Source organism: Virgibacillus aidingensis (assembly GCF_010994035.1).
GTDB lineage: Bacteria > Bacillota > Bacilli > Bacillales > Amphibacillaceae > Virgibacillus_N.
Window position 1 is genome coordinate 173,015 of the sequence record NZ_WIXN01000006.1, and the last position, 44,383, is coordinate 217,397.

Genomic DNA, 44,383 nt, shown 5'->3' on the forward strand with positions numbered 1-44,383 from the left:
AGGAACTGGAAGAAACGGGTGAGGTCACCCGTCCATACCTTGGTGTGGAAATTTATTCATTGGATGAAGTACCCCATACGGAATGGAGGTCCACGCTGAATCTGCCGGAAGAGGTGGAAGGGGGCGTTTATATTTGGAGTGTGGAGCGTCTATCCCCGGCAGATCAGGCTGGCCTGGAGAGGCTGGATGTTATTACACAAATGGACGGGGAACCGATTCATAATATGATTGATTTGAGACAAATACTTTATCAGGAAAAGGAAATCGGAGAAGAAGTAACCATAACCTTTTACAGGGACGGAGAACAACAGGAAACAACATTAGAATTGGGTACACAGTAATCATGGCCGTGCAGGTAAGTAAAAACTGCCGGCCGGCCGAATGTTGAAATCTGCCGCCCCGCTGAATGTTCGTGTTCCGAAAAAGCTATTTGCCATGTCAGCAAATAGCTTTTTTCACGTAAAGACAGTCAGTATAAGGTATTCTGGATATCCTTTAAAATGTCGGTTAATACCAGATTTTCAATCAATGGTGGTCTGCCATTCATTTTATCCACAGAAAAATACAGCTTATACACAAACCGTGGATAAAAAATAAGGAAAAATCAATATATGGTGGAGAATTGGTGTGCTGCACACAATAAACCTGCGAACATTTGTGCATATGTGCATAAAAATGTGGATAAGTCAGATGTTTTTATTGAAATTACCTGCTTATCCACCTCATTATTGACATGTATTCACAATGTATGTGGGTAAATTTAATTTCCTGCCACATGATAACGGCTCCGATGGTTCCAAATAAGCAATAACAGAATAAGCATTACAATATCCAGACGGGCTTCAAAAGCAAATCTTAAAAAACTTTCATTCAACAGCACCGGAATTTTGGTAATATAGATGGCACCCAGCATAATCAGAATTAACGGGGGCACAGCAAGCTTTAAATACATGCGGCTGATGATCAGCATGCCGCATCCCAATTCGACGACTGCCACGAGTAATAACGCAGTTTCAGGAAAGGGAAGTCCAAACTGGATGAACAAGCCTTTAAAACTGCCGTCTAAAAATTTTAAAATACCGGAAGCGATAAAAACATACCCGACTGCGTAACATATCCATGCCTTAATAGATAAGTCCATTTTCCATTTCATTCGTACTCACCCCCTGTCTCCCCTTTTGGCCTGAATGGTGTAAACCTGTGTTTTATTATGTATATGCACAAAGACAGACAACCTTGACAAGCATTTAAGAAATTGGCTGCCGAGAGGAAAGTTTGCTTATAACAGGATTGGAAATTGCCAAGCCGTAAAATTCGTTCTATAATTTTATTGGGCTGGAAAAGGAGGAGTTTAAAAAGGTTTAAGCAACCTTCAAAGAAGTGAAATATACGAAAAGGAAGTGCCACTTGTGATACGACGTTTTTTTTCTTACTACAAGCCGCATCGCCGCTTGTTTATCATAGATTTTACTGCAGCTGTCATTGTAGCTATTTTGGAGCTTTTCTTTCCTGTAGCGGTACAGTGGTTTATTGATGAGCTGCTGCCCGGGGATGACTGGGGACTGATTGTAACGGTAAGTGTCCTGTTATTGCTCGTCTATATATTAAGTACGTTATTGCAATATGTGGTAACCTATCTGGGGCATAAGCTGGGTGTCAATATTGAAACAGATATGCGCCAGGAACTCTTTTATCATGTGCAAAAGCAGTCATTTCGATTTTTTGATAATACGAAAACCGGGCATATAATGAGCCGGATTACCAATGATTTATTTGATATCGGCGAGCTTGCCCACCACGGACCGGAGGATTTCTTTATTGCAGCGATGACCTTTTTCGGTGCATTTATCATTATGTTTAATATTAATCTGGAGCTGGCGTTGATCATTTTATTTTCCGTCCCGGTACTTATTTTCCTGATCGCATTCAGCAATATTAAAATGAATAAAGCTTGGAAAAAGATGTATGAGGATATTGCCGAAGTAAACGCCCGTGTGGAGGATGCCGTTTCCGGTGTGCGCGTTGTACAATCTTTTACCAATGAAAAATTTGAAATGGATCGTTTTACAAAAGATAATTACAGTTTTCGGAAAGCGAAAGTCGGTGCTTATAAAGTAATGGCATTTGTGAATTCCAATATTTACATGACAATGCGGCTTATTACTTTAATTGTACTGGTGGTCGGTACTTGGTTTACCTTCAACGACCGCATGCAGATGGGGGAGCTAGTCTTTTTCGTATTGATGGTGAATGTTTTAACGAATCCGATTCAAAAAATCAGCGCTCTGCTGGAACTGTATCCAAAGGGCATGGCAGGCTTTAAACGGTTTACTGAATTACTGGATGTGGAACCTGATGTGCAGAACCTGCCGGATGCAAAGCCGGTGGATACGCTGAAGGGAAATATTGATTTTAACCAGGTCACGTTTGTCTATGATAAAACACAAAAGCCAGTGCTGCACGATCTGAGCTTTCAGATTCGTGCCGGAGAGACCGTGGCTTTTGTTGGACCGTCAGGGGCAGGGAAAACAACGATTTCATCCTTGATTCCAAGGTTTTATGATGTGGAGAAAGGATCCATTACGATCGACGGCATCGATGTCCGTAACATGACGAAGGAATCCCTCCGCAGTCAGATAGGGATTGTGCAGCAGGACGTCTTCTTATTTACCGGTACGATGCGGGAAAATATTGCCTATGGAAAGCTGGATGCGACAGATGAGGAAATAAAGCATGCTGCCAGGCAGGCACATATGGAGGAGTTTATCAATGAGCTCCCGGATGGCTATGAAACCCAGGTGGGGGAACGCGGATTGAAACTATCCGGCGGGCAGAAGCAGCGGATTGCCATTGCCCGGATGTTCCTGAAAAACCCGCCGATCCTCATTCTGGACGAGGCCACTTCAGCCCTTGACACGGAAACGGAGAAAATTATTCAAAAGGCGTTAACGGAGCTGTCCAAGGATCGGACAACCATTGTGATTGCCCACAGGCTTGCGACGATTAAAAATGCGGACCGGATTATGGTGGTAACCAAGGAAGGAATTGAGGAAGAAGGCACCCACGAAGAATTGCTGACGCAGGATGGCATCTTTGCAAACCTGCATCGGGTGCAGATGAATTAGATAGAATAGCAGTTTATATGGTTAAGACCACATTATAAAAAGATTAGGGTGCAAGATATTCCCTAATCTTTTTCATATTCAATGACATGGATACAATTCAAGCTGTATATTTTGTTATATTTCCTGGGGATTTTCCCCACTATAGCCCCTTGCCAATTTCACTCCTTACTGTCAGCATTGGCAAACCATCAGCATGTTTCCATCCGGATCTTTAAAGTTAAAATAATGGTCATGCTCGATTTCTGTAATGATGTTTACCTCTTTATTTTTCATAAATTGAAATGCCTCTTGTATGTTTTTTGTATCAAAATGAAAAGCCGGCGTTTTAAATATCTTATCTTTTCTATATATTTTGCTGTCCAGGACAACCCCTGTGCCATCCATGGGTATAACATAAAGATGGCCAAACTGAATTTCATTATCTGCCTTTACTCCCAATATATCACAGTACCAGTCTCTCGCCTTTTCAATATTGCTTACAGGGATAAATATTGTTCCAATTTGTTTTAGGATAGGACTATACATTAAAATCAGCTCCTTGATTTTTAAATATCGAAACAACTCCTCTTTATAATTCTTCTCTGTACTTAAAAAAAATCCTGCTGAACAGGTAATATTTTTACAGATGCTGGCAACTTTTTTCTCTGTTGGAATGAGATAGAAGATACAACCATTTCTCCCAAAAAAATTGAGTGAAATAAAAAAGGTAAACAATCTTGAATCTTCCCTTGACATTCAATTTGCTTTAACGTTTATGCTTATACATAGTAAAGGGTGATGGGGTGAAAAGCATGATGACGATAAAGGAATTTTCAACGAAGACTGGAATTCCGAAGAGTACACTCCGATACTATGAAGAAAAAAACCTTCTGCAGTCCGTGAGAGATCAAGAGAGCAATTATCGCATGTATTCAGCGGATCAAGTCAGCCTTGCCAAGCTGATTGCCAGTCTTCGAACAGCAAATATACCAATCCGTGAAATTCAGCTTTATTTAAAAGCCGATGAAGCAGTGCAAAAGCAAATGAAGCAGACATGGATTCGTACGATAAAGAAAAATCAGCGGCAGCTGGCCATCAGTCTTCGTTATTTGGAAAGCAATCAGGGGGAAGAAGCTATTTATATATTCGAAAAGCCGCCTGAGAAAGTAATCTGGTTTAAGGCGGAAGCTCCTGTGGGGCAGTTTACCCAAGCATTTATTTTCAGGCGAAAGCAGCTGATACAGCATAATATTACAATTAAAAATACGTATTTAAGATATCTGTCAGGTAATAGAAAGTCAGTACACGCCGATATTGGCTTTGGTGTTCCCGGTAATGCGGATGCTTCCCCTATTCCAGAGGCATTTACAGAAAATATGGAGAAGTGTTTATGTATCGGTCTGTCGTTTAATGGCGAACTTTTTAGAATTGAAGCCGCTTACCGGAAATTAATTCTATATTGTATGACACATAACTGGACGCCAACCGGCAGCATCCTTGAATGGAACCGCGGCGGCCGGTTAGATTCCACAGATATAATTATACCTGTAAAACATTAGGAGGAAAAAATGAACCAAAGAAAAAACCTGCAGGCTAAAGTGGTTGAATTAAAGGGAGATGCGTATCAAATTGGATTAAAGCAGGGTGCTGCATTAAAGAACAGAAGAACTGCGGATATTTCAGATGCCGATGTTTCGGCAGGAAGAAAATTGCTGGATGAATTTTCACCAAGTTTTTTGGAAGAACTGGCAGGCCTGGCAAACAAGCTGGGGACGGATTTGGATACAGCTATTCGATTCTATGGGGGGTATAATTTACAGATGCCCTCCATGGGCTGTACTTCACTGGCAAATCGTTCCTTTTATGTGCGCAATTATGACTTTAACGATGTATTATATGATGGCAGACTTGTGCTCATTAAGCCGAATAATGGATATGCAAGTATAGGGTTCAGTCAGCAGGTGGTGGGCAGGCTGGACGGGATGAATGAGAAGGGACTGGCAGTCGGGCTGCATTTGGTAAATGAAAAGGTGGAGCAAGAAGGCATTCAGGGTTTTTTGGCAACAACCATTTGCCGTCTCATTCTTGACCAATGTGCTTCAGTGAAAGAAGCGGCAGCACTGATTAAACAAGTACCCCACCAGTATTGCTATAACTTTTCTATCATGGATAAGGAAGGGAATAGCGCTATTGTAGAATCCACGCCTGGCGCAAAGGTGGTTCATTACAATTCAGGACTTATTTGTACAAATCACTTTCGATCCGGGAAATTAAAAAATAAAAATAGACCGTCCATTGACGTGTCACTGCGACGTAAGAAATACTTGGAAACACTGGATAAAGAAAATTTAACCCCTATTTCTGCCTATCATATATTTAATAATGAAGACTCTCCATTGTTTTTCAAGCACTACAAAGAATACTTTGGGACTTTGCATACTGTCGTGTATTGTCCGCAAGACTTGCGTGTAATAATTGGCGTTGGCGGGGACTGTGAGCCTTACGCAATTTCATTTGATGAATGGCTTGCCGGAGAGACAACGCTGCCCAAAATACTCGAAGGAACAATAGATTGCTGAATGTTCAGGATAAATATGCAATGAAAGCAGAAAGTGCAGCATGCAGATCTCGTATATGCATGCTGCACTTCTTCTGTTTTTGCTGGCGATCCCGCCGTCAGATAAATGCAACAAGAGAATTATTCCGGAGTTGCAATCAGGATGCTTTTTTTGTGGTGTTGGTGCTTTGGACAGGTGGTTTTTCTTTGGTTACATAGTGTAATGCCCAGCCTGTGAAAATAAATCCGCTGATGAAGTTTCCGATGGTGACGGGGATTTGATTCCACAGCCACCAGTCCAGAAAGCTGATATCTGTCCCTATCATCATGGCAGCTGGTATGACAAACATATTCACTACCGCGTGTTCAAAACCCTGCCCAAAGAAAATGAATACCGGCAGCCACATGGCGGCTATTTTTCCAATGGTAGCCTTTGACGTAAAAGCCATCACCGCCCCCATGGTTACCATCCAGTTACAGAGCAATGCTTTTACAAATACAACAACCATGCCATCAGCACCGTAATATTTATACTCCAGTGTTTTTCCTTCAGCAACAGCTATAATTTTTTGAATAAGAACATGATCTGTACTATTTCCGAACTTCGTAATATAAATCACAAATAAAGCGGCATAAAATATGCTTCCAATTAAATTGCCGAGAAACGCCCAGGAAAAATTGCGCAGCATAAGCGGCACGGTAGTTTTTTTGCGCATTTTTGCTATGGGCAGCATGGCAAATGAACCTGTCACTAGCTCCAGGTTCAGCAATAAAATGAGGACAAAGCCAACCGGAAAAATAACTGCGCCGACGATGTCCATGCCTGTTTGTGCGGAAGCGGTAAAAGCCAGTGTGGTTGCATACCCCAAAAAAGCGCCGGATAAAATAGCTTTAATTAATATATGGCTGACAGGAAGCCGCGCCTTATTGGCTCCAGCTTCGGCAATAGAACTGACAACTTCTTTCGGTTTAACATAATCCACGAGTTCTCCCCACTTTCTCCCTTTAATGTTCTGTTTTGCCCATTTTAGAGGGAATCAGGAAAATGACCAATGAGATAAATCACAGCTATGAATCAGTTATAACAAAATAACTACAATTCTGTGAATAAACCTATTAGCAACATGGTAATAGAGTAAAATAACGGAAAGTTAACCACAATTTCCTGTGCATAAGTTGTGAATAAGTAAATCTATCGTTACACTAAAACTAATAAATAATGAAGGAGGAAACATGAAATGGAAAGACTATCGGAAGAAGAGATTTACAAGGAACTGAAAAATCTACCGGAATGGAAGCGGCTTGATGAAAAATGGATTGAGCGCAAATACAGGTTCCAAAACTATTTACATGGAGTACGATTTGCCGGTGAAGCCGCGGAGTATGCGGAAAATAAGAAGCATCATCCCCTCATTTCCATCGACTATAAAATGGTGAAATTAAAAATGTCTTCGTGGCAGGCAAAAGGACTGACAGACCTTGATTTTGAAATGGCAAAACATTTTGATCAGATGTATGAAAAGGCGGATAAATAATTTAAGCAGCGCAAGAGTTCATTAAGTTCGAATTTAAGAACAGCACCGAAAGTAAAGTTATCCACATATTGATAATAATTGGAGACAGTTAAGCAAGGTTATCGGCAAAATGTCTGTGAATCCTCAGTTTCCTAAAAACGAAACTTAAGGCTTTAAAAATAATAGATTTTCAGAAGACCATCCAATAGAATCAAACAATTAAGAAGAAAAGCCAAATTAGAACATATTACCTATATGGAAGAAAACTCTGAGTATATTGGCATATATCCAATGGAATAAAAGAGCATGGAATAAGGTAGAACGAACTGTTATATTCCTTTTATTTACCTTGGAAATCTATTACATCGGGAGAAAGGAATCATTTTTTATAGAGATGACTGCCTTTATTCCATGCTGAAGGAAAAGCCTTAAGTGAAATTTCCCCGTTATATCAACGTTTACGGCAACTTCCAAAATAAACTTATATCTATATACCTATTCCACAGGCGAAAGAAAAATAGAACTTTTCTCTCAATTTAAAATTCGGAAATAATTTTCTACATAATTCGACACAGAAGTCTTTCGTTCTTCGTTATAATTCCTATACAGCATTGGAACGAACGCAGACCAACATAAATGGAAGGAGGCGGATGCAGGTAAGCGTTTGCATTATTTGTCTATACATGTCTGAAGGGGGGAACGATTAGCTGTTTAAGAGAGTTAGAAAATCGGCTTTTCGTCTAGCATGAGTGTCCAAAAAGAAAAAGAGGAGGAAGCATGTTGAATATCAAAAAAAAATTAGGCCTAAGTATAGCTTCTGCAGCATTGGGGATTTCGTTAATCGGAGGGGGAACCTTTGCTTACTTCAGTGACCAGGAAGTAACGAATAACAGCTTTGCTGCCGGTACGCTGGATTTATCCGTGAACCCGATGGCGATTATTAACTTGGATAACTTAAAACCGGGAGATTCAATGGTAAGGGAATTTTCCTTGTCCAATGATGGCAGCCTTAAAATTGAAAATGTGTTATTAGAGACAGACTACACCGTGATTGATGAAGGAAATAATAATACGGATGACTTTGGGAGCCATATCCGGGTGAACTTCCTCTGGAACTGGGACCAGGAAAGCGAGCCAATTTTTGAGACCACGCTATCTGAACTAAGAGAAATGGATCCGGATGTAGTGAAGCGCGATATTTGGGATCCGTTGTGGGAGCAAAACGGCGGTCTTGAAGCAGGGGAGACACATGATTTCTGGGTACAGTTTGAATTTATTGATAATGATGAAGATCAAAACATGTTCCAGGGAGACGGTCTCGAACTGGAGTGGACGTTTAATGCCACTCAAGGGGATGGAGAAGATTTGTAATTTAATAGTTTCATACATTCATAAGGAGGGTGAAGGAGATGAATCTGAATAAAAAGGTACTTACATCAGGACTGGCTGTTGTTGTGTCGCTGGGTATTTTCGCGTCTCCTGCTTTGGCAGATGATACGAAGATACAAATGAATGACACCTATGATACGCCTTCTTACATCGTTGAAAACTGGGAAGCTCCCGGGAAGTTGTCAAAGGAACAAATTGTAAAGGCTTATTTTGAGGCAAACAGCGGGGACTTTCAATTAAACCAGGATCAAAATACTAGTTTTGAGATAAAGAGCCAGTCTGCTGATGCTGAAACTGGAACACATCACTTCCGGGTTAATCAGGAATATAAAGGTATTCCGGTATATGGTGCAGATCAAACTGTCACATTGGATGAAGACAATAATGTGGTTTCCTACTTTGGAGAAGTGATTCCAAACCTGGACGCTGAAAATATTTCTGTTAAAGCAAATGTATCCGAGGAGAAAGCCATTGCTATTTTCAAAGATCAGCTGCAGGACAGAATCGGGAAAATACAGCAATTTGACGGGGATATCGAAATAGAGCCTTATATTTACGAGTATAAAGATGATTTCTATTTTACTTATCTTGTAACCGGTTCAACAACGTATCCTGAAGTAGGTTTCTGGCACTATTTCATTGATGCGGCAAACGGGGAAATCGTGGATCATTTTAATGCCGCCAGTAATGTGACTGCATTCGGAACAGGTGTATTTGGAGAAAGAAGAATGTTTGAAGCACAGGAATATGATGGCATGTACAGATTATTTGATGAAACACGAGGTAATGGTGTAGTCACCTATGATGCCGATACAGGTGTAAATCTTGACGTATTAAGCATCAATAAAATGTTTAGAGATGGAGCTGCAGTAGATGCCCATCGCAACGCTCAGGTAACGTATGACTATTTCATGGATACATTCGGCCGCAACTCCGTGGATGACAACGGCCAGATTTTGATCTCTGCCGTTCACGTAGGTAATAACTGGAATAATGCATCATGGAATGGCAGACAGATGTCATATGGCGACGGGGATGGCCAGCGTTTCCACCCACTTTCAGCAGGACTGGATGTTGCTGCCCATGAAATGAGTCATGGTGTCATCCAGCATACGGCAAACTTGGTTTACCGTAATGAGTCCGGCGCGCTAAATGAGTCCTATGCGGATATTTTCGGTGCGATGGTGGACAGGGACAACTGGCTGATGGGAGAAGCTATTATGGCGGACGGCACAGCAGCCCTGCGCTCTTTGGAAGATCCAGCCTCTTTAATTGAAAGCAGAACGCAGGCACCTTATCCGGATCACTGGGACTTAAGATATACCGGAAACCTGGATAACGGCGGCGTGCACATTAACAGCAGCATCAATAATAAAGCTGCGTATCTGGTTGCTGAAGGCGGGGAACACTATGGCGTGGAAGTGGAAGGTGTTGGACGCGATGCGACAGAACAAATTTACTATCGTGCACTTGATGTTTATTTAACAGCCAGATCTGATTTCAGCATGATGAGACAGGCTGCCGTTCAAGCAGCAACTGACTTGTTTGGCAGTACTTCTGCTGAAGTTGCAGCAGTAGAAGCTGCATATGATGCGGTAGGTGTAGAGTAAAAATTTTACCTCCGGTGCTTTATTTATAAGGTGTCGGGGGTACCTTACGCTTATGGAGATCGGTAAGCACTTTGGCCGGAAGGATCAGCGGTTATGCCATTTTTTCAGCGTATTACTGGTGAACTAGCTTACCAGGCGAATAAAGACTGCGGAATCTTTTTATTTGTCGCTTATCGGGCCTGTAAAATGCTGAATAAATGAAAACCGCTGCCGTTCGGTCGCGTATCGGGCGTATTCGATACGGAAAATAGAAATACTCTCATGCGGAACGGCTATGTCACTTTATCAGAAAATATCACGAATATTACAGTGAATATTATTTTTTAATGCAGTAACATGAGTGTTTTTTTAAATCTGACTTTAATAAAGGAGTGAAATTATGCTCAAAAGAATGGCACCTGTTATGATATTTCTTTTTGCGATCATTCTGTTTACAGGTACTGCGAGCATACTGGGAGCTTCAAACGGACTTTTTCAGGATAACCCTAGTGAAGCGGACATGCTTCAGCTCCCGCTGGATGATATGGATCCTTTACTGGAAGAAGCAATGGAAGATCATGTCATGCCGGGTGCGGTAGTGTTAATCGCCAAGGATGGAAAAGTGGTGAAGCATGATGCTTACGGGTACGCAGCACGCTATACAGATAGTGACTTTACGGAAATGGATGACCCTGTGGAAATGAGTGAAGATACGATTTTTGATTTGGCATCGATTTCCAAACTGTTTACTGCCACTGCAGTAATGCAGCTGTGGGATCAGGGAGCATTCGAGCTGGATGACCCTGTGGCTGATTATATTCCGGAATTTGCAGCAAATGGAAAAGAGGAAGTCACCATCCGCCAGCTGCTCACGCATACCTCCGGGTTCAGACCAAGTACGACAGCGCCTCTTCATGAAATTGAGGGTGATAGAGAGGATAAACTGGCTTTTGTATTGAACGAATCATTGCAAAACCCTCCTGGTCAAGAATACCTCTATAGTGATGTGGATTTTATAACGCTCGGTGTGCTGATTGAGCGTTTAAGCGGAATGCAGCAGGATGAATTCACAGAGCAATTCATAACAGGCCCGTTAAATATGACGGATACAATGTATAATCCGCCGGCTAAACTGAAGCACAGGATTGCTGCTACAGAAGAGCAGCCATGGGTAGACCGTGAACTTGTCTGGGGTGAAGTACATGATGAAAAAGCCTGGACACTTGACGGGGTAGCAGGTCATGCCGGGGTATTCAGTACAGCAGCAGATCTGGCGGTATTTGGTCAGATGATGCTTCAACAGGGCACGTATAACGGAGTAGAAGTTTTATCTGAAGAAGCAGTGGAATTGATCAGCACAAACTGGAATGAAGATATACCAGGGGCGAGGTCCTCAGGGCTTGGCTGGGAACTGAATCAATCCTGGTACATGGATCGTTTGGCAGAAAGCAATACTTTGGGACATACAGGATATACCGGTACCTCCATTGTGGTGAGTCCGAATAACAATACGATTGCGCTATTACTGACAAATCGTGTCCATCCAACCCGCGAAACAGTTTCCACAAATCCGGTTCGGCAGCTGGTAGCAGAAAAAACGGGAGCGGCCATCAGTGCATGGAGTGCTGCTTCGATGAAGGATTATGTAGAAGTGCTTGAAGCAAGAGATGCTTTTGCTCATGAAAGTGCTGCACATGCTTTAAAGCTTCATTTGACAGCTGTCCATCAATATGAATTGCAACATGATGCGGAAAAGGTAAACAGACATATGGAAAGCCTGCAAGCTTTACTCGAATATCAGCTGGATCAGGAACTGATTACTGAGGCTGCTTACGATGATTTAATGATGGATGCGGCCTACCTGATTGATTCCTGGCAATAGCGTGATTGATGATAAATTATCGTACGCGTATTTGTTTATTGAAAAATGTAGTTCAGCAAACCTGGCGGCATGTCTGACTATTGTGGTTGTTGGTTCAGGGATTAACTCAGCAATGTTTAAACAATGGATAATCTGAAAAATCTATGAATCTCTTTTTGTACAGTGTCACCAGTGATAGGGTTGTTTCTCATTTTCAAATTTAGAGTGAGGGGAGCTGAAAACATGCTTAAACGAACATCGATTATGATGTTTCTTATCTCATTCATTCTATTTACAGGAACTGCGGGCATAATGGGTGCCACAAATGGGCTATTGCAAAGTGACCCAAGTGAAGTGAAGATGCTCGCGCAGCCATTGGATGATATGGATCCTTTATTGGAAGAAGCAATAGAAGACCATGTCATGCCGGGTGCAGTAGTCCTGATTGCCAAGGATGGAAAAGTGGTGAAGCACGATGCCTACGGCTATGCTGCCCGTTATACAGATAGAAATTTTACGGAAATGGATGACCCTGTGGAAATGAGTGAAGATACGATTTTTGATTTGGCATCGATTTCCAAACTGTTCACTGCCACTGCAGTAATGCAGCTGTGGGATCAGGGAGCATTCGAGCTGGATGACCCTGTGGCTGATTATATTCCGGAATTTGCAGCAAATGGAAAAGAGGAAGTCACCATCCGCCAGCTGCTCACGCATACATCTGGGTTTAGGCCTGGTACGACACAGCCTCTCCATCAAATTGACGGTGATAGAGAAGAAAGACTGGATTTTGTATTAAATGAAACATTGCAAAATCCTCCTGGCGAACATTATTTATATAGTGACGTGGATTTTATTACCCTGGGAATTCTTATTGAGAGACTAAGTGGCTTGCAGCAGGATGAATTTATAGAACAATTTATTACGGAACCATTAAATATGACAGATACGATGTATAATCCACCGGCTGAGCTGCAGCACAGGATTGCTGCCACGGAAGTAATACCTTGGCTGGATCGTGGACTTGTATGGGGAGAGGTACATGACCCATCAGCCTGGGCACTTGATGGTGTAGCAGGTCATGCCGGAGTATTTGGTACAGCAGAAGACCTCTTTGTATTTAGCCAAATGATGCTTCAAGAAGGGACATATAACTGGGCAGAAATTTTATCTGAGGAAGCGGTGGAACTGATCAGCACCAACTGGAATGAAGATATACCAGGGGCGAGGTCCTCGGGGCTTGGCTGGGAGCTGAATCAGTCCTGGTACATGGACCGTTTGGCAAAAAGCAATACTTTGGGACATACAGGATATACCGGTACTTCCATTGTAGTAAGCCCAAATAATAATACGATTGCCATGCTGCTGACAAACCGTGTACATCCGACTGCAGAAACAGTCTCCACAAATCCGACCCGTCAGCTGGTAGCAGAAAAAACGGGAGCGGCCATCAGTGCATGGAGTGCTGCTTCGATGAAGGATTATGTAGAAGTGCTTGAAGCAAGAGATGCTTTTGCTCATGAAAGTGCTGCACATGCTTTAAAGCTTCATTTGACAGCTGTCCATCAATATGAATTGCAACATGATGCGGAAAAGATAAACAGACATATGGAAAGCCTGCAAGCTTTACTTGAATATCAGCTGGTTCAGGAACTGATTACTGAGGCTGCTTATGATGATTTAATGATGGATGCGGCCTACCTGATTGATTCCTGGCAATAGCATATTTATAGCAATGAAACAATAACACCTATGAATCTGCACAAGGTTGCTTTAAGGGGGTGATGGATGCTTTTTTCTGCAGCTGCATTTGAAGGGGGTGAATCTGGAAAATCTGCGAATGTCACAAATACATCCATAGAGGTTTTCTTACTTCATGAATCTATTAAACTATAAGACAACAAAGGAGGATATTATGAAAAAGCAAATGTGGCAAAAAGCGATTACAATCTTCATGATTTTATTGCTTGTTTCCACCATGAGCCCTGTTGCCGGCCAGACTCTGGCAGATCCGGCAGATGCTCCAACAACCGGTTTTGAGGACCGGGATGGAGACGATTGGACCACATATGAAGAAGAACAGGCATTCTTGGAAGAAGTGGCAGCATCTTCTGACCGTGTTGCATACACGGAAATTGGCAGAACAGTAGAGGATAGACCATTGCATTTAGTGCGAGTGGGATATCCGGAGCCGCCATCAGATGAAGAAATAGCAGAAGGAAGAAGCATGCTTATCATCGGTACGCAGCATGGGAATGAAAATGCACCAAGGGAAATGGCATTGCAGACATTGCGTAATTTGGCATTTACCGATGATCCGGAGCTGTTGGAGCAAATGAGTGAAACTACTTTCTTGTTTATACCTACAGCCAACCCGGACGGCAGGGAAATAAATACACGCAGAAACGCGGATAACATCGATATTAACCGCCAGCATTTAAGCTTGGTTACACTGGAATCCCAGTATATTGCATCCGTGCTGGATTACTTTGATCCGGACATTGCTGTGGATGGACATGAACGTCCAAGGGATACGGGTAATCCTGATATGGAAATGCTGTGGCCGCGCAACCTGAATGTGGATGAAAACGTGCGGAATTTAAGTAAGGAAATGGTAGAGGATTATCTGTTCCCTGATGTGGAAGAGGCAGGGTTCAGTACTGATCTTTATGGAAGCCCTGGCGGTGCCGGCGGCGGGGAAGAAACCATTTTAAGAAACATGCTCGGTCTTCGCAATGGCATCGGGCTTTTAACGGAATCTGCCGGAAGACAAGATCCGACATACCGTGTTGAAGCACAAATTGCCACTGTAGAGGCAGTAATTGACTTCTACCGTGAGCGTTTTGATGACGTGGTGGATGCTGTTGAAAATGCACCTGATCGCCAGGCAGCCAGAGGCGCTGACCAGTCGCAGCCATTCTTCCTGGATGGTGCTGATAACTGGGATCCGACAAATGTACTGGAAAACAAACCAAGCGGATATTTACTGACAAATGAACAGGCAGATCAAATGGAAACCCATCTTGACCTGTTTTCACTTGAAACAGAAAATGTATCCAACCAAGGTATTTTTGTCGGTATGGACCAGCCGATGATGACGGTGGTGCCTTACCTTTTTGATGCACGTGCTACAAACACTGAAGTAGAAGCGATTGCCCTGTACGACGATGAAAATGTTGGCACAGCGGCAAACATGATGAACTTAGTGGAGAATCTGGCAGCAGATGAAGAATTAAATGATGCAAGGCCACTGCTTATGCATTTGACTGCTGTTGATCAATTTGAACAACAGGGAGAAGCTGACAAAGTAATCAGACACTTGGAAAGTTTCCAAATGCTGCTGACACACCAGTTTGATAATGAAATGATGTCTGAATATGCATATGAAAATCTTTCCGCTTATACAGACTTCATTATCAGTAAGTGGGAATCCAGCTTTGATTCCAACAGGGCGATGCAGCATATCAGCTATTTAAGCGAGGATATTGGGCCGAGAGTAGCAGGTGCTGATTCGGAAAGAGAAGCTGCAGCATATATCAGCGATGAATTTGCAAGCCTTGGCTATGATGTTTCCATCCAGGAGTTCGAGATTCGCGGAGGAAACGTTTCTCAAAACGTGGTTGCGACCAAGACGCCAGAAGGGGTAGAGGATCCTGAAATCGTTTATATCGGTGGACATTATGACAGTGTTCCACGCTCTCCTGGTGCAAATGATAATGCTTCCGGAACGTCTACAGTCCTGGAGCTGGCAAGAGTATTCCAGGATTTTGACACGGATAAAGAACTGCGTTTTATTGCATTTGGAGCAGAGGAGATTGGATTAGTAGGATCCCGTTACTATGTTGACCAATTATCAGATGACGAGATTGATAGAAGTCTTGCCTACTACAATCTGGATATGGTTGGCACAAACTGGGAGCCAGCATCCCAGCTTTATATTAACCCGGTAGATGGCGATCCGGAAAACTTGGTATGGCAAACCTCAGAGGCAGCAGCAGAAAGAATTGGCCTTGAGGAAGACAAGATTTTCCTTAATCCATTTGGAAGATCAGATCATGTGCCATTCCATAATGCAGGCGTTGATGCCGCGCTGTTTATCTGGATGGAGCCAGGTACAGCAGGCTTAGAACCTTGGTATCATACACCTCAGGACACGATCGACAAAGTAAGTCCTGAAAAGGTTCAACTTGTTGGAGATCTGATTCAATCTGCAGTGTCAGAGCTCCTGAGTGAACCGGCCAGCACGAATTCTATTTTGGAAGAAGCATCTTAAACCTAGTAAATTGGATAATCCCGGGCAGAAAGACTTGGGATTATCCTGTACAAAAACAAGGAGGAATAAACATGAAAATTAAAAAACAATTAGGTATGGGAATTATATCGGCGGCGTTGGGAATTTCACTTATCGGAGGAGGAACGTTTGCCTACTTCAGTGATACCGAAACAACGGAAAACACGTTTGCCGCGGGTACATTAGACCTGGCAGCGGAGCCGACGGAAATTATTAATGTAGAAAATATTAAACCGGGAGATTCCATGGTTCGCACATTTGAACTGCAAAATAACGGATCCCTTGATATTGACCGCGTGTTTCTGGATACAGAGTATACCGTGGATGATGCAGAAGGAAATAATACCGAAGACTTTGGCGAGCACATCGAAGTGGAGTTTTTATACAACGTGGACAAGCTGGATGAAGTTGTATTCAGCACAACCCTTGCTGAATTAAGAGAAATGACACCGGAAGCAGTCGGTGAGCATGCATTAAATCCAATTCTTGGTGAAGGATTGCCGACTGGCGATTTTGACGATTTAGTAGTGAAGTTTAACTTTGTCGATAACGGCGAAGACCAAAATGAATTCCAGGGAGATACACTTAATCTCGAATGGACATTTACAGCAACACAAACAGATGGTGAAGAGCTGTAAAAAAAGAGGCATCAGGAATCAGGCGGTCTCACCCGTCTGATTCCATTAATCCTCTTAGAAAAAGTACACACACATAATAGAATAAATAATTAGTATACGGAGGTTCACATGTTGAAAAAATTCATAAGAATTTCATTATTCACTGCCTTATTTTTTATGATATTTTCTACGGCAGTTTCGGCAAATACTGCGGGTTTGCCTGATTTTCCCGATCCGGCAGATGGTAAATCATGGGTATTGCCAGAAGATATGACCTGGGATGACTATGAACCAATTCCAGGGATTGACTGGGCAAATACGGATATGGAACCGGAAGAAGAACTAAGAGGCGCCTTAATCATAGTTGATTTTCCTGATCGTGATTTTATCTTGAGCGATCCTAAAGGTTCTGATCCAGCGGGTAATCCGCAAATCGATCCAATTCCCCGCGACGAACTTGCGGAGTGGTGGAACGACTTCCTGAACGTTCCAAGTGAACTAAATAACTATCAAACAATTGATAGTTTTTGGAAAGAGAATTCCTACGGTAAATGGGGCGTAACCCTTGATTCATATGGTGTCTATCGCTTAGACAAATACGAATTTCAGTACGGGCTGGAAAGACGTATGAATCCTGGTTACCTGCCTGATCAATATGAAAGTGGAAACCTATTTCAAGATGCTATAGCAGTAGCAGAAGAAGATATGATTGCATCCGGAGAAGAGTATGACTTTGCTTTCATCGTTCATGCTGGCTATGACGAATCAACCGTATGGCAAGAACTCGGTGAAATGATGTTTCAAAATCCCGAGGATGTAACTGATGAGTTTGGACCGCCGGATTTACCTGGGTTTGAAGACATGCCAAACTGGGCTTCAACTCGTTATGTACCATGGACTTCCTGGCTTGCAGCCAAGAGTATTTGGTCAGCTGCATCCAGTGCAGAAATCAATGGACAAAGAATTCGTGTTTCCATTCAAGGAGAAAGTGATGGAATGGCTACGTTTGCTCATGAATTTGGCCATCTTCAGGGACTTGGGGATAACTATAATAACGCAGCCCTTGAACCACGAACTTATTCTGGATATTGGGAAACAATGAGTCGCGGGTCATTCAATGGACCTGGCGGAACGCACACTCGTTACATGATTCCGGCTACTTTGGGTTCTTCTCTGCCGGCACCGCATATGCTTCGAAATAAGATGAAACAAGGTTTTCTATCTGAAGATGAAGTGCTGCATTTAGAACGTGATGAGTTAAAAGAAACCGGGCCGGTGTTTGCTGATATTGTTGCACGCCAAGCGCCGATTGGCAGTGAATTTGGCCGGACGGGACTCCATGGCATCAACATCAGCATGGACGACTTAACCCCTGAGGATTATCTTGAGGGTGACTGGCGTAACGATATGTTAAGCGGCGGGTACGATAATTACACCATTGAGGTAGTAGACCGCATAGGTGCGGACTCCTTCGCAACTGATTCCGGTGTACTGATTGCCAAAACAAAAGATGCAGAAAGAGCACCATTCATCTGGGTGGTTGATTCACACCCGGAAGATATTAATGTAGTGGACTTCACAAGACCTGATGGAACAGAAGCTATGGTTACGAAAGGTGATCCGAGACAACTTGCTGACGCTTTATTCCATGCAGGAAATGGAGAAACTCTGGTAAGCGGGGACTTCGATAGTGTCAGCGGGGAAAATATTGTCAGTGAATACAAAGACCCATACAACCGAATTCACTTCTATATTTTAGATGAATACAGAGACGATGATGGAGTGCTTAGATATCGAACAGCGGTACGCCATTTAGATGAAGACGGGGTCTTTGAACGTGGCGTTGAAGCTGAACGCGGTGAAGTTGAAAGAGCGGAACCGGGACGTGTAAGTGTGCATAATTATGCTGTGACAAACACCGGGGAAGAAACAGATTTGATCCGTGTTCAAGCAGAATCCGACTGGGAGACTATGGTTGAACATAATGTGATCGAAGTGCCGGCAGGTGAAACAGTGGAAGTTCCTGTCTATGTGGAAATCCCTGAGGGAGCGTCTGCGCCTGTAAGCCTGACATTTACGGCAACGTCAGAAACAGATCCTGATCAAACAACGACAATAGAAGATGCTGTATTTAATGACGTTAGTGCCTCAGGCATGAAAGCATTTGTAGAACTTTTGGATGAGCAGGGTGCATTTGAAAATGACAGGGCTGTACGTGCATTAACTACACACCTGACAGCTGTTGAGCAATATGAAGATCAGCAGGAAATAGATAAAGTAATCCGGCATATGGAAAGCTTTAAGCTATTACTGACTCATCAGCTGGACAATGGCCAGATTACTGCTTCTGCAGCAGCGGCATTGCAAGATTACACTGATTTTCTGATTGCCAAGTGGGAAAACGTTTTTAATGCGGGCAATGCAATGGACCATCTCGAATATTTAAGTGTTGATTTAGGGGAGCGTGTAGCAGGCACTGATGGGGAAAGAGAAGCTGCGAGCTATATTGAGGATGAATTAGCCAGTCTTGGATATGAAACTGCGATACAAGAGTTTGAAATCAGAGGCGAAGCTACTTCACAAAACGTGATTGCTACGTTGACTCCTGAGGATGTGGAAAATCCGGAAATCATTCATGTCACAGCACATTATGACAGTGTTCCAGGATCACCTGGTGCGAATGATAATGGTTCCGGAACTTCCGGGCTGCTGGAAATGGCCAGAGCGTTAAAGGATATCGATACGAATAAGGAAATCCGGTTTGTAGCATTTGGATCGGAGGAAATCGGCCTGGTTGGTGCCAGATATTATGTGGAACAGCTGTCAGATGATGAGGTTGACAGAAGTGCAGCCAACTTTAATATGGATATGATTGGCACAAACTGGGATCCGGCAACAACGCTTTATGTAAATGTTGTTGACGGAACGCCGAATACAGTATGGCAATATGCGGACGCAGCCCAGGAGAAACTCGATCTTGACGTTTTGTTCCTATTCCGCCGCGGCGCATCTGACCATGTACCATTTTATAATGCAGGCATAGATGCAGCCAACTTTATCTGGAGAGAGCCTGGTACACACTCACTTGAGCCGTGGTACCATACACCGGAAGATACTTTCGATAAAGTAAGTCAGGAAAAAATCCAGACTGTCGGCGAAATCGTTCAAACAGCGGTTACCGACCTCGCATTGGAATAATGGGACACGGGGACAGGTACACTGTCCCCGCATAATAGGGTACAGGGACAGTGTATTCTGCGCCCCAAAAATGGGACGAGGTACCTGTCCCTCTGTCCCTTACATATAAAAAAATTCATCTAAGGAGTGTTTCACATGAAACGAATGTCTATGGCACTAGTATTTTCATCCGCTTTATTATTCCTCGGAGCATGTAATGAATCACAGGCTGAATCTGAAGTAATAGCTGAAACCAGCGCCGGTACAATTACAAAGGAAGAATTTTATCAGGAATTAAAAGATCGTTATGGTGATATGGTGCTTGAGGAGATGATCACCTTTGATGTTTTAAGCGAAAATTATACAGTTGAAGATGAACAGATAGATCAGGAAATAGATCTGGCAAAAGAGCAGCTTGGAGACCAATTTGAGATGTTTTTGGAGCATCAGGGAATTAAGGATGAAGCAGCAATGCGGCAAATGATTCACATGAGCCTCTTGCAGGAGGCAGTTGCATCAGAAGACATTGAAATTACAGATGAAGAGCTGAGAGAAGCATATGACCGTAAAATTTATGAAATTGATGCCCAGCATATTTTGGTAGAAGAGGAACAAACGGCATGGGAAGTAAAAGAGAAAATTGATGAAGGCGAAGACTTTGATGAATTGGCCAGAGACTATTCAACGGATACATCCAATGCCGACGATGGCGGATGGCTTGGCTATTTCCAAGCAGGCTCAATGGTTCCCGAGTTTGAAGATGCAGCCTTTGCGATGGAACCCGGGGATATTAGCGATCCTGTTGAAACATCGTACGGCTATCATATTATAAAAGTGAATGATAAAAGGGAAATAGAAGATGCGGATATTGGAGAATTTGAGGACATGAAGGATGAGCTGAGAAGAGAGCGGATCAATCAGGAAATGGATATCGAAGCCGCCCAGGCAAAGGTGGACCAGCTTATCCAGGATGCCAACCCTGTGATTGAAGAAGAGGATTTAAAGGATTTGTTTGCACAGGACGAATCACAGGACGAAGCAGAGGAAGAAGATGATGATGAAGAGGATGTCAGCGATACGGAAGGAAACTAAAAAAGAAGGATGCCGGATATGTAATAAATCCGGCATCCTTCTTTCTGTTGCACGTCTTACTCCGCTATGAAGTGGATCATTCGGTAAATACGCAACACAGTTTGCACAAAAGTGATAGAATGGAATAGGAAAACCAGGGATGAACACTTGCTAAAACCACGGTAAATGACACGTCGAACTGTTGAAATGCAATGTAATGAAGCTGCTGACGGAAAAATATAAAAGTAGAATTAAAGCCAGTGAATGGAAGGGAAAAACATGAAAATAAAAACATTTACAGCAATGACAGAACATGGACTGGATAAAAAGGTAAACTTTTTTCTGGAGGAAGATATAGAAATAATTGAAATTAAATTTTCAATGACAATTTTCGGCGTTGGCGCAATGGTAATATACAAAGAGCGCCGATAAACCCATGGACGTGATATTATGTTGGGACTCTCAAAGGGTGAAGTCCTCTTGAGTCCGTGGACTTCACAGTGGGAAAAAGTGTTCTTAAGGGAAAAAGAAAGAATCCAGACGGTTCTTGGACACTATGCTGCTGAAGTACATCATATTGGCAGTACGGCTGTTAAGAATCTTAGTGCAAAGCCAATCATTGATATTGCGGTAGAAGTGACAGCGTTTGACCATGGAACTATAACTGCCCCGATTTTGGAAGAATTGGGATATAGCTATAAGGGAACGAACATTTTGCCTGACAGGCATTATTTCAGCAAGGGGGAGCCCAGAACACATCAAATACATATGTATCAGACGGGCAGCCGATATTTATTAGAACAGCTGCATTTCAGGGATTGTCTCCGGAAGAATGATAAAGTGAGAATAGAATATGAAAAGCTAAAGCAGAGGCTGGCTGTACAGCATAAGAGGAATAAACATAGATATGCCGGGGAAAAAACGGAATTTGTCAGGAATCTGTTAATATGCTGCAATGAAACAACATAGTGTATATACTCTTGCACTGATGGCAAAAAAAACCTTACTTTTCAATTGTAGATCTTTGAAAATAAATCTCCCGCTTGAACATAAAATTTTAATATCGCAGTTAAATGCTGCAGTAAGAATGAAAAGCACCCGAGGATTTACCTCAGGTGCTTTTGTTGACTCTTTTACTGCCAAGTTTCCAGCAAATATTCCATATCTGCAGTCAATACTTGATATGCTTCTTGTGACATTCTATCCTTATGAGCCTCAAGCAGATGCTCCAGGTTTGTCATGTGTCTTACTGCTTTTTCCATATCTCCGCGGCTTTCAAATCTTTCTACAGCTGTCAGATGGGCATTAATGGAACGATAAGCACCTTGGTTAGAGAATGCCCCTTCTTCTTGATAATGATGAACAATCTCTTTCATCTCAGCTGCATTTTCCGGAAGACTTCCTCCCTGATACCCTAATGCATCATCCAAAGCTTCCTTTCCTCCCACAATTGGCAGGCTGATATTGCTTTCCCCTAGGAATACATCAAATGTCGCTCTGTTTTGATCAGGTACAGTCCATCTGTTGGCACTTCCGGCAATTACGATGCCGATACGGTGCCCTTCTTTAAAGATATAATCCTCAGGCAGTGTTTCCCATTCAAAGCTGTATTTTTCTCCAGGTACTAATGGTACTTCATATTCCAAAGACTCCCGGTTCTTTGCATCAAGCCAGCCGTGGGTGACAATTTCATAGTCGGCTTCATGAGTTATAATCTCGGTATCTCTGTAACAGCCATCGTCCACTTCAGAGCTTTCCCCCCAGCAGGAAACAGTATCCAGGGTGCGGATACCTTCTCCGCGGCTGCGGTGGTCAATTCGCTCATCCGTGCCGTAATCCACAATCATTGCAGTTAAATGTGTACTCTCTGCATCAATGGCAGCACTGATATCCAGCTCAGGCACCCCGCTCAGGCGCACGTCTTCTTCAAGTTCCGGTGATAAAAAGATAAGCCGGTTATCTTTATCCGTAAATTCATCTTCTACCATTTGCTCGTCTCTTTGTCTCGGATCATCGGTAAATGATTGGGTGAACTCCCCTAGAACAGGACTGGTTGCCAAAGTACCAGGCAATTCATCAGATGGTGCAAGTCTCACCTTCACCTCTTCCATATCCTCATCCGGCCAGGCGCTGTATGTTTCCCAATCATCCTTGCCATGCTCAATATCTACCGTTGGCTCATCCATAATGCCATTATCGATATCAAGCAGCCAGTAATCAAACCAGCGATTTAGTGTTTCCACCCATTCAGCCCGGCGGAAATCAAATGGCTCGACGTGACCAGTTTGCGAGATCCATAGTTTTCTCGGTACATCGTTTTCCGCCAGTTCAAGCCACCAGTCAGAAAAGTGATTTGCTTTTACGTTGTAATCATTAATGCCATGGATAACAAATACACTTGCTTCCACTTGGTCTGCATCTTTTACAAAATCGCGCTCTGCCCAAAAATCGTTATAGTTACCGGTTGCATCATCTGCAGCAACCCGCATGTCTTCACGAACCGGAGCACATTGCTCTACATTGTCGCTAGCGGTCACTCTTTGTGATAAACCGGATGGACCATTATAGTAGAATGGAATACCTCCATAACGGTAATAGTGGTACCAGTTGCTGATGGCTCCGATCGGCACGATGGTTTCCAATCCTTCGATCCCTTGAGCTGCAGCTGCGTTTGGCAATGTGCCATCATAGGATTTTCCTACCATCCCTACTTTTCCGGTAGACCAATCTGCTTCGATTTCATTTCCATCTGAATCCCATGCTGTTCCTTTTCCGTTCAGCCAGTCAATGACTACTTTCACACCTTCTGTTTCTTCCCAGCCGCCGGTTGTCGGGCAGCCATCAGAGTTGTTGGTTCCCGTCATATCCGGAAGAACGACTGCATAGCCTCTTGGCACGAAATAGTTATCATAGTACAGCGGGAAAAATTCATTAATGCCGTCCCCGTCCGGGTCTTTTATTTCCGACTCATTGCCGCGTCCCATAGCCTCATAGTATGGACTGGCATCCATGATGACAGGAACTTGCAGGCCGTCCTCGGTTTCCTTTGGCCGCATAATATCAGCAGCTATTAAATCCATCTCCCCGTCACGGTCGCTGTCCATTTCGGATGCAATGTAGATGGTTTCTTTAATCGCATCCTCATAGGAATAAATCGGTGCAGTCATCCCGTCTTCCAGCTCATAGCCTTGCGGGGAATTTGACTGCCCAAGCACTTCAGCATCGGCTGCATATGGTGCTGTCAGCGTAAAAATCATGATGAATGCCAATAGTATACTTGTAAATCTGCTTCGAGTGTCCTTTAACATTCGCACTGCCTCCTAATCTATTAGTTTAATCAATTAAAATGGTAGCATGTTAATAGATTAGGCAACAGTGCGATAAGTACTCATTTTCTGACATTTATTTTCAATGATTAGTCATAAATTACTATTAATATAGTAGGAATACTAAATACCTATTGATTTATATAGGCAGGTAAAAATATTAAGGGCATAACCTGCACAGCCTAAAAAAGGATAAAATGAATACGCAGGTTAGTGCTTTACCCTTCTTTTAAAGAGTTTATTGGTTATTAAGGTGGCAGTAATCTTCATGGGACGCTTCCAAGTCCAATTGCAAATAACCAATGGTCCGCGGTCCAGTATTTATGTTAAAACAATATATATGGTTTTAATTATATGATTGCCTGGTCGGGATGTTGGGCGGGGAGCAGTTTCTTCCAAATTTATTGGAAGAGCGTTAAAGTCTGTTCAATTTTATTAAATCTATTGGTTTTTATTAAAAAAGATAGAATAAGGGGCAACCATGCCGGCCTTATTCTACCTTGTCTTAATAACCGACTTCCACAGAAGCGTTCACCATATACATTAAATCATTGTCATCTTCTTTATCTTTCAAAATAACCCCGCTGCTTGTGGCCATACCGCCGTCCATTACATCTACAGTCACTTCGCCGTAGGGAATGGCTTCTTTTACTTTTTCCACATCCACTTTTTTGCGATCCAGCGGAACAGCGAGCCGCACCGTGACTTTCATATTCTTTACATCGCCATCAGGCAGCATTTTTTCAATGCCCGGAATAGAGTTATACCAAATGGCATTTTCCGCAGCCCTTACTGCCGCTTTCGTTATATCCTGACCATGCACATCCATACCGGTTCCTGTCTGAATGAATAATATTTGTTCCATATTTTCACTCCTTTAATGGAAAGTGATTTATCCTTGCCATTCCAATATCTATTAATCTATAAAACTATTCCCCGCTTATTTTTCAGTAAAACATGCTCCCTTTGCCACGATTAAAACGTTTCCTTCCCTCGTGAGAAACTCTTTTTTTTATAATTGGGGGTAAGATTACAATTTTAAGGTTTAATGTCCTAGGCCTTTTCTATGGACTGAATTTTTATGCTGAGTAATTTGAACGATTTTTCTAAAAATCTACCATTTTCAACATATTTTTTGGTATGATAATATTCAAAATAATATCAAAAAAGGAGTGAGCTTTAAAGTGAAAATGAAATTAAATATGCAAAAACTTTTTATGTTTCTATTGATCGCAGTGTTGGCAGTAATGCCATTTGCTGCCCAATATGAGGACTCATTTGTAACCGCTACCAACGATCTGACAGAGGAAGAGCTGCTGGAAAATGCCACAATAGAAGAAAAAATGCTGGCAATCTTAGATAATCCGCACTTAGACGGTGCTGTTGCAGGAGTAAGTGTCAGGGATGCGGATACAGGTGAAGTGTTGTATTCCCGTGACGGGGATATCCGCTTGCATCCTGCTTCCAATATGAAGCTGTTTTCCGCAGCTGCAGCCCTGGAGGTGCTTGGAGAGGATTACACATTCTCCACGGAAGTGCTGACAGATGGGGAAATGAGTGGTCCCGTACTGCATGGTGACTTGTTTTTAAAAGGTAAAGGAGATCCGACGCTATTAAAAGAAGACTTTGACCAATTTGCCATGGATTTAAAAGATCAGGGAATTGATAAAATTAAAGGAGACCTGGTTGGAGATGACACGTGGTATGATGATGTTCGCCTGTCGAGAGGTATTACCTGGCCGGACGAGCCATATTATTATGCATCACAGATTTCGGCATTAAGTCTTTCCCCAAATGAAGATTATGATGCAGGAACAGTCATTGTGGAAGTAACGCCGTCTGAAGATGACAGCGAAGCAGAAGTAACGGTTGTCCCGGAAACGGATTATGTAAATATCGTTAATAATACGGAAATGGTACCTGCGGGAGAATCACGGAGTATTTCCATCGTGCGTGACCGCGGTACAAATGATATTATCATCGAAGGAACCATGCCGGAAGATGGCTCGCTGCAGCGCTCATGGGTTACCGTCTGGGAACCGACAGGCTATGCTGTTGATGTCTTTAAAAAGTCCTTGGAAGAGCAGGGAATTGACTTTATCGGAAATTCCGACGTGCGTTTAGATGAAACCCCTGAAGATGCCAGCATACTTACATCAAGAGATTCCATGCCGCTTGATGAGCTGCTTATTCCGTACATGAAATTAAGCAACAATGGGCATGGCGAAGTATTAGTGAAGGAAATGGGCAAAGTTGTTCATGATGAAGGAAGCTGGAACAGAGGACTGGATGTAGTGAATGATACCATCGATGGTCTGGGTGTTAATGCAGATACAATATATTTTCACGATGGTTCAGGAATGTCGCACGTCAATCATATCCCGGCTAATGAAGTTGCTGAATTATTGTATCAAGTTCAGGATCAAAGCTGGTTCCCTGCATTTGAATACTCCCTGCCTGTAGCAGGAGAAAGTGACCGGTTTGTAGGCGGTACACTTCGCAACCGTATGACTGAGGGCCCTGCCCAAGGTAATGTGACTGGGAAAACCGGAACACTCAACACGGTATCTGCTTTATCGGGTTATGTTACTACAATGGATGGTGAAGATTTGATCTTCTCCGTAATTATAAACAACTTTATCAGCCCAAGCTCCAACATTAAGAGTATTGAGGATGAAATAGCCACAATGCTTGCAGAACATGATTTTTCCGGCGATCAAGGAGAAACACAGCCGGAAAATGCTGCAGAATTGAAAGAGCTTGTTCAGCAGTATGAAGAAGATGGAGCATTTGAAGATAGTAAAACGGCACGTACCCTTACGCTACACCTTACGACAGTAGAGCAATTTGAAAATGCGGACGATGCTGAAAAAGTAATCCGTCATATGACAAGCTTTAAACAGATTTTGGATTCCAATCAGGACAGCATGTCACAGGGAGCATATCAGACACTATCAGCAGGTGCCGATCACTTGCTTGAGCAGTGGCAGTAAGCAAGGTAGCCCCCTGGGCCTGTAAACCGATGAACTTTTAACCAATGGAGTTCTATGGATGGAATAAGCATCTGTAGTTCTCCATTTTTCTTACATAATTAGCGTGGTGGTTTCATATATTTGTAAGAGTTTTAAAATAGAAAAAAATAAAAGGGGGTGTTATATTATTGTTGTATCTTTATACTAAAAAGGGAGTGAAGCTGTGAAACTAATATTTAAATTACTGCTCGGTATTGTAATCGGTATCATCGTTGGTGTAATTGCACCTGAGTTTCTTGTTCGGATTCTTGTAACGTTTAAAGAGATTTTTGGACAATTTTTAGGGTTTGTCATTCCGCTTATTATCATCTTTTTTATTGTCAGCGGGATTGCCAGTTTTGGGAAACACTCGGGAAAAATGCTTGGCACCACTGCTGCAATTGCTTATTCCTCCACGGTTCTTGCGGGTACATTAGCGTTTATCGTTGCTCTTATAGTTATTCCGATGCTCGTGGGAAATGGCGGAGGATCAGCGGAAGAAACAGCTGGGTTTGAGCCTTTTTTCGAGTTTGCCATTGATCCGATCACAGGTGTGGTTACCGCCCTCGTTCTAGCTTTTGTGTTTGGAATTGGGATTACAAGAATGCATAGCCCGACATTAAGATCATTTTTTGATGAAGGGAAAGTAATTATCGAGAGAATGATTTGGAAGATCATTATTCCGATTTTACCATTTTATATTGCCAGTATTTTCGCCGAAATTGCCGCTGATGGAGCGGTCTTTGAGACGCTGCAGGCATTTGGTCTTGTACTTGTAATGGCGATTGCCGTCCATTGGGTCTGGCTCCTTGTGCTTTATTTAGTCGCAGGCGGATATACGGGGAGAAATCCGTTTACATCTCTAAAAACCATGCTGCCGGCTTACTTTACAGGTTTAGGGACGATGTCCAGCGCAGCCACCATTCCAGTGACGGTTCGTTCTACAAAAAATAATAAAGTAAGCAATGGTGTAGCAGACTCTGCTGTTCCATTATGTGCAACAATTCATTTATCCGGAAGTACGATTACCCTTGTGATGTGTTCGGTGGCCGTAATGGTTTTGGCCAACGACATGTCCCTTCCGTCATTTGGTATGATGATGCCATTTATCTTTATGCTGGGAATTATTATGATCGCAGCCCCGGGTGTCCCGGGAGGAGCTGTTATGGCAGCATTGGGTCTCTTAACCACTATGCTTGGGTTTAGTGAAACGGCATTAGGTCTAATGATTGCCTTATACATGGCACAAGACAGCTTCGGAACGGCAGCTAATGTTACCGGAGACGGTGCAATTGCTCTGATGGTGGATAAGATTATGGGAAAAAATACGGAGGCTTAAAACAATATAGTAAAAACTGTCCTCTCCATATGTTTGTCTGGGGAGGACTTTTTTTGAGTAAATGGCAGGTTCCGGGCAGCGTGTTTATATTAACCAGTCCTTTTCACACGGGAGTAAAAATTGTATACTACAATACCATTCCTTTTTTCTCCGCATCGGCATCTATCGCGGCTCCAACAGTGATGCCTATCCCAAACCCGAGGGGCAGCCATAGCGCAATATTATCTAATACGAGCAGTCCCAATACAACCCCTAAGCTCATGCCCATGGTCATATATATGCTCAAATAATACCCGCTTGACACCAGCTTGTGTTCTTCCTGCAGGTGCGTACTAATGTGATCTATCTCTTGTTTAAGCTGGTCTATTTCACCCATTGTCAGCTGATCTTCTTTATCTCTTATCCGGATGATGCGGCTCTCCAAATCATTAAAATATTGTTCACATATTTCACAATCGGTTATGAAGGAATGCAATTTTTGTATAATTCGATTGCACTTTTCCACTTCAAGCTTTTTGGCAGTTTCCTTCTCAACAATACCTTCAAGTTCTTTAAGCATGGAAATAAGCTGATCCATTCGATGGTTTTCCATTCTTTTGCCCCCTGCTCTATACTCATCCAGCGAGAAACTAAACTTCCTGGTGGTTTAATAGTAACATAATTTTCGGATAATAATAGGGTTAAAAAAGAAGCGGGAGAAAATAGATACAATGGAGCAAGTGGAACTGTGGGAGCAGCGGTCTTAATAAGCAGTACGTCTTTACCCGAAGGTCCATACTTTTTTCCATGGTAAAAGGGTATAAATTTTTTACATGGATAAACACCTCGTAAATTCACAATATATGAACATCCGCTTCCTCTTTTATTCTTCTATTCGATCCTTTCCCCTCTATCCTGCATCCCGCAGTAAGGCTATAATAATTATAAAGAAATTATAAAATCGGATTTACAGCCATTTTGCCATGCTATATTACATATACAGGAGGAATCATTCATGCAAGCAAGTATTTTACTCGTGGAAGATGATCCGGAGATCGGGCGAATTGTCCGGGACACGTTCCTGCGGGAAAATTACCATATCACCTGGGCAACGACGGGACTTGAGGGCTGGGAGGACTTTCAGGAAATGGCGTACGACCTGGTGCTGGTCGATCTCATGCTCCCGGAAATGGACGGTTTTACGTTGTGCAAAAATATCCGCCTGAAAAGTGATGTGCCCATGATTATTATCAGCGCGCGCAAAGAGGATGAAGATAAAATCGAGGGGCTGCAGCTGGGGGCAGATGACTATGTGGCGAAACCGTTCAGTCTGGCGGAACTGAAAGCCAGGGTGGAGTCTCACTTGCGCAGGTGGAGACGGTATAAGGGAGCGCCTAAAGCTAAGAATGAATCAGCCTATATGCATGGGCTTGCCATTGACTGGGATCAGCGCCAGGTTATGCTGGAGGATGAAAAGCTTTCCCTGACCTCCCTTGAATTTAAGCTGCTTGAGGTTTTGGCAAAGCATCCGCACCGTGTTTTTTCCAAGAAAGAATTATATGAACATGTCTGGAACCAAGTGGAAGCAGATGGAGCCCACACGGTTACCGTGCACATAAAATCATTAAGGGAAAAGCTGCGGGATCCGGTGAAAGCGCCAATATTTATACAAACGGTGTGGGGACAAGGCTACCGATTTATAGGAGAGTTACTGTGAAAATAAAAACATGGCTGTTATTATCTTATTTTATTGTCATGATTCTTCCGCTGCTTGCGGCTTATCTTTTGCTTGGATGGATCAACTCCTATAATGATGAACAGAAAGTAGCGGAGCATATTGAGGTAACCACCCAACTGGAAGAGATTAAGCAGACTTTGGATAGGCCGGGACTCTATACACCAGGAGGGAATAAGGAAGAAGCAGAGAAACTGGCGGGGCAAAGCCTGTCGATCGCGCTTTACAACCGGGATGGTCTCGTTATTTACACGTCCAGTCCTTCCTTTGCTTCTCCCCATTACGGTCTCGGCAAAGAGCATTTGTATGAAGACCTATATACCCTGGAGCAGGGCTACCGGGCATATACGTACAAACAGCCGGTGTTTGAAAATAACGATCTGGCAGGATTTTTTCATGTGCAAATCGGCCGCGAGGCTTGGGTGGAAGGCGTGGAAAACCGTGGCTATTTTGTTGGGGCAGTATTTTTGCTTGTATTCGGACTCATTTATATTACTGTCATTTGGATGGTGAATAAAAAGCTGAACATCCCATTAACAGGATTAATGAATAACATGTCTGCTTTTGCCAAGGGACAGCCTGTGGATGAAAAACCGGTAAAAAATGATGAAGTCGGCAAGGTCACAGAACAATTTTATGACATGAGCCGTGAAATCATTGCTGCCCGGGAGGCTGTTGAACAGGAACAGCAGGCAAAGGAATATTTGATTGCGAGTGTGTCCCATGATTTGAAAACACCGCTCACGTCAATTAAAACGTATGCTGAATCTCTGAAAGCTGATAATGACCTGACTCCGGACGAACAAAATGACTACCGGAATGTAATTGTAGAAAAGGCTGATTTTATGCAGCATATGCTGGATGATTTACTGACCTACACGCTGCTTCAGTCGGGGGAAAATGATATGGAGTTTGTTCAGGTGGACGGCAATGAATTTTTTGACATGCTCACAGCCGATTATGAACCTTTAAGCAAACAAAAAAGCATTAAGCTTCATGTTTATTCCGATGTTCAAGGCATGTACAGCGTAAATCCGAAGCAAATGATGCGCGTGGCGGATAATTTAGTTTCCAATGCGATCGCCCATACACCGGAAACAGGAGAAATCCGGCTTGCAGCAGTATCAGATCGCAGCACACTTGCTGACATGCTGTTTGATTTTATACCGGAAAAAGAAGTTTTATCGGAGACCGATGCGGTATATTTCATGGTTCAAAATGAAGGTAAAGGAATTTCTCCGGAAAAGTTAGCCTTTGTTTTTGACCCGCTCTATCAGGCAGATGAAGCAAGAAGCAAAAATGACAAGAGCGGAACGGGCTTGGGACTGAGTATTACGAAACAGATTATCGAAAAACACGGTGGAAAAGTACAAATCTTTTCAAGAAAAAATGTCGGCACCTGTGTTATTTGCAGTTTGCCGGCAATGAAAGAGGAAGGGATACCAAATGAATAAAATAAAAATAGCTTTACTGCTGGCGGGGGTAACCATAATTGCCGCCGGGTGCGCGGATGAATCCAGCAATTATTCACCGGAACAAATGATTAATCACGCGATAGCGGAAGAGGAGCTGCCTGCTTATTATGCAGAATCCACGTCCACCATTGATGGCGAAGAGACAGTGTTCATGAAAGAGTGGAGAAATGATGACGGAAGAATACGGGTGGAAGCGGAAAATGAGGCAGGAGAAGACAGGTCGATTGCTGTAAATGATGGAACCAGTGTGACTACGTACCAAATAGACGAAAACCAGGCGACCGTCATTGATGATGAGGAGCTGCTGGAATTTAATCAGCCATCTCCAAAGGAACAGGCAAATATGCTCCTGGACGTTATCAAAGACAGCCATGAAATTTCCAGTGATGGAGAGGATGAGGTCGCCGGCCGTGATACCTACCATCTTGTTGCTGAGCCGAATAATGAAAACAGTTTGTTCGGCAAAATGGAATTATGGATTGATAAAAAGAACTGGATGGTGTTAAAAATGATTTCCTGGACAGGGGATCAGAAGACGGAACTGGTTTATACAAAATTGGAACTGGATCCGGATATCCCGGAGGATACATTTACATTGGAGATACCGGATGACGCAGAAGTAACAAACCTGGATGATCTCGCAGACACAGAAGAGATTACAATGGAGGATGCCGTAGAGGGAGTAGGGAAGCCATTTTATTATTTCCCTGAAGAAGAAGGAATGGAAATCAGCACTATTGAAAAATTCGATATGGAAGGAATCGCCGACCGGACAGAAGTAAATATAGAATATACGAAAGATGATATGCCTTATGCAACGCTGGCTGTGTTTAAGTCACCGGAAGATCTTGATGAAGACCTGACGATGCCGAATCAAGAAGAGGTCACGGTACGCGGGCTGGAAGGGACTTTTACGGACACAGATGGCTTGCGTCTGCTGCACTGGCTGGAAGATGGTTTGACTTATTCCATGATTGTCATTGATCCGAATGTTGAGCTGGAAGAGCTGCAGCAATTAGCGGAGCAGATGGTGCTTGCGGAATAGGCAGTTGAATAACCGGGAGCGGAAAGGGGTGTACGTATGGATCTGGGACTTATGTGGATTGCGGCGGGGTTCGCTGCCTTCGGGTATTTTATCGGGGATGGACTGAAAAACTTCAAGAACCCTGATTCAGTGGATGTGTTGGAATCTGATGACAGTCTGGTTCTGATTAAGGAAAAGGAAATTCACCATTTTCTAGGTATTGCCAAAGAGGATGCGAGAACGCTGTTAAAGGATTATCCCGATATTCCCCATATGACGATTAATAACAATATTTATTATCCTAAGGCAAAACTGCGTGAGTGGATGAAGAGCGAAATAAAATAGGTGGAGGTAAAACCTATGGACTGGCTGCAAACCAATGATTTTCTCATACCGACGAATCCCTATGCCGCTTTATTCTTCGGGATAATGTTTACGATCATCGTGGGTATCATCGTGTGGATCGAAACAAAGGAAAAGAAAACAGTCCTCATTGTCTTTATTGCAGGGTGTCTGGTTTCAGTGATCGGATCAACGCTTTTACATTTCATCGGATTTTATTAATGTGTGAGGTGTACACATAATGAATGAACTGATTTTAATTTCGTTATTCATATTTGTATTTTCTACGTATAAACTTTGCCAGATTATGATGATGAAAGAGGCACCAAAAGGGAATAAAATTTTAGCCTGGACGATATATGGTGCCTCCATGCTGGCCATTGCTGCTGTGAATGTTGTTTTTTTTACATGGCCGGGATAGTATACCTTCGACTTTGGAGGCTGGAGTTCAGTGTTTTTCCGGTTGAAGGTAATTGAAGATCTAACTTTTAAGACAGCTTAGGGAAATATAAATTTTGAGGATTTTTCAACTCCAGTTTCTCCAGCACTTCTATTTGTTCCTGGTGTACCAATGCTTCAATAAGTTCTGCTAATTTGTCATCGGTTAAGAAGGTAAGGATTTTATTCTTGTGTTGTGTAGATAGATGTTTATATAAGTCAGCAAAATCGTAGGGATGCATCTCTTTGATCACTTTTTGAAATGCTAGTTTCTCTCCTTTTTCTAATATTTGTCTCATATTTTGTAAGAGTTGATTTTTCGTTCTGTACTGAGCCATGAAAAAATTAAAAGGAAAACGATTGCTAAAATAAATAAAGGTGGAAGTACCCTCGTCCTAAATTGCGTAATAAGATGCCTTTTTTTTGAATAAAAAGATGCAAAGTAAATAAGTATAAAAAGCTTAATGAATTCAGCAGGTTGAAATAGAAAAGATGCAACTTGAATCCACCGTTGGGAATGATTCCTTTCTACACCTATACCAGGAATCAGGACAAGGATCAATAAGACAATCGATAGCATGACCAACAATGGACTCATTTTATTATAAAGCTGAAACGGTATAAAAATAAAAATAAATAATAAAACAAGGCCTAATAACAGCGATCTCAATTGTCTTATAAAGAAATAGTCTGTTGTTCCGTAATTTAAATATGCTAATGTACTACTACTGCTGTAAACCATAATTAATCCAAATCCCGCGAGCAGAAGAATAGCAATTAATAAGGAGTAATCCAAATCTCTCATTCTATTTAGTATCATGGATTTCATTCCAAGTGGTTCTCCTTTCTGCTACGATATTTGATTTTCACTAAAAATGTACTCTTTAGACCCGTCTTGGACACTAAAGACAAGACCCAAGGCAATAAAATTAGTTAAAAGCGCACTACCACCATAGCTAATAAATGGTAGAGCTATTCCCGTGATCGGCATGAGTCCAATTGTCATGCCAATATTTTGGAAAACCTGTATACTGATCAGTCCAATGGTACCTATGCAAATATAAGCACCGAAATACGTATTAGCCCGCAAGGCAATTTGCATAATCCGGTAAATCAATAAGAAATAAATCAAGATTAAAAGACTGGAACCAATAAACCCAAACTCTTCCCCAATCACTGCAAAGATAAAGTCTGTATGTGCTTCTGGAACTTTTCCACTTTGCACTTGCACACCATTTTCCAAACCTTTACCTGTTAATTGTCCTGAACCAATGCCCATCATAGCTTGCTGTAATTGATAGCCATAATTTGTAGCATATTGCCCCGGCTCGAGCCATCCATAAATACGTGATAATTGATGTGGTTTTAATATTTGACTAATTAATTCATGTTTAAAATAAAAAAGATAGATTAAAAAACTAAAAACGCCCGCCATACATGACGCAAGAAGAAAAATCATTTTAAATGAAATTTTAGAAACAACGAGTAAAGAGGCAGCTATCCCTAATATGACAAGTGCAGAACCTAAATCTGGCTGAACGAAAATGAACAAGAATGGAATCATAGCATAGACCAAAGTTTTCGCGGCAAGAGGGACACTGTCTTTGATTGTTGATTTGAGATGTGTTTTCTTACTAAGGATGAAAGATATGTAAATAATGAGGAAAACTTTCATAAATTCAGAGGGTTGAATCTCAAAGAACCCCAGATTGATCCACCGCTGTGAGCCATTTTTTTCCGTACCAAAGAAATGGACAAGTAATAAAAGAATAACGCCACTAATATAAAGGGGTAATGCCCATATCCTTAATAACTCATAGTCAAATTTTGCAACACCAATCATCAAACTAAATCCAATCAAGTACCAGATAAACTGATTGGTGACAAAATAAAACGGATTGTCCTGTACATATTGACCAGAACCACTATAAACCGCGAGCAAGCTAAAGATAAATAAACAAAATAATAAAAAAAGAAGTAGCTTATCTGGTTTATTTGTATTCGTACGATTCATTTCTTTCACCCTTAATCATTATACGATTTCATTGTTTTCCAAACGCTCTGAGATAACCTTTACAATAAATGCGTCATCCAATAACCCGATAGGCATCAAATAATCTGGTATTAAATCCGTCGTTACGATAAAATAAAGTAAAGCGGCCCCCATGAGTGCCATATCATGAGCTGTCCCACGTTTTGATTGAAACTTCAAATACATCCATTTTAATTTTTGTATATACGGGCCTCTCCCACTTACCTGATCCAATTTAGTTTTAAACCCTTCCACAATGGTCTTTTCCCCATCATCTGTCCGACTATATCTTTTATAATTATCAATTTTGGCATTCACCTTATCCAATGTAAATTCCAAATTATCTTTCACATCTGTATGCTCTATTAAATGTTGAATCGATTTGTGTAACTCTCGGTTCTCTATTACATCTTCATTTTTTGAGCCAGTATGATATCCCGCCGCTTCCAAAAGTATTGTGATTTCAACATCCAAACTCTTCGAAAGCTTTTGGAAATGATTGATATTAGGTTTTCTTTTTCCATTCATGATTTTTGAAATTGTCGCATGATCAATTTCAGAAATTCTCCCTAATTCCCTTAGCGATAACGACCTTTCCTCCATTAAATAACTTAAAACTTTATGAAGTTTATCTTTATCCATATTCCCCATTATTTCTTAACCTCCCAATGATAACCGGTCCTTATAAAGAGTACATGAGGTGGTGACAAAATGTCAACGGTATTATAGATAGGATTGTCAGTTTTTATCCTAATTTCTTTATTTGACGTATAACAAAAAAGCTGCGTATGGGGTTCAAAATCGGATTTTCCCATAGATATTGATATTAATCTAAAAACAAGAAGTGACAAAAAAGCCGACTTTTAATTCGACTTAATAACACTAATTCACAACCCTATTTAACATGATAAAAATATTCAGAATATAAATGACGTCTTAGAAATATAATAAGTAAAAAAAGCACTGCGAATAGCAGTGCAATTTAGTATGCAATTTTAATCTAATTTAAGGGACAATTTAACATATATTTTACTTGCTTTCGCTTCTAAAAGGGAACCCGATAAGACTTAGCAGCATTTCTCTTCATATTTCTTCTTTTTTTAAAATAATTATTATTTCTTCCTCACAGGAAGCCAGACTTCACTATACGCATAATCCTTTTTATTCTCATCCATTTTCGTAAATGAAAAAGTGGGAGCATTGACTACTTCATAATCGGAAGCAGGGAGCCATTCGGAATATGTTTTTGCCATGGTTTCCTGCAGTGCAGATGGAAATGGTCCTTCATTTGGAAATATCGCCCACGTATAGGCTGCGACAGGTACTTTATCTAAGCGTTCGCTGATCTCATTTTCAGTGGTTAAAACGCCAATCAAATGCGTTAAATCGCCTTCTTCTTTCATGAAATGAGCGTCGGCATCATAAGAAGCACTAACCACCTCATAGGGCTCCATATTTTGCAGTGCATGCATTTCTTCCCTTTGTTTTTCCGTTATGCTTTCTGCAAGCTTTTTAATTTCCTGATTAACCCCTTCAAATTGCATTGGAACACGCTTGCTTACACCGGCTAGATTAAAAGCCGGTTTTTCTTCTATTCTACATTCCATGCTGGTTCCTCCTTTAACAGTGATTACGAACGAAAGCCTGGGAAATGATTTGCTGTTCCCTGTTTTAAAAACATCAGATGGCAAAAATCCGCTCCATTTCTTAAATGCTCTCGTAAAGCCGTCGAGTGAATGATACCCGTACTTAAAAGCTACATCCGTAACTTTTTCCCCTTTTAATAAATCCTTATTTGCTTCAGATAGTTTTCGGCTTTTGATATATTCATTCAGCGTCATCCCGGCAAGGTAAAAAAATATTTTTCTGAAGTGGTAGTCGGAAACCCCGGCAAATTCTGAAATAGCTTCAAGCGTTATGTCGTCGGTTAAATGTTCCTCAATATAGTCGATCACAAGGTTTAATTCCTTAAGCAATAAATCCCCTCCTTATCCCTTATGTTCATATCATAGCAAAGCAATTTGAAAAGTACTCGACTTTTTTAACATAACAAATATCGGGTAATGAACCGGCAGGAAAAATGTAAAGCGCCTGGACAGTTGTGTTAACTGCCAGGCGCTTTTTTCATCTTATTATATTACCGATTTCATTATTTAACTGAATCACTTCAGCCGTAGAACCTGTAAAATATTTACCAGCTGCTTGCCCTCCTGCTTCCGCTGACATTCGTACGGTCAGGGTACATGGAGCTGTTTTCCGTATCATGGGTGAGGAAAGTGTCATAAACCCTATGCTCATTTTCATTGTCAGCTTCCACCAATACAATGATTTTTCCGTTCTTAAGAAAACTTTCATACTGTTTCGCCTGTTCTTCCGGCATGCCCAGCCCGACGAGGGCGCCTATAATGCCGCCGCCACCTGCTGCCACTGCCGCACCAGTCAATGCTGCCGCCAGCGGACCGGCTGCTGCAATTTGTCCAATGCCGGGAATAGTCAGCAGACCAAGGCCGACAACGAGGCCGCCAAGTGCACCCAGTACACCGCCGGAAGCTGCTCCGATGCCAGCTCCTTTTCCGGCATTTTTACCGCGCCCCTCGTCGTCTGTCGTTACACCCATATTCGTTTCGTCTTCCACGACATCCGCTTTGCTTTTGTCATGGGCAAATACGGAGATGTCCTTAGAGCTGTAACCCTGGTCCTTCAGTTCATGAATCACTTTTTCGGTAGTGGCTACATCTGAAAAAACACCGCCGATAATTTTCTTATCCATGTTGCGACCCTCCTTTAAAATCTTTCATTGGTCTATACCCGCTGTGAATGGATTTATGCATGATGATTATCGCAAGAAGAGCTGCAGGCAACAAAAAAGCACTTGCATTAAAAGCAAGTGCTTATCTCACGCCTTCATGGTTTTTAATTTTTTCCAGCTTATTCAGCAGATGATCCAGATCCTGGGAAATTTTTATGACTTCTTCAAAACTAACTCTTTCCTTGAATGCCTGGTACATTTTTGATCTTTGCAGTTCTATCTGAAATTCTAATTTCTCTATGCCGCCCAAATGCTTCACTCCATTTTTATTTTTATTATACTTCATAGCCATTGCCATTTTTTGCACTTACCAAACTTATTGTATGAGCAGGAAGTATGAAATTTATGAAAAACACAGCGTATTACCCAGTACCTTATGATAAAATTATCCCAAGCAGGCAGTAATGAGCAGCGGGCTTTTGAAAATTGGTTAATATGCAGGTTTATAAAACGAGGTTATCCAGCTGTTAAACTATTGTAATAGTTGGACTGTTGGAGTGATTATGGAAGGAGTTGATATTTTATAGTTGATAAAGAAGAGCAAATAAAGATATTGTTGTATGGGGATCCACTAAGTTTTGCCTGTGAAACGTTAGGGGTTAACAATATGTTAGATCATCATTACTCAGAAGTTTTTACAGTTAGTAAAGAAGAGGTATATGCATATACTTTAATCCACGGTATCCCGCAAAGTGAATCAACAAGTAAACAATCTTTGGCGGAAGGATTTCATTATTATAAGGAAGAAGGCAAATGGTATACATTTTTTAGAGAAAGGAATTACGTTTTTGATGAAAAGGTTTTTGTTGATGATGAGTCAGGTAAAAAATATATCGTTCATACATTATTAAAATTAGCTGGTACAGGGTTGTATTAGTAATTATTGCATGGACAATTATACATGACAAAAAAATATTGTCCTATAGGGTACTTTCTGAAAGAAGGAGATTACTATAGTTTGGGGGTTAGAAGCTTGGAATTATTTATTATACTGATAGCAATTGTTGTGGTAGTTAGCTTAATAATGGGTATCTACTCCACCAACAAACATTTCAAGGTAAAAGAGCAGGAAATTAAGTTGGAGCGGGAAAGATTAGAACTGGAGCGAAAAAGACTGGAATTAGAAGAAAAAGGTTTAGAAAAAAGATGATTTTATTCAGCTGAATGGTGGAATCTTCAAAAAAAAGAAGCACAGCCTTTGCCGAATATATATAGGGTAATTGCAGGTAAATTAGTACTTGTTATTTTTTTTAGTTTTTCGATTAACGAGTGCCATTTTTTAATTAGAGGCAGTCGCTTTCCATGGCGGGCAGTTTAGTTTAATAGTGAAACTTTTGTTTGAAAAAATCGTATAAAAGTTGAGGGAGCAATAAGTATGGGGGTTAGTTGTAAATGGAATACATTCTTATAATCATAGCTTTTCTCGTAATAATTAATTTAACGGCAAAGGTAAATAAGCTAGAAGATCGCATAAAAGGAATGCAATATTCCTTAGACCAGGTAACCAAACAAGCAGGGCTGCCTGAAAATCCGGTAAATGACGAACTGCGTGAACTAATTAAAGAAGGTAAGGACGTAAAAGCAGTTAAAAAAGCAAGAGAAACTTTAGGTCTTTCCCTCATAGAAGGAAAAGAATATATTGATAAGTTGAAAACCGAATAAAAGATATACATCGGCTAGTGCATCGTAAAAATAAAGAATTAATGCAACTGAAAAACAGAAATTCGGTTTAAACAACCCAGTGATGGAAGAGAAATTAAATCAATACATAATGGAGTGCGTGGGCTTGATAAAGTAGAAAAGTCTCACGTCTAAGAGTAACAAAGAACTTATAATCCAGTACATAACGGTAAATGGACCGCGGAATGGTGGGAAACACTCGTATTCCTTGCGGAGCGGGGGAAAGCTGGAGATAACTCCAAATGCTTGCCTATTGTTGACGTTAGTGTTATAGACAATTAAATAGAAGGGAGAATATATGGTTATTTTAATAAGTGCTGTAAGTGGTACTGGTAAAACCTTGATGGCTCAAAAGTTGCTGGAAAAATATCATGTGCCTTATTTCTCTATAGATCATTTAAAAATGGGTTTGTACAGAGGGGATAAGAATTGTGAATTTACACCACTAGATAGTACTGAAATGATTGGAGATAAGCTCTGGCCAATATTAAAAGGGATTATTATGACAAATATCGAGAATGAACAGCATATCATTATTGAAGGAAGCTATATATTGCCTCACTATATAAAGGGCTTTGACTTCAAGTATTCAGAAAAAATAATTCCAGTATTTTTAGGTTTTTCAACGAATTATATACAAGAAAATTTTGATACAAAAATAGTGAAACATAGGAATGTTGTTGAACTCCGTAATTGGCCGGAAGAAAGAACGGTAAAAGAACTAATGAGGGAACATAAAGAATTTAAAGCTAAGTGTTTACAGGCAGGTGTCAGGTATTTTGAAATCGAAAATGACTTTGACAAAGAAATATTGAATATCTTTGACTATATAGAAGCTGAAAAACGAAAAATTGAACCTTTATAAGTTGGGATTTTCAAATATATCTTTTGAAGTAAAAAGTGCAATTTTCTAAGAAGGGGTTAGCACCTCGAATATATACATAGGATAAGTTCAGTTCAGGTCAGGAGGTAATCTTCATTGTTACGTTCGGAAAGACTTCAGTTTCGCAAGATGGAGGAGAGTGATATTGAAAAGTATCACTCCTGGAGAAATGATGTAGATGTAATGAAAACAACAAATCCAGCAATAGACTTATATTCTTTAGAGGAAACGAGAAATTTTGTGGAAACTATTATTCTTAATTCAGCGTCATCTAAAAGCTATATCATTGAGGAGAGGGAAGGGAACACAGCAATCGGTGTAACTTCGCTAATAAATATCGATACAAAAAATAGAAACGCTGAATGTATTATTGATATTGGTGAAAAGGAATATTGGGGTAAGGGATATGGAACGGAAGCTTTAAAAGTGTTACTTGCGTATGCTTTTTTAGAGTTAAATTTACATCGTGTATCACTGCGGGTGTTCTCACTTAATGAAAAAGCTATACATATTTATCATAAACTTGGCTTTGTGGAAGAAGGAGTAATGCGGCAGAGCTTATATAGAAATGGGCAATGGCATGACATCATCCTAATGGGCCTTCTCAAAGAAGAGTATTTAAGCAAGCATAAAGTGTAGTATTTATTACTCCAATTAACGGTGCAAAATGAAAATAAATTGGGGGAGCAATGATAAATTGAAGGATGTAGATAACAACACAGTCAATTTAATTAATGCTGAGGTTGATGGAATACACGTTAATTTAGTAGGTAATGGTGAAGCTATTGTATTCCTGCATGGTGGACCAGGAAGTGAACATGGTTTTTTCCTGCCGCATGTTTTACCCTTATCACGACAATTTAAATTAGTGTTTTATGATCAAAATGGATGTGGTAAATCGGAACCATCCATTGAAAATCAGTATTCAATGATGAGTGAAGTAAATACATTGGAGTTATTACGTAAAGAATTAAAACTGGAAAAAATTAACCTTTTTGGAGAGTCGTGGGGTTCAATGCTTGCTTTACTGTATGCAACTACCTATCCAGAAAGAGTTAATAAAATCCTTTTAACAGCTGCAATAGGAGTTACGGCTGAAGGCTTCAAAACTTTCGGTATTGAACTTGAAAAAAGGTTATCGAAAAACGATCAATTAAATTTATTAAAATTAGAAGAGGGCCTTGAAACCGGACAATCGTCTATCAATGATATTTTATCAATACTCGATAAATACTATGTTTCTTCTGAAGACTCGTTGAAAAAGAAAGCGAATACATCCATTGAGCCTGCGGTTAACCAGCAAATTGGAGAAGATATTATAAAAAACTATGACTTAACTAGTAGATTACATCTACTCCATTCTATTCCAATAGTAGTTGCACAAGGTAGTGACGACATAATGCCCCCAAGTCTGATTAAAGATTTATTGGTAAATTATATTCCTCATGCTAAACTAATTGAAATAAAGAACTGCGGTCACTGGACTGTTGTCGAAAAGCCAGTTGAAATGAATAAAATTGCTAAAAACTTTTTTAACTCTGATGTATTAAACTAAAGGACACGTAGCAATAAATAGGTGATACTTTGTTCATAGCAATTCAAGTAGTATTTACTCTAACCGTGTTTGGGTTTTTCCAAGTTTAAACTAAGAAACAGAAGCGTTATAATAAGATAAACTGTTTGGATGGACTGTCTTTTATAAGAAATTGGGCAGCAGGAGATGAAGGGTTATTTGTAAAAAATTTGTTCACTAAAGGGCGGGGGTCATATTTTATGGAAATAATTTTTATGTTTATAGCAGGATTCATAGTCTTTATTATTGCTGTCATAGCAATTGTTAAAGGAGTAACCCATAGGGTAAAAAGACCAACGGATGATTTAAAAGCTGAGGTTTCACATCTTAAAAAAAGGGTCAGTGAGCTTGAAAATGAAAAGAAAATCTAATAAGGGGTGCACTCCTGTGATATGCTCCCTTTAAAAGCAGGTGAGTGAGAGAATGAAATTCAATGCCTTGATTCCAGAGTTATCAGTGAAGGATATTGAAAAGTCGAAGTGGTTTTATATAGAGATACTGGGATTTAAATTAGAATATGAGAGAAAAAATGATAAATTTGCTTTTCTGTCATTTGACGAAGCACAAATTATGCTTGAAGAAATGAATGGATATTGGAATACAGGGAAGTTAGAATATCCTTTTGGAAGAGGGATTAACTTTCAAATTATTGCAGATAATATTCAGCCTATTGTCGATAGATTAATTCAAAATGAAATCCATCTATTTAGAGAACCTGCTGTGAATGAATATAAAACTAATGAGACAGTATTTAAAGAAAAGGAATTTCTCGTTCAAGACCCAGATGGTTATCTGTTGAGATTTTCAGAAGACAGCAGTTAGTTACCAAAAAATTATAAAACTCATTTAAAAGAATAAGATGATCGCCAATATGGCGTTCTTTTTTTGGTCTAAATGGTGGTGTCGTTGAATACATGATGTTTCGTTCCCGACTCGAACACCTTGTTTCAAGTGCCTGAGGCAGCATTGAAATGGCCGTCCACTTCCTTCTAATACGCAGTTTTCTTTGAACTAAGGCTATGTTCAAGGTGTAGTTATTGAACAATGGCTCGGGTGATTGTAAAAGGAAATGAAACTTTTTCTTGTATTAACCGTATTTGTTATAAAGATCTTGTCGCACTTTCATTTCAGAATATTGCGTCTTGTATAAAAGGTGAGTTATTAAGTCACTGCAGCAATAGTCTTGAGTTGATATGGTGCAAGGGAAAAATAACGAGGTGGTTTGAAATGGCTGCTTGTAAAAACTGTGGAAAAGAATGGACGTGGAAACAAACAGTAGTAACACTATTCCGATTTCGGCTGATATGTCCACATTGCGGGAAAAGACAATATTTAACAGCTGCGTCCAAGAGTAAAACCGGTTTATTTGGTTTCATACCAATTATAGCCATGCCTATTTTCAATTTGTTTCATGTCTCATGGTGGCTGATTGGTATTATTATGACACCTGTGTTAATTGTTATTTGGATTTCCTACCCATATATGATCGAGTTTTCAAAGTAAGCGTCAAATAGTCCCCACATTTTCACCATAGTTTTTTCATGCGATAATCTTCATAGAAAATAAT

General features: G+C 41.1%; 45 protein-coding genes (1 of these 45 only partly in view). 32 read left to right on the plus strand and 13 right to left on the minus strand.

Going from position 1 to position 44,383, the window contains the following annotated elements; genetic code table 11:
* Positions 1-341 carry the 3' portion of a S1C family serine protease gene (locus GHD25_RS07225; RefSeq protein WP_164215711.1) on the plus strand. The gene continues 877 nt to the left of window position 1, outside the view, so the window shows 341 of its 1,218 coding nt (coding positions 878-1,218); its start codon lies beyond the left edge, outside the window; its stop codon occupies positions 339-341.
* Between the two features lie 419 nt (positions 342-760).
* Here GHD25_RS07225 and GHD25_RS07230 read toward each other — a convergent pair whose 3' ends face one another.
* Positions 761-1,153, minus strand: coding sequence for a DoxX family protein (locus GHD25_RS07230; RefSeq protein WP_240452264.1), 393 nt, complete (start codon positions 1,151-1,153; stop codon positions 761-763).
* A gap of 256 nt (positions 1,154-1,409) precedes the next feature.
* Between GHD25_RS07230 and GHD25_RS07235 the strand changes: the two genes are divergently transcribed.
* Positions 1,410-3,125 carry an ABC transporter ATP-binding protein gene (locus GHD25_RS07235; RefSeq protein ID WP_164215712.1) on the plus strand — a complete coding sequence of 572 codons (1,716 nt, stop codon included), beginning with the start codon at positions 1,410-1,412 and terminating at the stop codon, positions 3,123-3,125.
* A 171-nt stretch (positions 3,126-3,296) separates the two neighbouring features.
* On the opposite strand, the gene GHD25_RS07240 is transcribed toward GHD25_RS07235, so the two are convergent.
* Complete coding sequence (locus tag GHD25_RS07240) at positions 3,297-3,650, minus strand: VOC family protein (RefSeq protein ID WP_164215713.1); 354 nt, start codon at positions 3,648-3,650, stop codon at positions 3,297-3,299.
* 266 nt (positions 3,651-3,916) lie between these two features.
* Between GHD25_RS07240 and GHD25_RS07245 the strand changes: the two genes are divergently transcribed.
* Both GHD25_RS07245 and GHD25_RS07250 read left to right on the plus strand, forming a co-directional pair.
* The gene (locus GHD25_RS07245; protein ID WP_164215714.1) at positions 3,917-4,663 is read left to right on the plus strand and encodes a MerR family transcriptional regulator; all 747 of its coding nucleotides are present in this window, start codon (positions 3,917-3,919) and stop codon (positions 4,661-4,663) included.
* A 9-nt stretch (positions 4,664-4,672) separates the two neighbouring features.
* Positions 4,673-5,683 carry a C45 family autoproteolytic acyltransferase/hydolase gene (locus GHD25_RS07250; RefSeq protein WP_164215715.1) on the plus strand — a complete coding sequence of 337 codons (1,011 nt, stop codon included), beginning with the start codon at positions 4,673-4,675 and terminating at the stop codon, positions 5,681-5,683.
* 136 nt (positions 5,684-5,819) lie between these two features.
* On the opposite strand, the gene GHD25_RS07255 is transcribed toward GHD25_RS07250, so the two are convergent.
* Positions 5,820-6,644 (minus strand): formate/nitrite transporter family protein, encoded by an 825-nt coding sequence (locus GHD25_RS07255; RefSeq protein ID WP_164215716.1) that lies wholly within the window; start codon positions 6,642-6,644, stop codon positions 5,820-5,822.
* A gap of 255 nt (positions 6,645-6,899) precedes the next feature.
* Between GHD25_RS07255 and GHD25_RS07260 the strand changes: the two genes are divergently transcribed.
* The 11 genes from GHD25_RS07260 to GHD25_RS07310 all read left to right on the plus strand — a co-directional run bounded on the left by GHD25_RS07260 (position 6,900) and on the right by GHD25_RS07310 (position 22,139).
* On the plus strand, positions 6,900-7,196 hold the full coding sequence (locus GHD25_RS07260) for a 4a-hydroxytetrahydrobiopterin dehydratase (protein ID WP_164215717.1): 297 nt from the start codon (positions 6,900-6,902) through the stop codon (positions 7,194-7,196).
* Positions 7,197-7,955: 759 nt separating this feature from the next.
* On the plus strand, positions 7,956-8,546 hold the full coding sequence (locus tag GHD25_RS07265; RefSeq protein ID WP_164215718.1) for a CalY family protein: 591 nt from the start codon (positions 7,956-7,958) through the stop codon (positions 8,544-8,546).
* 44 nt (positions 8,547-8,590) lie between these two features.
* The gene (locus tag GHD25_RS07270; protein ID WP_205601342.1) at positions 8,591-10,174 is read left to right on the plus strand and encodes a M4 family metallopeptidase; all 1,584 of its coding nucleotides are present in this window, start codon (positions 8,591-8,593) and stop codon (positions 10,172-10,174) included.
* A gap of 379 nt (positions 10,175-10,553) precedes the next feature.
* A complete protein-coding gene (locus tag GHD25_RS07275) occupies positions 10,554-12,035 on the plus strand; it encodes a serine hydrolase domain-containing protein (protein WP_164215720.1) in 1,482 nt (493 codons plus the stop codon).
* A gap of 222 nt (positions 12,036-12,257) precedes the next feature.
* Positions 12,258-13,736, plus strand: a complete 1,479-nt coding sequence (locus GHD25_RS07280; protein WP_164215721.1) for a serine hydrolase domain-containing protein — start codon at positions 12,258-12,260, stop codon at positions 13,734-13,736.
* A gap of 193 nt (positions 13,737-13,929) precedes the next feature.
* Positions 13,930-16,287 (plus strand): M28 family peptidase, encoded by a 2,358-nt coding sequence (locus tag GHD25_RS19915; RefSeq protein ID WP_240452265.1) that lies wholly within the window; start codon positions 13,930-13,932, stop codon positions 16,285-16,287.
* A gap of 71 nt (positions 16,288-16,358) precedes the next feature.
* Positions 16,359-16,943, plus strand: a complete 585-nt coding sequence (locus tag GHD25_RS07290) for a CalY family protein (protein ID WP_164215722.1) — start codon at positions 16,359-16,361, stop codon at positions 16,941-16,943.
* 111 nt (positions 16,944-17,054) lie between these two features.
* Positions 17,055-20,120, plus strand: a complete 3,066-nt coding sequence (locus tag GHD25_RS07295) for a M28 family peptidase (protein ID WP_164215723.1) — start codon at positions 17,055-17,057, stop codon at positions 20,118-20,120.
* 135 nt (positions 20,121-20,255) lie between these two features.
* Positions 20,256-21,191, plus strand: a complete 936-nt coding sequence (locus GHD25_RS07300; RefSeq protein WP_164215724.1) for a peptidylprolyl isomerase — start codon at positions 20,256-20,258, stop codon at positions 21,189-21,191.
* Between the two features lie 258 nt (positions 21,192-21,449).
* A complete protein-coding gene (locus GHD25_RS07305; protein ID WP_164215725.1) occupies positions 21,450-21,602 on the plus strand; it encodes a hypothetical protein in 153 nt (50 codons plus the stop codon).
* Positions 21,603-21,620: 18 nt separating this feature from the next.
* Positions 21,621-22,139, plus strand: coding sequence for a GrpB family protein (locus tag GHD25_RS07310; protein WP_164215726.1), 519 nt, complete (start codon positions 21,621-21,623; stop codon positions 22,137-22,139).
* 164 nt (positions 22,140-22,303) lie between these two features.
* Here GHD25_RS07310 and GHD25_RS07315 read toward each other — a convergent pair whose 3' ends face one another.
* Together GHD25_RS07315 and GHD25_RS07320 are read right to left on the minus strand one after the other, a co-directional pair.
* On the minus strand, positions 22,304-24,478 hold the full coding sequence (locus GHD25_RS07315) for a Xaa-Pro dipeptidyl-peptidase (protein ID WP_164215727.1): 2,175 nt from the start codon (positions 24,476-24,478) through the stop codon (positions 22,304-22,306).
* A gap of 523 nt (positions 24,479-25,001) precedes the next feature.
* Positions 25,002-25,361: a Lin0512 family protein gene (locus tag GHD25_RS07320; RefSeq protein WP_164215728.1), complete on the minus strand. Its 360-nt coding sequence runs from the start codon at positions 25,359-25,361 to the stop codon at positions 25,002-25,004.
* Between the two features lie 325 nt (positions 25,362-25,686).
* On the opposite strand from GHD25_RS07320, the gene dacB reads away from it, so the two are divergent.
* Together dacB and GHD25_RS07330 are read left to right on the plus strand one after the other, a co-directional pair.
* Positions 25,687-27,489 carry a D-alanyl-D-alanine carboxypeptidase/D-alanyl-D-alanine endopeptidase gene (dacB, locus tag GHD25_RS07325; RefSeq protein WP_164215759.1) on the plus strand — a complete coding sequence of 601 codons (1,803 nt, stop codon included), beginning with the start codon at positions 25,687-25,689 and terminating at the stop codon, positions 27,487-27,489.
* 202 nt (positions 27,490-27,691) lie between these two features.
* The gene (locus GHD25_RS07330) at positions 27,692-28,846 is read left to right on the plus strand and encodes a dicarboxylate/amino acid:cation symporter (protein ID WP_164215729.1); all 1,155 of its coding nucleotides are present in this window, start codon (positions 27,692-27,694) and stop codon (positions 28,844-28,846) included.
* Between the two features lie 127 nt (positions 28,847-28,973).
* Here GHD25_RS07330 and GHD25_RS07335 read toward each other — a convergent pair whose 3' ends face one another.
* A complete protein-coding gene (locus GHD25_RS07335; RefSeq protein WP_164215730.1) occupies positions 28,974-29,438 on the minus strand; it encodes a hypothetical protein in 465 nt (154 codons plus the stop codon).
* A 402-nt stretch (positions 29,439-29,840) separates the two neighbouring features.
* Between GHD25_RS07335 and GHD25_RS07340 the strand changes: the two genes are divergently transcribed.
* From GHD25_RS07340 to GHD25_RS07365, 6 genes are read left to right on the plus strand one after another with little or no spacing between them, the layout of a single operon-like run.
* A complete protein-coding gene (locus GHD25_RS07340) occupies positions 29,841-30,542 on the plus strand; it encodes a response regulator transcription factor (protein ID WP_164215731.1) in 702 nt (233 codons plus the stop codon).
* Positions 30,539-32,014 (plus strand): sensor histidine kinase, encoded by a 1,476-nt coding sequence (locus tag GHD25_RS07345; RefSeq protein WP_164215732.1) that lies wholly within the window; start codon positions 30,539-30,541, stop codon positions 32,012-32,014. The genes GHD25_RS07340 and GHD25_RS07345 overlap by 4 nt, the downstream gene beginning before the upstream one ends.
* Positions 32,007-33,080 (plus strand): LolA family protein, encoded by a 1,074-nt coding sequence (locus GHD25_RS07350; RefSeq protein WP_164215733.1) that lies wholly within the window; start codon positions 32,007-32,009, stop codon positions 33,078-33,080. The genes GHD25_RS07345 and GHD25_RS07350 overlap by 8 nt, the downstream gene beginning before the upstream one ends.
* Before the next feature lie 36 nt (positions 33,081-33,116).
* On the plus strand, positions 33,117-33,404 hold the full coding sequence (locus GHD25_RS07355) for a DNA-binding protein (protein WP_164215734.1): 288 nt from the start codon (positions 33,117-33,119) through the stop codon (positions 33,402-33,404).
* 15 nt (positions 33,405-33,419) lie between these two features.
* Positions 33,420-33,623 carry a hypothetical protein gene (locus GHD25_RS07360; protein WP_164215735.1) on the plus strand — a complete coding sequence of 68 codons (204 nt, stop codon included), beginning with the start codon at positions 33,420-33,422 and terminating at the stop codon, positions 33,621-33,623.
* Positions 33,624-33,642: 19 nt separating this feature from the next.
* Positions 33,643-33,822, plus strand: a complete 180-nt coding sequence (locus GHD25_RS07365) for a hypothetical protein (protein ID WP_164215736.1) — start codon at positions 33,643-33,645, stop codon at positions 33,820-33,822.
* Between the two features lie 67 nt (positions 33,823-33,889).
* Here GHD25_RS07365 and GHD25_RS07370 read toward each other — a convergent pair whose 3' ends face one another.
* The 7 genes from GHD25_RS07370 to GHD25_RS07400 all read right to left on the minus strand — a co-directional run bounded on the left by GHD25_RS07370 (position 33,890) and on the right by GHD25_RS07400 (position 38,972).
* Entirely contained in the window at positions 33,890-34,138 is a 249-nt protein-coding gene (locus tag GHD25_RS07370; RefSeq protein WP_164215737.1) for a magnesium transporter MgtE N-terminal domain-containing protein, read from the minus strand.
* The gene (locus tag GHD25_RS20380) at positions 34,135-34,668 is read right to left on the minus strand and encodes an FtsW/RodA/SpoVE family cell cycle protein (RefSeq protein WP_164215738.1); all 534 of its coding nucleotides are present in this window, start codon (positions 34,666-34,668) and stop codon (positions 34,135-34,137) included. Before GHD25_RS20380 ends, GHD25_RS07370 begins: the two co-directional genes overlap by 4 nt.
* Positions 34,669-34,689: 21 nt before the next feature.
* Positions 34,690-35,853, minus strand: coding sequence for a rod shape-determining protein RodA (gene rodA, locus GHD25_RS07380; RefSeq protein ID WP_164215739.1), 1,164 nt, complete (start codon positions 35,851-35,853; stop codon positions 34,690-34,692).
* 18 nt (positions 35,854-35,871) lie between these two features.
* Entirely contained in the window at positions 35,872-36,522 is a 651-nt protein-coding gene (locus GHD25_RS07385; protein WP_164215740.1) for a helix-turn-helix domain-containing protein, read from the minus strand.
* Between the two features lie 461 nt (positions 36,523-36,983).
* Positions 36,984-37,847 carry an AraC family transcriptional regulator gene (locus GHD25_RS07390; protein ID WP_164215741.1) on the minus strand — a complete coding sequence of 288 codons (864 nt, stop codon included), beginning with the start codon at positions 37,845-37,847 and terminating at the stop codon, positions 36,984-36,986.
* A gap of 215 nt (positions 37,848-38,062) precedes the next feature.
* Complete coding sequence (locus GHD25_RS07395) at positions 38,063-38,641, minus strand: general stress protein (protein WP_164215742.1); 579 nt, start codon at positions 38,639-38,641, stop codon at positions 38,063-38,065.
* A 121-nt stretch (positions 38,642-38,762) separates the two neighbouring features.
* Positions 38,763-38,972, minus strand: coding sequence for an aspartyl-phosphate phosphatase Spo0E family protein (locus GHD25_RS07400; RefSeq protein ID WP_240452266.1), 210 nt, complete (start codon positions 38,970-38,972; stop codon positions 38,763-38,765).
* Between the two features lie 315 nt (positions 38,973-39,287).
* On the opposite strand from GHD25_RS07400, the gene GHD25_RS07405 reads away from it, so the two are divergent.
* The 9 genes from GHD25_RS07405 to GHD25_RS07445 all read left to right on the plus strand — a co-directional run bounded on the left by GHD25_RS07405 (position 39,288) and on the right by GHD25_RS07445 (position 44,319).
* A complete protein-coding gene (locus GHD25_RS07405; RefSeq protein WP_164215743.1) occupies positions 39,288-39,557 on the plus strand; it encodes a hypothetical protein in 270 nt (89 codons plus the stop codon).
* A 96-nt stretch (positions 39,558-39,653) separates the two neighbouring features.
* Positions 39,654-39,830, plus strand: coding sequence for a cell division protein FtsL (locus GHD25_RS07410; RefSeq protein ID WP_164215744.1), 177 nt, complete (start codon positions 39,654-39,656; stop codon positions 39,828-39,830).
* Between the two features lie 242 nt (positions 39,831-40,072).
* Positions 40,073-40,342: a hypothetical protein gene (locus GHD25_RS07415; protein WP_164215745.1), complete on the plus strand. Its 270-nt coding sequence runs from the start codon at positions 40,073-40,075 to the stop codon at positions 40,340-40,342.
* A gap of 316 nt (positions 40,343-40,658) precedes the next feature.
* Complete coding sequence (locus tag GHD25_RS07420; RefSeq protein ID WP_164215746.1) at positions 40,659-41,225, plus strand: cytidylate kinase family protein; 567 nt, start codon at positions 40,659-40,661, stop codon at positions 41,223-41,225.
* Positions 41,226-41,339: 114 nt separating this feature from the next.
* Positions 41,340-41,882, plus strand: a complete 543-nt coding sequence (locus tag GHD25_RS07425) for a GNAT family N-acetyltransferase (protein ID WP_164215747.1) — start codon at positions 41,340-41,342, stop codon at positions 41,880-41,882.
* A gap of 58 nt (positions 41,883-41,940) precedes the next feature.
* Complete coding sequence (locus tag GHD25_RS07430) at positions 41,941-42,798, plus strand: alpha/beta fold hydrolase (protein ID WP_240452267.1); 858 nt, start codon at positions 41,941-41,943, stop codon at positions 42,796-42,798.
* A gap of 125 nt (positions 42,799-42,923) precedes the next feature.
* On the plus strand, positions 42,924-43,187 hold the full coding sequence (locus GHD25_RS07435; RefSeq protein ID WP_164215563.1) for a hypothetical protein: 264 nt from the start codon (positions 42,924-42,926) through the stop codon (positions 43,185-43,187).
* Between the two features lie 52 nt (positions 43,188-43,239).
* Complete coding sequence (locus GHD25_RS07440) at positions 43,240-43,638, plus strand: bleomycin resistance protein (protein ID WP_164215749.1); 399 nt, start codon at positions 43,240-43,242, stop codon at positions 43,636-43,638.
* Between the two features lie 405 nt (positions 43,639-44,043).
* Positions 44,044-44,319 carry a TIGR04104 family putative zinc finger protein gene (locus GHD25_RS07445; RefSeq protein ID WP_164215750.1) on the plus strand — a complete coding sequence of 92 codons (276 nt, stop codon included), beginning with the start codon at positions 44,044-44,046 and terminating at the stop codon, positions 44,317-44,319.
* Positions 44,320-44,383 lie beyond the last annotated feature (64 nt).

Bases quoted from the DNA above. Each gene is read 5' to 3' on its own strand.
- GHD25_RS07230 (WP_240452264.1), bottom strand. From the start codon at position 1,153: ATGAAATGGAAAATGGACTTATCTATTAAGGCATGGATATGTTACGCA.
- GHD25_RS07240 (WP_164215713.1), bottom strand. From the start codon at position 3,650: ATGTATAGTCCTATCCTAAAACAAATTGGAACAATATTTATCCCTGTA.
- GHD25_RS07245 (WP_164215714.1), top strand. From the start codon at position 3,917: ATGATGACGATAAAGGAATTTTCAACGAAGACTGGAATTCCGAAGAGT.
- GHD25_RS07250 (WP_164215715.1), top strand. From the start codon at position 4,673: ATGAACCAAAGAAAAAACCTGCAGGCTAAAGTGGTTGAATTAAAGGGA.
- GHD25_RS07260 (WP_164215717.1), top strand. From the start codon at position 6,900: ATGGAAAGACTATCGGAAGAAGAGATTTACAAGGAACTGAAAAATCTA.
- GHD25_RS07275 (WP_164215720.1), top strand. From the start codon at position 10,554: ATGCTCAAAAGAATGGCACCTGTTATGATATTTCTTTTTGCGATCATT.
- GHD25_RS07280 (WP_164215721.1), top strand. From the start codon at position 12,258: ATGCTTAAACGAACATCGATTATGATGTTTCTTATCTCATTCATTCTA.
- GHD25_RS19915 (WP_240452265.1), top strand. From the start codon at position 13,930: ATGAAAAAGCAAATGTGGCAAAAAGCGATTACAATCTTCATGATTTTA.
- GHD25_RS07290 (WP_164215722.1), top strand. From the start codon at position 16,359: ATGAAAATTAAAAAACAATTAGGTATGGGAATTATATCGGCGGCGTTG.
- GHD25_RS07300 (WP_164215724.1), top strand. From the start codon at position 20,256: ATGAAACGAATGTCTATGGCACTAGTATTTTCATCCGCTTTATTATTC.
- GHD25_RS07305 (WP_164215725.1), top strand. From the start codon at position 21,450: ATGAAAATAAAAACATTTACAGCAATGACAGAACATGGACTGGATAAA.
- GHD25_RS07310 (WP_164215726.1), top strand. From the start codon at position 21,621: ATGTTGGGACTCTCAAAGGGTGAAGTCCTCTTGAGTCCGTGGACTTCA.
- GHD25_RS07315 (WP_164215727.1), bottom strand. From the start codon at position 24,478: ATGTTAAAGGACACTCGAAGCAGATTTACAAGTATACTATTGGCATTC.
- GHD25_RS07320 (WP_164215728.1), bottom strand. From the start codon at position 25,361: ATGGAACAAATATTATTCATTCAGACAGGAACCGGTATGGATGTGCAT.
- dacB (WP_164215759.1), top strand. From the start codon at position 25,687: ATGAAATTAAATATGCAAAAACTTTTTATGTTTCTATTGATCGCAGTG.
- GHD25_RS07335 (WP_164215730.1), bottom strand. From the start codon at position 29,438: ATGGAAAACCATCGAATGGATCAGCTTATTTCCATGCTTAAAGAACTT.
- GHD25_RS07340 (WP_164215731.1), top strand. From the start codon at position 29,841: ATGCAAGCAAGTATTTTACTCGTGGAAGATGATCCGGAGATCGGGCGA.
- GHD25_RS07350 (WP_164215733.1), top strand. From the start codon at position 32,007: ATGAATAAAATAAAAATAGCTTTACTGCTGGCGGGGGTAACCATAATT.
- GHD25_RS07355 (WP_164215734.1), top strand. From the start codon at position 33,117: ATGGATCTGGGACTTATGTGGATTGCGGCGGGGTTCGCTGCCTTCGGG.
- GHD25_RS07360 (WP_164215735.1), top strand. From the start codon at position 33,420: ATGGACTGGCTGCAAACCAATGATTTTCTCATACCGACGAATCCCTAT.
- GHD25_RS07365 (WP_164215736.1), top strand. From the start codon at position 33,643: ATGAATGAACTGATTTTAATTTCGTTATTCATATTTGTATTTTCTACG.
- GHD25_RS07370 (WP_164215737.1), bottom strand. From the start codon at position 34,138: ATGAGACAAATATTAGAAAAAGGAGAGAAACTAGCATTTCAAAAAGTG.
- GHD25_RS20380 (WP_164215738.1), bottom strand. From the start codon at position 34,668: ATGAAATCCATGATACTAAATAGAATGAGAGATTTGGATTACTCCTTA.
- rodA (WP_164215739.1), bottom strand. From the start codon at position 35,853: ATGAATCGTACGAATACAAATAAACCAGATAAGCTACTTCTTTTTTTA.
- GHD25_RS07385 (WP_164215740.1), bottom strand. From the start codon at position 36,522: ATGGGGAATATGGATAAAGATAAACTTCATAAAGTTTTAAGTTATTTA.
- GHD25_RS07395 (WP_164215742.1), bottom strand. From the start codon at position 38,641: ATGGATAAGAAAATTATCGGCGGTGTTTTTTCAGATGTAGCCACTACC.
- GHD25_RS07400 (WP_240452266.1), bottom strand. From the start codon at position 38,972: ATGGCTATGAAGTATAATAAAAATAAAAATGGAGTGAAGCATTTGGGC.
- GHD25_RS07405 (WP_164215743.1), top strand. From the start codon at position 39,288: ATGTTAGATCATCATTACTCAGAAGTTTTTACAGTTAGTAAAGAAGAG.
- GHD25_RS07415 (WP_164215745.1), top strand. From the start codon at position 40,073: ATGGAATACATTCTTATAATCATAGCTTTTCTCGTAATAATTAATTTA.
- GHD25_RS07420 (WP_164215746.1), top strand. From the start codon at position 40,659: ATGGTTATTTTAATAAGTGCTGTAAGTGGTACTGGTAAAACCTTGATG.
- GHD25_RS07440 (WP_164215749.1), top strand. From the start codon at position 43,240: ATGAAATTCAATGCCTTGATTCCAGAGTTATCAGTGAAGGATATTGAA.
- GHD25_RS07445 (WP_164215750.1), top strand. From the start codon at position 44,044: ATGGCTGCTTGTAAAAACTGTGGAAAAGAATGGACGTGGAAACAAACA.